Source organism: Kitasatospora sp. SC0581 (genome assembly GCF_048159585.1).
Taxonomy (GTDB): domain Bacteria; phylum Actinomycetota; class Actinomycetes; order Streptomycetales; family Streptomycetaceae; genus Kitasatospora.
Map to the genome: position 1 here is coordinate 113,105 of NZ_JBLRWA010000004.1, position 55,001 is coordinate 168,105.

Annotated in this window: 54 protein-coding genes (2 of these 54 running past the window's edge); 23 read left to right on the forward strand and 31 right to left on the reverse strand. The window is 75.3% G+C overall.

All coding sequences use genetic code 11. The features are described from left to right. Positions 1-1,009, reverse strand: partial view of a cytochrome P450 gene (locus ACLWS4_RS09740; RefSeq protein ID WP_416873806.1) — the 5' portion only. 1,484 nt of this gene lie to the left of the window's left edge; only the first 1,009 of its 2,493 coding nucleotides appear in the window; its start codon is at positions 1,007-1,009; its stop codon lies off the left edge, out of view. A gap of 341 nt (positions 1,010-1,350) precedes the next feature. On the opposite strand from ACLWS4_RS09740, the gene ACLWS4_RS09745 reads away from it, so the two are divergent. From ACLWS4_RS09745 to galE, 4 genes are all read left to right on the forward strand, one after another. Continuing rightward, a complete protein-coding gene (locus tag ACLWS4_RS09745; protein ID WP_181970906.1) occupies positions 1,351-2,115 on the forward strand; it encodes a sigma 54 modulation/S30EA ribosomal C-terminal domain-containing protein in 765 nt (254 codons plus the stop codon). A 52-nt stretch (positions 2,116-2,167) separates the two neighbouring features. Then, positions 2,168-2,629 (forward strand): hypothetical protein, encoded by a 462-nt coding sequence (locus tag ACLWS4_RS09750; protein WP_117492977.1) that lies wholly within the window; start codon positions 2,168-2,170, stop codon positions 2,627-2,629. A gap of 1,021 nt (positions 2,630-3,650) precedes the next feature. Next, positions 3,651-4,301 carry a hypothetical protein gene (locus ACLWS4_RS09755; RefSeq protein WP_416873807.1) on the forward strand — a complete coding sequence of 217 codons (651 nt, stop codon included), beginning with the start codon at positions 3,651-3,653 and terminating at the stop codon, positions 4,299-4,301. A 130-nt stretch (positions 4,302-4,431) separates the two neighbouring features. Further along, on the forward strand, positions 4,432-5,448 hold the full coding sequence (gene galE, locus ACLWS4_RS09760; protein WP_380777480.1) for a UDP-glucose 4-epimerase GalE: 1,017 nt from the start codon (positions 4,432-4,434) through the stop codon (positions 5,446-5,448). Positions 5,449-5,461: 13 nt separating this feature from the next. Here the strand turns inward: galE and ACLWS4_RS09765 are convergent, their stop codons facing one another. Together ACLWS4_RS09765 and ACLWS4_RS09770 are read right to left on the reverse strand one after the other, a co-directional pair. Further along, positions 5,462-6,151, reverse strand: coding sequence for a transglycosylase SLT domain-containing protein (locus ACLWS4_RS09765; protein WP_074004892.1), 690 nt, complete (start codon positions 6,149-6,151; stop codon positions 5,462-5,464). Positions 6,152-6,222: 71 nt separating this feature from the next. Further along, positions 6,223-6,429, reverse strand: a complete 207-nt coding sequence (locus ACLWS4_RS09770) for an antitoxin (RefSeq protein ID WP_049660325.1) — start codon at positions 6,427-6,429, stop codon at positions 6,223-6,225. Between the two features lie 290 nt (positions 6,430-6,719). On the opposite strand from ACLWS4_RS09770, the gene ACLWS4_RS09775 reads away from it, so the two are divergent. Further along, on the forward strand, positions 6,720-7,343 hold the full coding sequence (locus ACLWS4_RS09775) for a DUF6542 domain-containing protein (RefSeq protein ID WP_074004891.1): 624 nt from the start codon (positions 6,720-6,722) through the stop codon (positions 7,341-7,343). Beyond that, on the forward strand, positions 7,336-8,985 hold the full coding sequence (locus tag ACLWS4_RS09780) for an LCP family protein (RefSeq protein WP_416873808.1): 1,650 nt from the start codon (positions 7,336-7,338) through the stop codon (positions 8,983-8,985). Before ACLWS4_RS09775 ends, ACLWS4_RS09780 begins: the two co-directional genes overlap by 8 nt. A gap of 204 nt (positions 8,986-9,189) precedes the next feature. On the opposite strand, the gene ACLWS4_RS09785 is transcribed toward ACLWS4_RS09780, so the two are convergent. Next, positions 9,190-9,999, reverse strand: coding sequence for a nucleotidyltransferase domain-containing protein (locus ACLWS4_RS09785; protein WP_416873809.1), 810 nt, complete (start codon positions 9,997-9,999; stop codon positions 9,190-9,192). A 121-nt stretch (positions 10,000-10,120) separates the two neighbouring features. Between ACLWS4_RS09785 and ACLWS4_RS09790 the strand changes: the two genes are divergently transcribed. Further along, positions 10,121-10,555 carry a DUF4259 domain-containing protein gene (locus ACLWS4_RS09790; protein WP_049658045.1) on the forward strand — a complete coding sequence of 145 codons (435 nt, stop codon included), beginning with the start codon at positions 10,121-10,123 and terminating at the stop codon, positions 10,553-10,555. Positions 10,556-10,582: 27 nt separating this feature from the next. Here ACLWS4_RS09790 and ACLWS4_RS09795 read toward each other — a convergent pair whose 3' ends face one another. After that, on the reverse strand, positions 10,583-11,848 hold the full coding sequence (locus ACLWS4_RS09795) for an MFS transporter (protein ID WP_416873810.1): 1,266 nt from the start codon (positions 11,846-11,848) through the stop codon (positions 10,583-10,585). 136 nt (positions 11,849-11,984) lie between these two features. Here ACLWS4_RS09795 and ACLWS4_RS09800 point away from each other — a divergent pair, with 136 nt between their 5' ends. Beyond that, a complete protein-coding gene (locus ACLWS4_RS09800) occupies positions 11,985-12,428 on the forward strand; it encodes a winged helix-turn-helix transcriptional regulator (RefSeq protein ID WP_049658043.1) in 444 nt (147 codons plus the stop codon). Between the two features lie 80 nt (positions 12,429-12,508). On the opposite strand, the gene ACLWS4_RS09805 is transcribed toward ACLWS4_RS09800, so the two are convergent. Beyond that, positions 12,509-13,735 (reverse strand): DUF6777 domain-containing protein, encoded by a 1,227-nt coding sequence (locus ACLWS4_RS09805; protein WP_416873811.1) that lies wholly within the window; start codon positions 13,733-13,735, stop codon positions 12,509-12,511. 644 nt (positions 13,736-14,379) lie between these two features. Here ACLWS4_RS09805 and ACLWS4_RS09810 point away from each other — a divergent pair. Further along, positions 14,380-15,720 (forward strand): streptophobe family protein, encoded by a 1,341-nt coding sequence (locus ACLWS4_RS09810; protein ID WP_416873812.1) that lies wholly within the window; start codon positions 14,380-14,382, stop codon positions 15,718-15,720. Between the two features lie 24 nt (positions 15,721-15,744). Here the strand turns inward: ACLWS4_RS09810 and ACLWS4_RS09815 are convergent, their stop codons facing one another. From ACLWS4_RS09815 to ACLWS4_RS09835, 5 genes are all read right to left on the reverse strand, one after another. Then, on the reverse strand, positions 15,745-16,242 hold the full coding sequence (locus ACLWS4_RS09815) for a hypothetical protein (RefSeq protein ID WP_049660167.1): 498 nt from the start codon (positions 16,240-16,242) through the stop codon (positions 15,745-15,747). A gap of 79 nt (positions 16,243-16,321) precedes the next feature. Continuing rightward, on the reverse strand, positions 16,322-16,696 hold the full coding sequence (locus ACLWS4_RS09820; RefSeq protein WP_074004884.1) for a DUF1304 domain-containing protein: 375 nt from the start codon (positions 16,694-16,696) through the stop codon (positions 16,322-16,324). Further along, positions 16,693-17,691, reverse strand: coding sequence for a serine/threonine-protein kinase (locus ACLWS4_RS09825; protein ID WP_416873961.1), 999 nt, complete (start codon positions 17,689-17,691; stop codon positions 16,693-16,695). Before ACLWS4_RS09825 ends, ACLWS4_RS09820 begins: the two co-directional genes overlap by 4 nt. 116 nt (positions 17,692-17,807) lie before the next feature. Beyond that, the gene (locus tag ACLWS4_RS09830) at positions 17,808-18,371 is read right to left on the reverse strand and encodes a hypothetical protein (RefSeq protein ID WP_416873813.1); all 564 of its coding nucleotides are present in this window, start codon (positions 18,369-18,371) and stop codon (positions 17,808-17,810) included. Positions 18,372-18,389: 18 nt separating this feature from the next. Further along, a complete protein-coding gene (locus ACLWS4_RS09835; protein ID WP_416873814.1) occupies positions 18,390-20,795 on the reverse strand; it encodes an FHA domain-containing protein in 2,406 nt (801 codons plus the stop codon). Positions 20,796-20,974: 179 nt separating this feature from the next. Here ACLWS4_RS09835 and ACLWS4_RS09840 point away from each other — a divergent pair, with 179 nt between their 5' ends. Then, complete coding sequence (locus ACLWS4_RS09840; RefSeq protein WP_416873815.1) at positions 20,975-22,324, forward strand: acyltransferase; 1,350 nt, start codon at positions 20,975-20,977, stop codon at positions 22,322-22,324. A 117-nt stretch (positions 22,325-22,441) separates the two neighbouring features. Here ACLWS4_RS09840 and ACLWS4_RS09845 read toward each other — a convergent pair whose 3' ends face one another. From ACLWS4_RS09845 to ACLWS4_RS09895, 11 genes are all read right to left on the reverse strand, one after another. Further along, positions 22,442-23,227, reverse strand: coding sequence for a DUF3050 domain-containing protein (locus ACLWS4_RS09845; protein WP_074004880.1), 786 nt, complete (start codon positions 23,225-23,227; stop codon positions 22,442-22,444). A gap of 88 nt (positions 23,228-23,315) precedes the next feature. After that, entirely contained in the window at positions 23,316-24,284 is a 969-nt protein-coding gene (locus tag ACLWS4_RS09850; protein ID WP_416873816.1) for an alpha-ketoacid dehydrogenase subunit beta, read from the reverse strand. After that, positions 24,281-25,354, reverse strand: coding sequence for a thiamine pyrophosphate-dependent dehydrogenase E1 component subunit alpha (locus ACLWS4_RS09855; RefSeq protein ID WP_416873817.1), 1,074 nt, complete (start codon positions 25,352-25,354; stop codon positions 24,281-24,283). The genes ACLWS4_RS09850 and ACLWS4_RS09855 overlap by 4 nt, the downstream gene beginning before the upstream one ends. After that, positions 25,351-27,285 (reverse strand): 4-hydroxyphenylpyruvate dioxygenase, encoded by a 1,935-nt coding sequence (gene hppD / locus ACLWS4_RS09860; RefSeq protein WP_416873818.1) that lies wholly within the window; start codon positions 27,283-27,285, stop codon positions 25,351-25,353. The genes ACLWS4_RS09855 and hppD overlap by 4 nt, the downstream gene beginning before the upstream one ends. Before the next feature lie 95 nt (positions 27,286-27,380). Then, positions 27,381-28,679 (reverse strand): beta-ketoacyl-[acyl-carrier-protein] synthase family protein, encoded by a 1,299-nt coding sequence (locus ACLWS4_RS09865; protein WP_416873819.1) that lies wholly within the window; start codon positions 28,677-28,679, stop codon positions 27,381-27,383. Then, positions 28,676-30,292 carry a class I adenylate-forming enzyme family protein gene (locus tag ACLWS4_RS09870; RefSeq protein ID WP_416873820.1) on the reverse strand — a complete coding sequence of 539 codons (1,617 nt, stop codon included), beginning with the start codon at positions 30,290-30,292 and terminating at the stop codon, positions 28,676-28,678. The genes ACLWS4_RS09865 and ACLWS4_RS09870 overlap by 4 nt, the downstream gene beginning before the upstream one ends. A gap of 317 nt (positions 30,293-30,609) precedes the next feature. Further along, a complete protein-coding gene (locus ACLWS4_RS09875) occupies positions 30,610-31,179 on the reverse strand; it encodes a beta-ketoacyl synthase N-terminal-like domain-containing protein (RefSeq protein WP_199823237.1) in 570 nt (189 codons plus the stop codon). Beyond that, positions 31,176-32,333, reverse strand: coding sequence for a beta-ketoacyl synthase N-terminal-like domain-containing protein (locus ACLWS4_RS09880; RefSeq protein ID WP_380737247.1), 1,158 nt, complete (start codon positions 32,331-32,333; stop codon positions 31,176-31,178). Before ACLWS4_RS09880 ends, ACLWS4_RS09875 begins: the two co-directional genes overlap by 4 nt. Further along, positions 32,330-32,596: an acyl carrier protein gene (locus ACLWS4_RS09885; protein ID WP_416873821.1), complete on the reverse strand. Its 267-nt coding sequence runs from the start codon at positions 32,594-32,596 to the stop codon at positions 32,330-32,332. Before ACLWS4_RS09885 ends, ACLWS4_RS09880 begins: the two co-directional genes overlap by 4 nt. Next, entirely contained in the window at positions 32,593-32,868 is a 276-nt protein-coding gene (locus ACLWS4_RS09890) for an acyl carrier protein (RefSeq protein WP_049653814.1), read from the reverse strand. The genes ACLWS4_RS09885 and ACLWS4_RS09890 overlap by 4 nt, the downstream gene beginning before the upstream one ends. Before the next feature lie 77 nt (positions 32,869-32,945). Continuing rightward, complete coding sequence (locus ACLWS4_RS09895; RefSeq protein ID WP_416873822.1) at positions 32,946-34,370, reverse strand: class I adenylate-forming enzyme family protein; 1,425 nt, start codon at positions 34,368-34,370, stop codon at positions 32,946-32,948. A gap of 180 nt (positions 34,371-34,550) precedes the next feature. Here ACLWS4_RS09895 and ACLWS4_RS09900 point away from each other — a divergent pair, with 180 nt between their 5' ends. The 4 genes from ACLWS4_RS09900 to ACLWS4_RS09915 all read left to right on the forward strand — a co-directional run bounded on the left by ACLWS4_RS09900 (position 34,551) and on the right by ACLWS4_RS09915 (position 38,920). Then, on the forward strand, positions 34,551-35,651 hold the full coding sequence (locus ACLWS4_RS09900) for an alpha-hydroxy acid oxidase (protein WP_416873823.1): 1,101 nt from the start codon (positions 34,551-34,553) through the stop codon (positions 35,649-35,651). 202 nt (positions 35,652-35,853) lie between these two features. Further along, positions 35,854-36,630 carry a class I SAM-dependent methyltransferase gene (locus ACLWS4_RS09905; RefSeq protein WP_388046509.1) on the forward strand — a complete coding sequence of 259 codons (777 nt, stop codon included), beginning with the start codon at positions 35,854-35,856 and terminating at the stop codon, positions 36,628-36,630. A gap of 38 nt (positions 36,631-36,668) precedes the next feature. Beyond that, positions 36,669-37,604, forward strand: a complete 936-nt coding sequence (locus tag ACLWS4_RS09910; protein WP_416873824.1) for an alpha/beta hydrolase — start codon at positions 36,669-36,671, stop codon at positions 37,602-37,604. Beyond that, complete coding sequence (locus tag ACLWS4_RS09915; RefSeq protein ID WP_387967826.1) at positions 37,601-38,920, forward strand: PLP-dependent aminotransferase family protein; 1,320 nt, start codon at positions 37,601-37,603, stop codon at positions 38,918-38,920. Before ACLWS4_RS09910 ends, ACLWS4_RS09915 begins: the two co-directional genes overlap by 4 nt. Positions 38,921-38,983: 63 nt before the next feature. Here the strand turns inward: ACLWS4_RS09915 and ACLWS4_RS09920 are convergent, their stop codons facing one another. The 4 genes from ACLWS4_RS09920 to ACLWS4_RS09935 all read right to left on the reverse strand — a co-directional run bounded on the left by ACLWS4_RS09920 (position 38,984) and on the right by ACLWS4_RS09935 (position 42,427). Continuing rightward, the gene (locus ACLWS4_RS09920; RefSeq protein ID WP_416873825.1) at positions 38,984-39,748 is read right to left on the reverse strand and encodes an ABC transporter permease; all 765 of its coding nucleotides are present in this window, start codon (positions 39,746-39,748) and stop codon (positions 38,984-38,986) included. Between the two features lie 88 nt (positions 39,749-39,836). Then, positions 39,837-40,811, reverse strand: a complete 975-nt coding sequence (locus tag ACLWS4_RS09925) for an ATP-binding cassette domain-containing protein (protein WP_049653828.1) — start codon at positions 40,809-40,811, stop codon at positions 39,837-39,839. A gap of 117 nt (positions 40,812-40,928) precedes the next feature. After that, positions 40,929-42,131, reverse strand: a complete 1,203-nt coding sequence (locus ACLWS4_RS09930) for a glycosyltransferase (RefSeq protein WP_416873826.1) — start codon at positions 42,129-42,131, stop codon at positions 40,929-40,931. After that, positions 42,128-42,427, reverse strand: a complete 300-nt coding sequence (locus ACLWS4_RS09935) for a hypothetical protein (protein ID WP_117492998.1) — start codon at positions 42,425-42,427, stop codon at positions 42,128-42,130. The genes ACLWS4_RS09930 and ACLWS4_RS09935 overlap by 4 nt, the downstream gene beginning before the upstream one ends. 143 nt (positions 42,428-42,570) lie before the next feature. On the opposite strand from ACLWS4_RS09935, the gene ACLWS4_RS09940 reads away from it, so the two are divergent. The 5 genes from ACLWS4_RS09940 (at position 42,571) to ACLWS4_RS09960 (ending at position 47,282) form a co-directional block, all read left to right on the forward strand. Beyond that, positions 42,571-43,503 (forward strand): 3-oxoacyl-[acyl-carrier-protein] synthase III C-terminal domain-containing protein, encoded by a 933-nt coding sequence (locus ACLWS4_RS09940; protein ID WP_117492999.1) that lies wholly within the window; start codon positions 42,571-42,573, stop codon positions 43,501-43,503. A gap of 141 nt (positions 43,504-43,644) precedes the next feature. After that, positions 43,645-43,935 (forward strand): phosphopantetheine-binding protein, encoded by a 291-nt coding sequence (locus tag ACLWS4_RS09945; RefSeq protein WP_049653836.1) that lies wholly within the window; start codon positions 43,645-43,647, stop codon positions 43,933-43,935. A 4-nt stretch (positions 43,936-43,939) separates the two neighbouring features. Next, the gene (locus ACLWS4_RS09950) at positions 43,940-44,725 is read left to right on the forward strand and encodes a hypothetical protein (RefSeq protein ID WP_416873827.1); all 786 of its coding nucleotides are present in this window, start codon (positions 43,940-43,942) and stop codon (positions 44,723-44,725) included. Then, positions 44,722-45,405 carry a 4'-phosphopantetheinyl transferase family protein gene (locus ACLWS4_RS09955; protein WP_416873828.1) on the forward strand — a complete coding sequence of 228 codons (684 nt, stop codon included), beginning with the start codon at positions 44,722-44,724 and terminating at the stop codon, positions 45,403-45,405. The genes ACLWS4_RS09950 and ACLWS4_RS09955 overlap by 4 nt, the downstream gene beginning before the upstream one ends. 122 nt (positions 45,406-45,527) lie before the next feature. After that, entirely contained in the window at positions 45,528-47,282 is a 1,755-nt protein-coding gene (locus ACLWS4_RS09960; protein ID WP_416873829.1) for a condensation domain-containing protein, read from the forward strand. Positions 47,283-47,311: 29 nt separating this feature from the next. Here ACLWS4_RS09960 and ACLWS4_RS09965 read toward each other — a convergent pair whose 3' ends face one another. Both ACLWS4_RS09965 and ACLWS4_RS09970 read right to left on the reverse strand, forming a co-directional pair. Continuing rightward, the gene (locus ACLWS4_RS09965; RefSeq protein ID WP_416873830.1) at positions 47,312-48,043 is read right to left on the reverse strand and encodes a hypothetical protein; all 732 of its coding nucleotides are present in this window, start codon (positions 48,041-48,043) and stop codon (positions 47,312-47,314) included. Further along, positions 48,040-48,690 carry an RNA polymerase sigma factor gene (locus ACLWS4_RS09970; protein ID WP_416873831.1) on the reverse strand — a complete coding sequence of 217 codons (651 nt, stop codon included), beginning with the start codon at positions 48,688-48,690 and terminating at the stop codon, positions 48,040-48,042. The genes ACLWS4_RS09965 and ACLWS4_RS09970 overlap by 4 nt, the downstream gene beginning before the upstream one ends. A 235-nt stretch (positions 48,691-48,925) precedes the next feature. Here ACLWS4_RS09970 and ACLWS4_RS09975 point away from each other — a divergent pair, with 235 nt between their 5' ends. Continuing rightward, positions 48,926-49,729: an SAM-dependent methyltransferase gene (locus ACLWS4_RS09975; RefSeq protein WP_416873832.1), complete on the forward strand. Its 804-nt coding sequence runs from the start codon at positions 48,926-48,928 to the stop codon at positions 49,727-49,729. Between the two features lie 30 nt (positions 49,730-49,759). On the opposite strand, the gene ACLWS4_RS09980 is transcribed toward ACLWS4_RS09975, so the two are convergent. Then, complete coding sequence (locus ACLWS4_RS09980) at positions 49,760-50,482, reverse strand: DUF981 domain-containing protein (RefSeq protein ID WP_049656235.1); 723 nt, start codon at positions 50,480-50,482, stop codon at positions 49,760-49,762. Positions 50,483-50,667: 185 nt separating this feature from the next. On the opposite strand from ACLWS4_RS09980, the gene ACLWS4_RS09985 reads away from it, so the two are divergent. The 3 genes from ACLWS4_RS09985 (at position 50,668) to ACLWS4_RS09995 (ending at position 53,249) form a co-directional block, all read left to right on the forward strand. Further along, a complete protein-coding gene (locus tag ACLWS4_RS09985; protein WP_416873833.1) occupies positions 50,668-51,555 on the forward strand; it encodes a DMT family transporter in 888 nt (295 codons plus the stop codon). A gap of 78 nt (positions 51,556-51,633) precedes the next feature. Continuing rightward, the gene (locus ACLWS4_RS09990; protein WP_416873834.1) at positions 51,634-52,485 is read left to right on the forward strand and encodes an SDR family NAD(P)-dependent oxidoreductase; all 852 of its coding nucleotides are present in this window, start codon (positions 51,634-51,636) and stop codon (positions 52,483-52,485) included. Positions 52,486-52,493: 8 nt separating this feature from the next. Then, entirely contained in the window at positions 52,494-53,249 is a 756-nt protein-coding gene (locus tag ACLWS4_RS09995) for a polysaccharide deacetylase family protein (protein WP_387967801.1), read from the forward strand. Positions 53,250-53,297: 48 nt separating this feature from the next. On the opposite strand, the gene ACLWS4_RS10000 is transcribed toward ACLWS4_RS09995, so the two are convergent. Together ACLWS4_RS10000 and ACLWS4_RS10005 are read right to left on the reverse strand one after the other, a co-directional pair. Continuing rightward, on the reverse strand, positions 53,298-54,389 hold the full coding sequence (locus ACLWS4_RS10000) for an MGDG synthase family glycosyltransferase (protein WP_416873835.1): 1,092 nt from the start codon (positions 54,387-54,389) through the stop codon (positions 53,298-53,300). Between the two features lie 13 nt (positions 54,390-54,402). Continuing rightward, positions 54,403-55,001: the 3' portion of an NAD-dependent epimerase/dehydratase family protein gene (locus ACLWS4_RS10005; protein WP_049658039.1), read on the reverse strand. 346 nt of this gene lie beyond the right edge of the window; 599 of the gene's 945 nt are visible here — the last part of the coding sequence; its start codon lies beyond the right edge, outside the window; the stop codon is at positions 54,403-54,405.

The window sequence follows — 55,001 nt, forward strand, 5'->3', positions numbered from 1 at the left end:
GGGTGACGCTGCGGGTGTACGTGAGCCGGGCCAGCGCCTCGAGGGTGGGGACGGTGCCCGCGGGCAGGTGCTCGTCCAGCTCGGCGAGGATCCGGGCCTCCACCTCGGGGTGGCGCAGCAGCTCGTCCAGCAGCCAGGTGAGCGTGGTGGAGACGGTCTCGGTGCCCGCGCCGAACATGGCGATCGCCTCGGACCGCACGTCGGCCTCGGTGAGCGGGCACCCGCTGGCCGGGTCGGTCGCGGCGCGCAGCAGGGCGGGCAGGGTGCGGCGGCCCTCCTCGGCGCCCGCGGCGCGGCCGTTGACGGCCTGGTCGACCACCCGGTTGAGCACCCGGACGGCGTCGTCGAAGCGCCGGTTGACGGGCAGCGGCAGCCGGGCGAGCGCCGGGCTCGGGTAGAGGGACTGGACGATCTGGCCCTTCACCAGGTCCGGCAGCGCCCGGTGGAAGGCGACGGTGGCGTCCTCGCTGAGCCGGGCGTCGAACAGCGTGCGGGTGACGATCTCCAGCGCCAGGTGGTTCATCTCCTTGGCCACGTCGAGGACCTGCCCGGGGCGCCAGCGTCCGGCCCGCTCCTCGGTGACCTGCTGCATCACGGCCAGGTACTCGCCCATCCGGTCCGGGCCGAAGGCCGGCTGGATGATCCGGCGGCGGTCCCGGTGGGCCTGGCCCTCGGACATCAGCAGGCCGTCGCCGAAGGCCGTCTTGAGGGTGTCCTGGACGGCGCCGCGCGGGCAGTCGTGGGCCAGCGCGACGAGCAGGGTGTGGACCAGCCGGGCGTCGGTGACCACGCAGACGGTGCGCGGGCCGAGGCGGATGCGGACCACCCCGCCGTGGCGGGAGAGCGAACCGAGGAAGCGGAGCGGGTCGCGCAGCAGGGCACCGGCGTGCCCCAGGCCGGGCAGGGCGCCGGGGGCCAGCGGCGGGACGGCGGCGCGGGCCAGCGGGGACGGGCCGGGTGCGGTTCTCGGGGGGACGATCAGCTTCCGCGTCTCGGTCAGCAGGGACATGACACTACCTCTCACCAGAGGGGCCGGTGCGGGCGATGCCGGGTGGCAGCGGCGGGCCGGCCGGGAGCCGGGGGTCCGCCCAGCGCGGGCCCCGCGCGCGCCCCCGGCGGGAGGGCGCACGTTGAACAAACGCGCCGGTTTCCCGAGCGTTGCGCCGAATGTGCGGGGATCACTCCAACGGCCGAGTGGATCGACCCTTTCGTGCGTGCTCGAAACCCGGTGTTGACCTGCGCCGATGCGGCCCTCCGGGCGGTCGGCGGCTCGCCCGCGGGGCAGGGTCTTTGGACCCTCGCCGCACGGGCGTACGAGGGACAGCATGGATGCGAAGAAGGAGGAACCTGATGACCCGTCTGCGCCACCGGCCGGCCCTCGACGTCCGGGTGGAGATCCGCGGTGAGCTGCCCCGCGAGGAGGCCGAGTACGCCCGGGCCCGGGCACTGGCCACCGCCGCGGCGCTCGGCCCCGACACCCACGCGCTGCGACTGCGGCTGACCCGCTCGCGAAACCGCTCGGTGACCCGGCCCGCGCTGGCCCAGGCGGACGTCGAGCTGGCGGGCGTCGGTCCGGTCCGGGTGCAGCTGGCCACCGGCACCGCGCGGGAGTCCGTCGACCTGGTGCTCGGCACACTGGCCGGCCGGGCCGTCCGGCTGCGCGAGCAGGGCGACATCGGCTTCGCCGTCGCGTACGAGAGCGCCTACCGCCCGCAGTTCGCCGACCGTCCGCTCGCCCAGCGGCGGATCGCCCGGCACAAGGCGGTCGTGCTCGCCCGCCGCGGCCCCGAACAGGCCGTGCTCGAACTGCTCGCCCTCGACCGGCGGTTCCACCTCTTCGCGGACGCCGCGACCGGACGGGACGGCCTGGTGCACCGCTGCACGCCGGGCGGCACGGTGGAACTGTGCGCCGCGGGCACCAGCGCGATGCCCCCGCTCGACCTCGCCGAGGCGGCCCGCCGGCTCTGGCTCACCGGCCGCCCGTTCGTCGGCTGGACCGACCCCGGCGACCACCGGGCCCGGGTGCTCTACCGCCGCTTCGACGGCCACTACGGCCTGATAGCGCCGGTATCGGAGGGCCGGATCGGGGCAGGAACCCTGTCGGCACAGGACTGACACCACGACCCGACGACCACACCACCAACTCTCCACGACAGGGGCCGGGACCATGGACTGCGACGAGGTCATGCTGACCGTCCGGATCACCGCCGCCGAGCGCGCGCTGCTGCGCGACCTCGCGCGCGGGCACGGCGGCGACGTCTCCGACGTGGCGGTGGACGGGTTGCTGGAGGTCATCCCCGCGCTGCACGACGACGCCTGCGTCCTGCCGCTGCTACGCGTTCTGGCCAGACCGGCGCCGTTCGCGCTCACGCTCTGGCTGCCCGCGGCGGTCGCGGACCTGCTGCCGCTGCTCGGCGAGCGGCTGGTGCGGACCGGCGGCCCCGCGGCCGGGCCGGCCAGCGCCGCGCTCTCGGCGGCCCTGCGGCTCTGGCTCGGCGGGGACCGGGTCGTCCTGGCGGCCGGGCTGGCCCGGCTGCACGGGGGCTGCGGCACCGGCGCGACGGCGGCGGTACGGCCCTGGGCGGGTGCGGCGGCCTTCGGTGCGGAGCCGGTGAAGGCCGCGGCCTGACCGTCCGGCGATGTGACGGTACGTCGGATCTGACGGTGCGTCGCAGCCTGGCTGGCAATGGCATGTCCGGGGCGGAAAATCCGCTGGTCAGAGCACTGGTCAGCACCTGCCGACGGGTCTAGCATTCCGTCACGGCCGACGGAGTCGCACGCCCCGGGACTCCGGCCGGGTGGCCGCCACCACCTCCTGCCGGGGAGCGCCCGCCCCCCTGCTCGCGCTCCCCGGCTCCGCCCCCCTGCCCGCTCCCCGGCTCCGCCCTGCGCGGTTGCGCCTTGCGCCCAGGGCCGGTTCGGCGTCCCCGGCCGCCACTCGATCGAACGGCCCGGGGATTTTCGCAAGAGGTTTCTGTTATTCCCGCTCGCCCCTCCCGCTCTCCGGAGTGTCGGAAGGCCCGAGCCCCTCCGTCGCAGGGGCACGGGCCGTCGCGCGAGGAGAGGAACGCGATGGGACACCGGAGCAGCGGGCCGCGCCGGCGCCGCCGGCCCACCCGCAGGGCGCCCTGGCCGCCGCGACCCCGCCCCCGGCCCCGCCCCCGCCCCCGGGGAGGACCGGCTCCCGAGGCGGCCATCAGTCAGATCACGCCGAATTCCGCCGACCCGGGCCGCCGCGCCGTGCTTGGCGGCACGGCGGCCCCGGTTCGGCGCACCACCCGGCTGCCGCACCCCGAAGCGGCCGCGCGGACGTGTCAACTCGCCGCTGACGGAGGCGGGTTCACCCTCGACGCGGGTGGCGGCCGGAGTCTCCGCAGTCGAACGGCGGCCTCTCTTACCAGAACTGTTCGTTGCTGAAGTCCTCGTGTGCCGAACGGGGTAAGGCTGTTCCTGTGAGCCCGTAAAACCGGTCGGCCCGTACGCCGGCCGCACCCTCCGACCCGAGCCGCCGACGCCCGCGGACCCCAAGACCCGCAGGCCCGAAGGTCCGTCGCGCCGGGACCGGCCGCCGCCCACCCAGTGGCGGGCCGTTCCCGGCGCCGGCCGTTCCCAGCGTCCCTGCCCCCACACCGCCCCGAGGACCCTCCCGTATGCGAACCCGCCCCCACCTCAGCGCCCTCGCCCTCGCCGCGGCGGCCCTGCTCGCCGCCGCCGCACCCGCCGCCGCCCACGGCGAGAGCGTCCACCTGGACGTCACCGGCCAGCAGAACGGTCGCGTCAGCACCGTCGCCACCTGGGAGAACGACCACGACCCGGTGACCGGGGAGTTCGCCGGCACGCTCTCCGCGACGGCCACCGACGGGCGCGCCGTCGGCCCCTGGCGCCTGGTCACCGCCCCCGGCCGTCCCGGGACGTACACCACCCGGGAGATCCTGCCCGTCGGGCACTGGCGGGTGACGGTGGACTGCTCTTCCCCCGCCCCCGGGCACGGCGAGGGCGAGCTCGACATCGACACCGCGGTGGTCACCGACCCGGTGCCCGCGGGGACGGGGGGCCCGCCGCTCGCCGAGGCCCAGCCGGGGGACGGCTCGCCACGCTCCGCCGAGGTGACCCCCGCCCCGCTCCGGGAGACCACCGCCGGGACGGGGACCACCGCGGCCCCCGTCTCCGCCCGGGAGGCCGCGCCCGGCCGCGTCCACGCGACCACCTCCGACGCCACCGCCTGGGCGGCCATCGGCACCGCCTGCGCGGCCGTCGTCCTGGTCGCCACCGGCCTCTGGCTGCGCCGCCACCGCGGCTGAGCCGCCCGGCGACGGCCGGCCGTCGCCGGGGGAGCGGCCCCGTCGTGGAACCGGCCGGGTGCGAACCGACGTCCCTTCCGGTCACCGGGCGCCACCGGGCGCCCGGACGACCGCAAGGGAGCGCTCGCGCATGAAGAAGGTCCTGATCACCGGCGGCGCGGGATTCATCGGCAGCACCGTCGCCTCCGCCCTGCTCGACCGGGGGATCACCCCGGTCGTGCTGGACGACCTCTCCCGGGGGCGGACCGAGTTCGTCGCGGACCGGCTCTTCTACCGGGGCGACATCGCCGACGCGGCCCTGCTCGACCGGATCTTCGCCGAGCACCCCGACATCGACGCCACCGTGCACTGCGCCGCGAAGATCGTCGTACCGGAGTCCGTGGCCAAGCCGCTGTACTACTACCGGGAGAACGTCGCCAAGACGGTCGAACTCCTGGACGCCCTCCAGCGCCACGGCTGCACCCGGGTCGTCTTCAGCAGCTCCGCCTCGATCTACGCCCCCACCGCCGACGCCCGGGTCGACGAGAGCAGCCCGGTCGACGCCGGCAGCCCGTACGCGCGCACCAAGCAGATGATGGAGCAGGTCCTCCAGGACTGGACCCGGGGCGAGGGTGCCGAGCGCCAACGCGTCATCGCCCTGCGCTACTTCAACCCGATCGGCGCCGACCCGCAGCTGCGCACCGGCCTCCAGGACCTCCGGCCCACCCACGCCCTCGGCAAGCTGATCGAGGCGCACACCACCGGCACCCCGTTCACCGTGACCGGCACCGACTGGGCGACCCGCGACGGCTCCGGCATCCGCGACTACGTCCATGTCCAGGACCTCGCCGAGGCGCACGTCGCGGCGCTGCTCCGGTTCGACGAGGTGATCGCGCCGGGCGTGGCGGACCGCTACCGGGTGATCAACGTCGGCACCGGCGACGGGACCACCGTGCGGGAGCTGATCGCCGCCTTCGAACAGGCCGTCGGCGCCAGTCTCGAGGTGCGGGAGGCCGGGCCGCGGCCCGGGGACGTGATCGGCTGCTACGCCGTCGTGGACACCGCGCGGGACCTGCTCGGCTGGCAGCCGCGGCGCGGCATCGCCGAGGGGGTCGCCGACGCGCTGGCCTGGCGGAGGGTCTGGTCCGCCCGGATCGCCGTCAGCTGACCGCCCGGAGGCGCTACTTCACGGCCTCGCCGGACTTCGACCAGTTGTCCCGCAGGCGGTCGAGGTAGGACTGCGCCTGGGAGCCGATCTTGACGCCCCGGGCGAAGGCCAGCATGTTGCCCGCGCCCGCGTTGTAGCCGAGGGCGACCAGTTCGTCCCGGCTGAGCGACACGCCCGGGCGCGCGGGCAGTTGGGCGGCGAGGTCGTGCAGGTGCCAGGCGGCCGCCTGGACGGCCAGGTCCCGGTCGTCCGGGAGCTCCTCCCACTGCCGGGAGGCGAAGGGGCGGCCGGGCTTGGTGTCGTCGAAGGCGGCCCGGTGCATGTTGGCGATGCCGAAGGAGGCGTCCGGTTTGCCGCGCTGCCAGGCCCGTTCGAGTTCGGGGTCGTGCGGCTTGTACGACTCGTTGTAGAGGATCGCCATCAGCAGCTGCGGGTTGACCCCGGCCTCGGTGGCGTACCGGCGGACCGGCTCCGCGTAGTCGGCCGGGTCGTAGCGGCCCGAGGGCTTCGAGGGCTTCGCGGAGCCGCCGGCCGACGGCGCGCCGCCGGACCCGGGGACGGACGGGGCGGCGGCGGTCGGGGAGGGGTCGGCGGAGGCCGCGCCGTCGTGGTCGTTGCCGCGCAGGAGGCCCAGCCCGACCACGACCGCGACGGTGAGCACCAGCCACTGCCCCCAGCCCGGCCCCTTCTTCTCCTCGCTCACCGCTGCCGCCCCTCCCCGTTCGCCCGTGCGGTCGTTCGACCGTCGTGCGGCCGATCGTGTCCTGCGGCAGGTTACTCGGCGGGCTTCTGGTCGCCGTCGAGGTTGCGCAGGAAGTCCTTCGCCTTCTCGACGCCGGTGTCGATCTGCCCGCTGTACTTGCCGTCCGTGCGGTCGTCGATCGCGTCGCCGACCTTGTCCAGGCCCTGCCCGATCACGTCGCCGTGGTCACGGGCGAGGTCGGTGGCCTTGCCCGCGAGGTTCTTCAGACTCTCAAACATGGTGACGCTCTGCTCCTCTGATGCGTTCCTGATGGTGTGCCGACGTGGCGGGGATCATGACCATCCTAACGACGGTCCACCAGGCGGTCGGTCGCTGCCGGGTGGCAGCGGATGACTTTGCTGAAATGGGTTTTGTATGCTCCAGCCCAACCTCTACAGCAATGTAGAGGCTTGGTCCCCACCAGGACGTCACCAGGGCGCCGCCAGGGCCCCGGCAGGACCGACGGCGTCCCGGCACGCGCGGTGGTGCGATCGCGCCGCCGCAGCCGCAACGATCGAGGGAAGTGCGCATGGCCGGTCAGCGGGCGAGAACGCCGTACCAGGACGCGGGGCCCCGCACCGAGGACCGCGCCCTGCCCGCCCAGCGCTCCTGGCCGGCCGGTGCGGGAGCCGCAGGCGCCCCCGGGAGGCGCGCGGACACCGCGGCGCCCCGGCAGGTCCGGTCGCCGCGCCCCGGGGCGGCCCGCCGCAGGCAGCAGGCGCGCCGGCGCGGCGGGACGGCGGCCGCGTTCTCGGCGGTCGGGCTGCCGCTGCTCGGAGCGGTCGCGGACGAACTCGACGGGCCGGGCGTCGGCCTCCTGTTCGCGGTGGGCTCGGTGCTCGGGACGGCGGCCGCGGCGCTGCTCTGCAGCCGCACCGGCCGGTGGTGGGTGGTGACGGCCGCTCCGGTCGTGGTGCTGCTCACCGCCTCGGGCGTCGAGTACCTGGCGCACCCCGGGAAGTACCAGGGGAGGAACCTCGGCACCGGCGCACTGCGCTGGGTGGTCGGGGCGTTCCCGGTGATGGCCGCGGCCGTGGCGGTGGCGCTCGTCGTGGTCGCGGTCCGTGTCACGGCGGCCCGCCGCCGGGCGGTGCCGGAGCGCCGGCGGACCGGCAGGACGGCTGTCCCGGCCGGAAGGGGCCGCCGTGGCTGAGCGCGGCAACAGCCGTACCGGCGGCCGCGGCCAACACGGGCAGCGCGGTCTGCGCGGCCGGCGCGGCTACGACCCGCGCCGCGCCGCCGCCCCGCTGACCGTCGCCGGGCGCACCCTGGCCTGCACCGTCTCGGTCGCGGTGCTCGGCGCCAGTGGCTTCACCTGGTACGAGTACCGCAGCCTGGACGACGGCATGATCAAGTCCACCGCGCTGAGCGAGGCCAGGAAGAACGCCCCGCCGCACCTCGACAAGTCCGTCAACCTGCTGCTGATCGGCCTGGACAGCCGCAAGGACATGGACGGCAACGACCTGCCCCGGCAGTTCGTGGAGGACGAACTGCACGCCGGCTCCAGCGAGATCGGCGGGTACAACACCAACGCCCTGATCGTGCTGCACATCCCGGCCAACGGCGGCAAGGTCACCGCGCTCTCCGTCCCGCGCGACGACTACGTGCAGACCGTCGGCGCGGACGGGAAGATGCACAAGATCAAGGAGGCGTACGGCATCGCCAAGGAGGCCGCCGAGCAGAAGCTGGCGGGCAAGGGGCTCTCCAAGGCGGCGCTGGAACGGCAGAGCCGCGAGGCCGGCCGCTCGGCCACCATCCGGACCGTGCAGAGCTTCCTGGACGTCCCGATCGACCACTTCGCGGAGGTGAACCTGATCGGCTTCTACGACATCGCCAAGGCGGTCGAGCCGGTCCAGGTCTGCCTCAACCACCCCGTGGACGACCCGATCATCGCCCGGACCGCCACTCATGAGGGCGGCGGCACCGGCCTCAAGCTCCCGGCCGGGATCAGCTCCCTCGACGCCGCGCAGGCGCTCTCCTTCGTCCGCCAGCGCCACCACCTCACCAACGGCGACCTCGACCGCACCCACCGGCAGCAGGCGTTCCTCTCCTCCGTCGAGTACCGGCTCAAGCAGCAGGGCATTCTGAACGACCTCGGGCAGATGCAGAAGCTGTTCGCGGTGGTGAAGAAGGACGTGGTCATCGACAACGAGTGGAACATCCTCGACTTCGCCCAGCAGGCGCCCAACCTGACCGGCGGCAACGTGGAGTTCAACACCCTGCCGATCAGCGGCTTCAAGACGGTCGGCGGGCAGGAGGTCAACACCGTCAACCCGGACCTGATCAGGAAGATCGTCCGGCAGCTCTTCAAGCACGAGCCGGCGCCGGCCGTCCCCGCCGTCGTGCCCGTCGCGCCGTCCGGGGACGCGCCGGGCGACCCGGCCCCGTCGCCCTCCGCGACCCCGGCGCCGAGCGCGACGCCCAAGGCGGTGGTCGACATCAACGCGGTCGCGGGGGCTGGGGCGGCGGCCAACGAGTCCCGGGCGCTGGCCGAACTCGGCTACCAGACGGGCCGGATCGGCGACGCCCCGGCCAGGACCCGGGCCACCGCGGTCGGGTACGGAGCCGGGGCCAAGGCCGAGGCGCAGCGCCTCGCCGCCCGCTACGGGGTGAACGCGGTCTTCTCGTCGGGGATCCCCGCGGGACGCGTCCTGCTCACCCTCGCCGTCTCCCGCACCCCGAGCCCGACGGCCGTGCCGTCGGCCGCGCCGGGTGAGACCTCCGCCGACTCGGCGGCGGGGCTGCCGATGCAGGGGCCGGCGGTGAAGGCGGGCGGGATCCCGTGCGTGGACTGAAGCCCCTGCGGCGGCGGGGAGTTCAGCCCCGGCCGGGGCTGGTGTCCCGGAGCGGCTGCCGGGTCGAGGACCTCGACGTACTCGATCCGCCCGCCGACGACGTCCGGGACGAGCATGCCGTGGGCCGGCGGGAGCGGGACGCACCGGTGGTCCGGGTCGTAGGGCCGGCCGTCCGGGTGCGGTTCCGTCACGGGCGTGCTGCCGTCACGGGCGCGGTGCCTTCACGCCGTGGACGGCGGCGTACTCGGCGGCGAGCCAGGGGCCCAGGTCGTCGACGAGCACGGTGAGGGCGGCCCGGTCGGGGGTGCGGCCGCGGGCGAGGGCGGTGGCCAGGCGCGCTTGGGCGGCGCGCTCGGGGTAGTAGCCGGCGAATATCTCGGCGGAGGCGGCGAGGTCGCTGGTCCAGCCGCCCCAGCGGGGCATGACCAGGGTGAGGCAGGTGCGGACGAGGCGGCGGGAGACGGCGCGGGTGAGGCCGCGCAGTTCGGCCTCCGTGGTGGCGGCGGCCAGGCGCTCGTGCCAGAGCGGGAGGACCAGGGCCAGGTCGCCGTTGGTCTCCCGGGCGAGCAGCGAGGTGGGGCGGTAGCGGGGGAGCCGGGCGGCGAGGTCCTCGCCGAGCAGCGGGGTGCAGAGGCAGGCGACGAACCAGCCGAGGTCGTGGCGTTCGAGCTCGCTCAGCAGGGTGTCCGTGCCGGCCAGCACCACGCCGACCCCGTTCACCTGCGCGAACTCCCCGTCGAGCGCGGCTTCGAGGGCGTCGGCCTCCGCCCGGTCCGCGGCGGTGGGTTCGTGGCGCAGGGCGAGCAGCAGGTCGAGGTCGGAGACGCCGGGGGTGGCGGTGCCGCGCGGGAGGCTGCCGTAGAGGTAGGCGCTGTGCAGCCGGTCGGGGGCGAAGGCCGCGGCGATCCGCTCCCGGGCCGCGGCGACCACCGGCGCGAACGCCGGCGGCACGCGGTCGAGCGAGCCCTCCCGTGCGATGTACCCGTCCCGGTCCAGCCCCTGAATCGTGGTCATGGGGGCACTCTGCCCCACCGCGGTCGGCCCTGACCAGCGAATATCCCTCGGCCCGGCCGATTGTCAGTGCCGTGTGCAAGCATCCGTCGCACACGAACACGAACGGCGTGAGGGGATCGGCATGGGCACCTGGGACATCGGGCACTTCGACAACGACTCGGCGGCGGACTTCTGCGGCGGACTGGACGACGCGGCGCCGGGCGAGCGGGAGGCGCTGCTCCGGTCGGCGCTGCTGTACGCCGTCCGGGCGGAGGAGTTCCTGGACTCGGACGAGGCGGTGGAGGCGGTCGCCTCCGCCGCGCTGGTGGCGGCGCAGTGCCCGGGCGGGGCGGCGGTGACCAGCGCCTACGGGCCCAAGGAGCCGGTCCCGCCGCTCTCCGCCGAGCTGCGCCCGCTCGCGGTGGCGGCGCTCGACCGGGTGGTCGCGGAGGAGTCGGAGCTCGCGGAGCTGTGGGACGAGTCGGGGGAGGCGGCGGCCTGGCGCGAGGGCATACGGACGCTGCGGGAGGTCCTCGCCGCGGCGTCGTCGGCGGAGGCGCCGGTGGCGGACGCGTAGGCGGCGGGGCCGATGGCCGATCGGCCGTCAGCGGCGGGCCGCCGTCCACCAGTAGCCGAGCGCGGTGAGGCTGGTGGCGGCGCCGAGCAGGCAGACGGCCGTCCAGCCGCCGTGGTCGTAGACGACGGTGGACAGGATCGCGCCCGCGCCGCACCCGGCGGAGTAGAGCAGCATGTAGCCGGCGGTCAGGCGGCTCTGCGCCTCCGGGCGGACCTGGTAGAGGAGGTGCTGGTTGGCGACGTGGACGGACTGCAGGCCGTAGTCGATCACCACCATGGCGAGCACCAGCCACCAGACCGAGTGCGGCAGCAGCGCGGCCGGGAGCCAGCCGACCAGCATGGCCAGCAGGCCGATGCCGGCGGTGCGTTCGGCCCGGCCGCGGTCGGCCTGGCGGCCGGCGTACCCGGCGCCGAGCGCTCCGGCGGCGCCGGCCAGGCCGAAGAGCCCGATCTGGGTGTGGCTGAGGTTGAAGGGAGGCGCGGCGAGCGGGAGCACCATCGGGGTGAGCAGCACGGTGACGGAGGTGAAGCCGAGCAGCGCGAGGACGGCCCGGACCCGGAGCACGCGCTCCTGGGCGAAGAGCGTGAACACCGAGCCGACCAGCCGCGGGTAGCCGATCCGCTCGGCCGCCCGGTGCCGCTCGGACGGGACGGCGGCCGCGACGGCGAGGGCCATGGCGGCGGTGGCGACGGCGGAGACGACGTAGACGGCGCGCCAGCCGGCCAGGTCGCCGATGGTCCCGGCGACGGTGCGGGCGAGCAGGATGCCGACCACGATGCCGCTGGTCACGGTGCCGACCACCCGCCCCTGGTCGCCCGGGGCGGCGAGTTGGGCGGAGTAGGCGACGACCACCTGGGCGACGACGGCGAGGACGCCGACGGCGGCCATCGCGAGGAGCAGCAGCGGAGCGGAGGGGGCGAGTGCGACGGCGAGGAGGGCGAGGACGGACAGGCCGAGCTGGGAGGTGATCAGGGTGCGGCGGTTGACGTGGTCGCCGAGCGGCACGAGCAGGAGCAGGCCGAGGGCGTAGCCCGTCTGGGTGAGGGTGCCGACCAGGCCGATGGTCGCCGGGGCGATGCCGTAGTCCCGGGCGATCAGGTCGAGCAGTGGCTGCGAGTAGTAGACGTTGGCCACGGCGAGGCCGCAGGCGACGGAGAGCAGCCAGGCGACGGCCGGTGACAGGCCGCGCGGCGGAGCCCCGGTGGGGGTGTCGGCCGGGGCTTTGGCCAGGGCGTCGGCGGTCGGGTCGGCGGCGGTCGGGTCCTCGGCGGATGCGCGGGTGGGTGAGGTCATGGGCGGGACTCCCTCGAAGGGGCATGGTGGTTTCAAAGTGCTACCGCGACACCATGGCATACCCTGGTTTTAATAAGCAACCATGCTCTGATCGGTACGCTGGGCGCCGACCGGTGAGAGCTGAGAGGTGGGAGAAGTGCCGAAACGCACCACGCACGAGGAATCGGCCTGCCCGGTCGCCCGTCCGCTCGACGTCGTCGGCGACGGCTGGACGCTGCTGATCGTCCGTGACGCCTTCGACGGACTGCGCCGCTTCGGGCAGTTCCAGAAGAACCTCGGCCTGGCCAAGAACATCCTGTCCTCCCGCCTGGCCGGCCTGGTCGCCAACGGCGTGTTCGAGCTCGCGCCGGCCGCCGACGGCAGCCCGTACCAGGAGTACGTGCTCACCGAGAAGGGCCGTGCGCTGTTCCCGGTGATCACGGCGCTGCGGCAGTGGGGCGACCAGTGGTTCTTCGAGGAGGGCGAGCCCCGGGCGCGTCTGGTGGACCGCGAGTCCGGTGCGCCCGTCGCGCCGGTCGAGGTGCGCTCGGCGGACGGCCGGGTGCTCGGGCCCGAGGACGCGAAGGTGCTGCTGCCCTGAGGTCCGTGCCCTGAGATGTGCCGCTGCCACCGGCCGGGTGAGGGTCGATGGCAGCGGGGCGGAGTGGGGCGTGCGCCGGGTCAGCTCGGCGTGGCGGCACTCGCGGTCGGGCAGGGCGGCAGGGTGGACGGCGCGGTGCTCGCGCAGGTCGCGGTCGGCGCCTGGGCGGTGGTGGTCGTCGCCGTGGTCCCGGTTGCCGTCGTGGCGGCGGTGGTCGTCGTCGCGGGGGAGGGCGTCCTGGTGACCGGTGTCGGCGTCTGTGTCTGGGTCTGCGTCGGTGTGCCGGTGGTCACCGTGGACGGGGGCGGGGTGCTGGTCGTCGTGGCCGTCCCCGGCGGCTGACCCGAGCTGGTCGGGGACGTGGCTCCGGGGGTCGTCGGGCCCGAGGAGGTGACTCCGGCGCCTGTGGAGCCCGAGGGGGTGGCACCCGAACTCGTCGGCGTGCCGGGCGAGGTCGTGCCGGGGGAGGTCGAGGAGGTGGCCGAGGGTGTGGACGGCGTCCACGGGCCCGGCGGCGGGATGCCGGGCACCAGGGGCCCCTTCGGCGGTTCGGCCGGTCGGTCCACGACCTCGACCCGCCCGGTCATCCGGGAGAACCACCCGCCGGTCTCGACGTTCACCAGGATGATCTCGGTCACCGGTCGGGCTGCCGGCACCACGATGATCAGCGTGGACGGCTGGAAGCCCGCCCAGGCCTTCCCGGTGTACCTCGCGTTGCTCACCAGCGCCGGCGGCTTCAGCGGGTTGCCGCAGGAGCAGCGCACCCGGGGCACGCCCTGGGCGTCCACCAGGACGGCGGTGCCCGCCTCCAGTGCGGACTGGTACTCGACCACCGCGCCGCTCTTGTAGGTGTGGTTGGTCACCCGGGTGTCCACCCGCAGGTAGGCGGAGGTCAGCGAGCGCAGGTAGCCGGGGACGTCGGCCTGCGCGATGCTGGCGGCGGAGGCCCAGGCGCGCCCGGTGTCCCCGGTCGAGAGCATCCCGACCAGGCGCTCGGTGTCGCAGCTCGGCTTGCCCATCGACCCGGCGTACAGCCCGGCCGAGCTGCCCTCGACGCTGTGGAGCGCGGTTGGCGAACCGCTCCGGGACGAGGCGCCGCCCGGGTGCTGCGCCGTCGGGGTGACGGTCGGGGCGGGGGTCGGGACGGCGGAGCCGGGTGCGGGGGCGCTCACCCCCTGGGTCTCCACCGACGGGGTGAACGGGTCCGGCCCGGGATCGGCCGGGGCCTGCAGGGCGACCTCGTTCGCGGTCGGCACGGCCGGGTGGTTGCCGCCCTGGTTGTTGACGATCAGCACGGTGGCCACCACGGCCACCGCCACCGTGCCCGCCGCCAGCGCCAGCCCCTTCCCGGAGCGCCACCACGGCGTGCGCGCCCCGCGTCCGGGCCCGCCGGACGACGGCCCGCCGGGCCCGCCCGTGCCGCCCGGTCCGGACGGCCCGCCCGGCCCGCTCGCACCGCCGGGACCACTCGCACTCCCGGCGCCACCCGCCCCGGCGGCCCCGGACGGGCCCGAGGGCGGAGGGGGCGTGGACGGCGGACCGGCCGTACCGCCGCCGGACGGTCGACCGGCCAACGGCCCGGACGGGGGACCGGACGGCGGACCGTGCGGAGGTTCACCGGGCCTGCCGGGCAGGCCGGACGGAGGCGGTTGGGAGGTCATCGAGGCTCCGTTTCGCAGGCGGTCGGCCGACCGGGGCCGGCTCGGGAGGCTCCTGCCAGTGGCTTCCCTTTCTCCCCCGTTGCCCCGTTCGCCGCAACAGCAGGTGCCGGGGCGTCGCCGAGCGTGCCCGCCGACCGTCGGCCACCCTGGAAACCCGGCCGGAACCCGGCCGGAACCCGGCCGGGAGTCGACCGGACGTAGAACGGGCGTAGAACGGGCGTAGATCGGAGATCGATCGCGCCGCGCCCGGGCCGGACCCCTGTGCACCCCGCGAGCGACGAGGAGGCGGCATGCAGCAGCCCACCACCCGGGCCGCGGGCCCGCCCGGCGCCGTACGCGGCTGGCTGGACGCGCTCGCCGTGGTGCTGGCCGGGCTGGTCGCGATGGCGGCGGTGGCCGCGCTCGGTCTCTGGCTGGCCGGCGCCGACGACCTCCCGGATGGCGGCTTCCCCGCCGTGCTGGCCGCGACGCTCGCGCTCGCCGTCGGCGGCACTGTCGAACTCGACGGCGGCGCCGGGGACTTCGCGGCGGTCGGGGCCGGGATCAGCGCGATGCCGCTGAGCGTCTCGGTGGTCGGCGCGGTCGCGATGGCCGAGGTGTTCCTGCGCCAGCTGCGCTTCCGCGCGGTCGCGGGCGGCGGTGAGCTGCTCGGGCGGATCGGCCGGACGGTGCTGCTCTGGGTGCTCGCCCTGGTGCTGCTCACCCTCGGCGCCCGGCACAGCTTCGTCGTCCCGCTCGGCGGCGACCTGGCCCAGTCGATCGGCGGCGCGCTCGGGCTGACCCCGGAGCTCGGCTTCCGCGCGGACGGCCCGACCACCGTGGGCATCGGGCTGGCCTGGCTGCTGGTGGTGTTCGCGGTCACCTTCGCGGTGTCCCGGCGGGCCCCGCTGCCGCCCGCCCTGGTGCGCTACCAACTCGCCGTCCGCCCGCCCGCGTTCGCGCTCTGGCTGGTCCTGCTGGCGTACCTGGCGATCGGTGCGGTGGCCGGGGTGCTGACCGCGGTCGTGCACGGGAACCCCCGGCAGACCCTGGCCGTGGTGCTGCTCGCGCTGCCCGACCTGGTCTGGCTGGCCTTCGGCATCGGGCTCGGCGCCACGTGGCACGGGCGGCTGGTCGGCGGGCTCGGCCTGCCCGTCCCCAAGCCGCTCAGCGCGGTGCTGCGCACCCCCGGGGGCGGGCCGGCGACCATCGACCTCGGCGCCCTCGCGGAGCAGGACGCCCGCAGCTGGTGGCTGCTGCCGTTGGCCGCCGTCCTGTTGCTCGCCGCCGCCTTCCTGGCGGCCCGCCGCGCGCCGCGCACCGTCCGGCTCTGGCGGCACGCCGTCCGGTTCGCGCTCGCCACCGCCGTCACCGTGCTGCTGGTGGGTCTGTGGACCCGGGTGGACGCCGACTACGGGCTCTCCGTGCTCGGTGTCGGCCTCGGCCAGGGCGGCCTGGGCGACCTGCTGGGCGCCGTGCTCGGCGGCGGCAACCCGCTGGCCGGGCTGGGCGGCGGGAGCCTCACCCTGCGCCCGGTGCTCTGGACGGCGGTGCCGCTCGCGGCGGGCTGGGGGCTGCTGACCGGCGCGCTCGGCGCCCTGCTCGCCACCCGGGTGCGGCACCGCGGCGAGGTACCGGCGGACGCCGAGTGACAGGTGCGGGGGGCGTGGCCCGGCTCAGAACAGCCGGTGGCCCCGCACCCACATGGTCTTGCGGCCGTCGGCCCGGATGAGCCGGAGTTTCCCGATGCCGTCGTGGATGCCCGCACTGAGCAGCAGCGACGGTCCGACGACCACGCCCGCGGCGGCCAGCGTGAAGAGCAGACCGATGTTGTCGACGGCCTGGTCGTCGCCCTCCTCGACGGTCCGGCCGCCCAGCTGGACCAGCATCGGGACGAGGGCCAGCAGCGAGAGCACCAGCAGCCAGCCCACCGTCCGGTGGACCAGCCGCTTGACCCGCGCCCTGGTGGCGGTCTCCACCCGGACGGAGAAGGAACGCCGGCAGCGCGGGCAGATGACGCCGATCTCCTTGTTGCCGCCGGTGGGCCGGGGCGAGCCGCCCTCCGGCAGGTGTGCGACGCTCCAGCTGACCTTCGTCGAGGTGAGGCCCTGCTGGACGCTCACCCGACAGCCGAGGCCGACGACGTACCGGTCGGTGATCGGGATCTTCGCCACTGCTGCCACCCCCAGCCGCCGCGACCGTCGCGGGGTAGGCGGAGTTTAGCCGCACGCCTGAAGAGATGGTGATGAAACGTCAGAAAGCCTCCGTCAGAAGGATGATCGCCGCCGGGACGGCCTGGCCGAGTGCACCGCGCCACAGCTTCGGCTCCGAGGTGAACAGGGTGATCCCGCCCGCGACCATGAACGCGGCGACGTAGAGCACCACCGCCCGCCCGGCCCCCGGGTGTCCGGTGTGCAGCAGGACCAGGCCGGCGACCAGGCCGAGGGCCAGGAAGAGGTTGTAGAAGCCCACGTTGACGCGCCACAGCCGGACCTCCGGGGCGTCCGCCGTGCTGCCGGTCAGCACGCGGCGCACCCGCGGGTGCCCGTACAGGAAGCTCTCCAGCGGCCAGACGATCAGGTGGATCGCCGCGGCGACCACGGCGAAGACCTGGCTCACGGCGTTCATGACGGACGGCTCCCTGCGGGCGGCGACGGCGGCGGGTGGACGACCGGTGCGGCCCAGGCGGGCGGCCCGGGCACCGAGCGCGGGTCAGGGGCGAGCGCCGGGACGACCCGGGTGGGCGGCCCGTCGGCGCGCCACGGTTCCGGCGCGGCGGCGGTGCTCGCCGCGCGCAGCTCGGCGACGAAGTCCAGGCAGTTCGGGTACCGCTCCCCGGGCGTCTTGGCCAGCGCCCGGGCGACCACCGCCCCGACGGCGGCCGGCAGGTCGGGCCGGTGGTCGCGCAGTGCGGGCGGAGGGTCGTTGAGGTGCGCCCAGAGCAGCGCGAGGTCGCTCTCCCGGCGGAACGGCGGGGCGCCCGCGAGCATCTCGAAGACCACGCAGCCGAGGCCGTACTGGTCGCAGCGCCCGTCCAGCGGCCTGCCGGAGATCTGCTCGGGCGCCGCGTAGTCGAGCGTGCCGACGATCTGGCCGACGGTGGTCAGCCCGCTGAGCGAGAGGGACTTCTTGGTCAGGCCGAAGTCCGCCAGGTACAGGTGCTCGGGGTGCTCGCTGTCCGTCCCGGCGGCGACCAGGACGTTGCCCGGCTTGACGTCCCGGTGCACCAGGCCGTGGTCGTGCGCGGCGTCCAGTGCCGAGGCGATCTGGAGGGCGAACCGGACGGCCCGCCCGACCGGGAACGGGCCGGAGCGGTTGATCAGGGCGCGCAGGTCGCCGCCCTCCACGTAGCGCATCGCGAGGTACAGGATGCCGTCCTGCTCGCCCGCTTCGAACACCGGGATGATGTGCGGGTGGTCGATCGCGGCGGCGGCCTCCGACTCGTGCATGAACCGCTGCCGGAACACCTCGTTGCGGGCCAGCTCGGGGGCGAGCAGCTTGACCGCGACGGTCCGGCCGAGCCGCAGGTCCTTGGCCCGGTAGACCACGGCCATGCCGCCGCGCCCGATCTCGTTCTCCAGCCGGTAGCCGGCGACCCGCCGCCCGACCAGCCCGGCGGGCAGACCGGTGGCGTCCCGCTCGGTGGCGTCCCGCTTGGCGGCGTCGCGCTCGGGGACATCCCGCTTGGCGGCCTCGCGTGCGGCGGACGGCCGCTCGACGCCGTCGCGCTCGGCGGAGGTCACGGCTCACCGGTCCGGGTGGGGGCGGACGGGCCCTCCGCGGACGGGCCGTGCGCGGGCGAGGGCGCGGGCGAGGGGCTGGGCCGGTCGGTGGCCGCGTACGTCTGGAGCTGGAGCCCGTCGCCGTAGCACCAGCGGTCGTGCACCGGGTCGAACAGCCAGACCGCCTCGCCGTCCACCACCAGGCCGATCCGCAGGCCCCGGGTGCGCTCCCGGAAGGCCCCCAGGTCGAGGGCGCCACCGGCGAGGTCCTCCAGCAGGGCGCGGTAGCGGTCGAGTGCGCCCCCGGCCTCGGCGAGCGCCGGTCGCGGGTCGGCGGTCCGCGCGGGCGGGCCGCCGGCGGCGGGCGGTGGCTGCGGCAGCGCGACCAGCAGGCGGCCGTCCACCCAGGCGGTCCAGCCGTTGGAGCAGAGGATCCGCGCCCAGTCGCCCCGGCGGTCGAGCAGTTGCAGCGGCAGCAGCGCGTCGAGCCGGGCGTCGGGCCGGGCCGGGTCGGGTGCCGCCCAGGAGGCCATCCCGTCCGGCGGGGCGACGTGGGTGGGGCGGAACGCGAACTCGTCCATGCGGCGGTCGCCCTTCCGCTAGCGCCGCATGATGCTCGGCTCGTGCCGCCGCAGCAGGGCCAGCACCACCAGGCCGTACAGCAGCGAGAGCGCGGGCAGCAGCGCGATGCCCACCAGCCAGCCGGTGCGCTGGTGCCGGAACATCGGGTCGGCGGTGATCGCGTTCGGGAAGATGCCGTGCAGCTCGACGGTGCGCGCCATCGCCGACAGGCCCCAGCGCGACGGGACCAGCCAGGCGAACTGCTCCAGCCCCGGGACGCCGTGCAGCTTGAGCATCAGGCCGCTGAAGACGATCTGCACCACCGAGAGGAGCACCAGCAGCGGCATGGTGGCCTCCTCCTTGCCCACCAGCGCCGAGACCACCAGGCCGAGCATCATCGCCGAGAAGGCGAGCAGCGCGACCGCGAGGATCAGTTCGGGCAGCTGCGGCATCACCACCCCGGTCGGCACCGCGAAGGAGAGGTCCACCCCGGCCAGGCCGACCACGGTCAGCACCGCGGCCTGGGCCACCGTGACGGTGCCGAGCACCACCACCTTGGAGACCAGGTAGGCCGATCTGGACAGCCCGACCACCCGCTCCCGCCGGTAGATCGCGCGCTCCTTGACCAGTTCGCGCACCGAGTTGGCGGCGCCGGTGAGCAGCCCGCCGATGCAGAGCGTGAGCAGGCAGTTGACGGCGTTGTCGGGGGAGAGCCGGGAGCCGGCCATCGCCCGGCACATCAGGCCGATCACGAAGGGCAGCACCACCATGATGGTGAGGAAGAGCCGGTCGGCGGCCAGCACCGCGGTGTACCGGCGTACCAGGGTGCCCAGTTGGGAGAACCAGCCCTGCGGCTTGTCCCAGTCGATCACGGGAGCGGCGGGAGCGGCGGGAGGGGCGGGCATGGCCGACGCGGCGGGCCCGTGCGGGGTCGGGTGCGGATGGGGGTGCGGACGGGGCGACGGCGTCGGCCCGCCCTCGGCCGCCACGTAGCGCGCGTACTGCGGGGAGCCGCGGAACCGCTGCTGCCAGCTGTCGTGGTCCTCGTCCTCGAAGGCCTCGAAGGCCTCCGGCCACTCCTCGTAGCCGAAGAAGCCCAGCGCCTCGCCGGGCGGCCCGTAGTACGCCGTCCGCCCGCCCGGGGCCAGCACCAGCAGCCGGTCGCAGACGCTCAGGCTCAGCACGCTGTGCGTCACCACGACCACCGTCCGGCCGTCGTCGGCGAGCCCGCGCAGCATCCGCATCACCGAGCGCTCCATGCCCGGGTCCAGCCCGGAGGTCGGCTCGTCGAGGAAGAGCAGGGACGGCTTGGTGAGCAGCTCCAGCGCGACGCTGACCCGTTTGCGCTGGCCGCCGGAGAGGCTGGCGATCACCTGGTCGGCGCGGCCGTCCAGGCCCAGTTCGTGGATCACCTCGCGGACCCGGGCCTCCCGCTCGTGCGGGTCGGTGTCGCCGGGGAAGCGCAGCTCGGCGGCGTAGGACAGGGCGCGGTGGACGGTGAGCTGGGTGTGCAGGATGTCGTCCTGCGGCACCAGGCCGATCCGGCGGCGCAGCTCGGCGTAGTCGCGGTAGAGGTCGCGCCCGTCGTACAGCACCGTGCCCTGGTCGGCGGGGCGCAGCCCGGTGAGCGCGTTGAGCAGGGTGGACTTGCCCGCGCCGCTCGGCCCGGCCACCGCGAGCAGCGCCTTCTCGGCGAGCGGGAAGCCGACGTCGTCCAGCAGCACCCGGTGGTCGGGGCCGACCCGGACCACCAGGTGCCGGACGTCCAGGGAGACCTCGCCGGTGTCGGTGTACTCGACCAGCCGGCCGTCGGCCAGGCAGAGCGCGGAGTGGCCGATGCCGACGATGTCCGCCGGGCCGACCGGGGCGCGCTGGACGGGGCGGCCGTTGAGGTAGGTGCCGTTGTGGCTGTCCAGGTCGACGATCTCGTGGCCGCCGTCGGGCAGCGCGCGCAGCTCGGCGTGGTACCGGGAGACCACCAGGTTGTCCAGGACCAGGTCGTTGTCGCGCGAGCGGCCGATCCGGACGGTGCGGCCGAGCAGCCGGTGGACGGCGCTCGGGCGGCGGAAGGTGCCGGAGAGGTGCGGGGCGACCAGCGACGGCCGCTTGTGCGCGGTGGGTATCGGAAGGCCGGCGAAGGCCGCGGACGGGCCGTCGGCCGGGTCGCCGAAGCGCAGCCGGGTGCCCGGGCCGACCTCCTCGCGGCTGACCCGCCGGCCCTCGTCGTACGTGCCGTTGGTGCTGTCGACGTCCTCCAGCAGCCAGTGCCCTCCGGTGGCGCGCAGGATCGCGTGGTGCCAGGACACCCGGGGGTCGTCCAGGACGATCTCGCTGGTCGGGTCGCGGCCGAGGTGGTAGGCCCGGGTCGGGTCGATCACCCGCGACGCGGTGCCGGTGACCAGGACGAGGGGCGGCGCGGAGGGTGCGCCGGGGCGCTCTCCCATGCTGCGCATTCTATCGCCGTCGCTGTCGCCGCACCGGCCGAAGAGCCCTGCCGGAGTGCGGGATTGGACTGGACCACTGCCTCCGCGCGCCACTATCGTTCGGCGTGCCCGCGGATCGCGCGCCGCCGGAACGCGCCCGCGCGTCACCGGGAGTCGTCGAGTGCTTCGGAACGGAACCCATGAGCATCTGGCCGCAGTTGCGAAGATCCCGGACCGTCCGGGCCGGGCACGCCACCGGCCGGGTGCTGCGCTGCGGGCTGATGGACACCATGCTCGCCGACCTCGCCGTCTCGGTCGTGCTCTGCTTCGAGCACCCGCTGGACGACGACCGGCTCGCCGTCGGCCTGGCCCGGGCGCTGGAGCGGGTGCCGGTCTTCGCCGGAAGGCTGCGCACCGTCGAGGGCGTCCTGGAGGCGGTCTGCGACGACACCGGTGTGCCGTTCGAGGTCTACACCGTGGAGGGCACGCTCGCTGAGGCGATGGGCCGGGCGACGGCGGCCGGCGCCGAACTGGTCGCCCCGCTGGACGCCCCCGCCGCCCGCGACGGCGGCGTCCCGCTGCTCACCGTGCGCCTCACCCGCACGGCCGACGGCGGCACGGTGCTCGGCTGCTCCTGGCACCATGCGATCGGCGACCTGCACAGCTTCATGCTGCTGCTGCGGACCTGGTCCGCGGCGGTCGAGGGCGAACCGCTGCCGAAGGCCGAACTCGTCGACGACCAGGACGAGTTGCTGGCCGAGGTGCTCCCGGACGAGGACTGCGGCCGACCCGGCTTCCGGCTGCCCTCGGCGGCGGAGGCGGAGCTGCTGGCCCGGGAGGTGGCGGTCGGGCCGCGCGCCAACCGGATCGTCCAGATCGCCTTCACCGACGCCGAACTGGCCCGGATGCGCGAGGAGTTCGGACTGGCGGCCGGGCGCCGGCTCTCCTCCGGGGACGTGCTCTGCGCCCACCTCCTCAGCACCCTGCGGGAGTTGGACGGGGACGACGCCGAGCGGATGCTGACCGTGCCGGTCAACGCGCGCCGCTGGCTGGGCCTGTCGCCCGCGCTGCTCGGCAACCTCCTCAGCGAGGTCCATCTGCCGCACCGGCCCGAGGAAGGACCGGCGGTGCTCGCGGGCGCACTGCGTACGGCGGTCGAGGAGTTCCCGACCGCGCACCTCAACCTCCGCGCCAACCTGTGGTTCCTGGCCACCCTCGGCCGCTCGCGGCTGCGCGACTGCGTGCCGCTGGGCTTCGACCCGGCGGCGCGCCGGTTCAGCTTCTCCAACTGGAGCGGCTTCGGCGCCTATGCGGTGAGCTTCCAGGGGAAGCGGCCCGTGCTGTTCAGTCCTGCGGCCAACTATCCGATTCCCTGGGTCTGTTGGACGGTCGAGGGGTTCCGGGGCGAGGGCCGGCTGGCCACCGTGGTGCTGCCGGCCCGGCTCGCCGCCCGGGTGCGCGGGGCGGAGGGCCGGGCGGCGCTGCACCGGTTCCGCAGGGCCGGGGACCGGCCGCCCGCCTCGGCCGGGGTGCTGCCCAAGGTGCTCTGAGCCGCCCCGCCGGTGCGGGTGCGAAGGCAGGCCCCGGCGGCGGAAGGGCGCCCACGGGGGATGTCGGTTCCCCATGGGCGCCCTTCCACAGTGGCCGCGGACGTCCTCCGGCAGGCCTCAGAAGGACCGCTCGATCGCGGTCCACAGCTGGAGCCGGGCGCGCAGCGCGGTGCGGACCGTCTCGGCGCAGGAGTCCCACTTGTCCTGGTCGTCGCCGCACAGGTCGATCAGCATCTGCATCGCCATCGGGGTGTGCTGCTCGCCGTCGACCTCGATGTGACGGGCCAGGTAGTCCTTGAAGACGGTGAGCGCGCCCTCGGGGTCGTCGATCCGGATGACCTGGGTGAACATGTCCGGGATCAGGTCCTCGCGGCCGAAGGCGAAGGCGGCGGCCCGGCAGTGCACCGGCGCGTTCTCCACGATCGACCAGGTGGTGGAGGTGAAGTCCAGGGCGGGCTGCGGCACTCCGGCGTTCTTCAGGGCGTCCGGTACGGCGGTGCCGGAGCCCAGCAGGGCCAGGAACTCCTCGATCGGGCGCGGGTCGGCACCGGCCTGCCGCATGCCCTCGACGTACAGCTCGAAGTGGCTGGTGTAGCCCTCGCCGAGCTCGTCGCTCTCCTCGACCAGCACGATCTCGTTGATCAGCCGGCGGCTGGCGGTCGGGCCGTTCGGGACCCACGGCACGTCCACGCAGGTGAGGTCGCGCTGGAGGCTCTTGAGCAGCGACATGAAGTCCCAGACGGCGAAGACGTGGCTGCCGAGGAAGGTGCGGACCCGCTCGATGCCGGTGAGCGAGCGGTACACCGAGTGCTCGACCACCTCGCGGCGCAGCGGGTCGATGGCCTGCTGGAGGCTGGTCAGGCCGGGGTGCGAGCGGTCCCAGTGGTAGCGGTTCGTGGACAACGGGGCTCCTTGGTCGGGCTGTTGGGCGATCGACGTGTTCGGGGTGCGCGAGGTGCGCGAGGGCTGCGCCGCGTCGGGGCGCGGTCGGTCAGCGGTGCTTCAGCACGAGGTCCAGCGCGTGCCGCAGCTGCTCGCGGCCGGGTTGGACGGCGCGGTCGAGGGCGGGAGCGAAGGGCAGCACGGCGCCGTCCGGGCGGGTGATCCGTCGGGGCGGGGCGACCAGGCGCATCTCCTCGGCGGCGGTGGCCAGCACCTCGGCACCGAAGCCGCAGCTGCGGTTGGAGTCGTCCAGGACGACCAGGCGGCCGGTGCGCTCCAGCGAGTCGGCGAGCGCCTGCCAGTCGAAGGGGTACACCGTGCGCGGGTCGAGGACCTCCACCGAGACCTCCGGCGCCAGCTCCTCGGCCACCGCGAGGGCGTCGTGCACCAGGTGCCCGAGGGCGACCACGGTGACGTCGCTGCCCGGCCGGTGGATCCGGGCCCGGCCGAGCGGGACGGGGACGAGGTCCCAGGTGACGGTCTCGCGCACCGGCATCGCGGCGGCGGGCGCGAACACCACGACCGGGTCCGGGTCGCGGATCGCCGAGCGCAGCAGCCCGTAGGCGTCGGTCGGGGTGGCGGGCACCACGGTCTTCACCCCGGCGTGCGCGAACAGGCTGTACGGGTGGTCGGAGTGCTGCCCGGCCCAGCCGTCCCGGGAGCCCGAGCCGGGCACCAGGCAGGTCAGCGGGACGGTGGCCTGGCCGCCGGTCATCAGCGAGAACTTGTGGGCCTGGTTGACGAGTTGCTCGAAGACCAGGAACAGCAGCGACGGGATCTGGAACTCCAGCACCGGGCGCCGGCCGGCCAGCGCGGCGCCGACCGCCATCGAGGTGAAGGCCTGCTCGGACAGCGGGGTGTCGACGATCCGGCCCGGCCCGAAGCGGTCCAGCAGGCCGAGGGTCGGCCCGGCCAGACCGGCGCCGATGTCCTCGCCGAAGACGCAGACCGCCGGATCGGCGGCGAGTTCGTCGGCCAGCGCCCGGTTGAGCGCCTTGGTGTACGAGAGCCTGGTCACGGCGTCGCCCCCGCCCGGGGCCGCAGCCCGTCGGCGTACAGGTGGTCCAGTGCGCCCGCCGGGTCCGGGTGCTCCGAGGCGAGCGCGAACTCCTCGGCGGCGGCGAGCTGTTCGGCCACCGAGCGGTCCAGCTCGGCGACCGTCGCCGGGTCGAGCAGGGCGGCGGCCCGGGGGAGCGGGTCGCGCTCGCGCCAGGCGTCGACCTCCTCGGGGGAGCGGTAGCGCAGCTTCATCCGGCGCTCCATGGTGTGGTGGCCCTCGTAGCGGTAGGTGCGGCAGGCCAGGAAGCCCGGGCCGCGGCCGCGGCGGGCCCGCTCGACGGCGCGCAGCGCGGCGGTGCGGACGGCCTCGGTGTCCATGCCGTCCACCTCCTCGGCGGGGATGCCGAAGGCGGCGGCCCGGCCGGTGGCGCTGCCCGCGACGGCGGTGGCGGCGGGCAGGGTGGTGGCGTAGCCGTTGTCCTCGCAGACGAACAGCACCGGCAGGCGCCACATCGCGGCGAGGTTGAGCGACTCCAGCAGGACGCCCTGGTTGAGCGCGCCGTCGCCGAAGAAGGCCACCGCGACCGGGGTCCGGCCGACCTCCGGGCCGTCGGTCCCCGGCCCTTCGGCCGTCGTCCGTCCGGGATTGACAGCCGCCCAGGCCGCGCCGACCGCGATCGGGGCACCGGCGCCGACCATGCCGTTGGCGCCGAGGATGCCCAGCGAGAAGTCGGCGGCGTGCATGGAGCCGCCCCGGCCGCCGTTCGAACCGCCGACCCGCCCCAGGAGCTCGGCGAGCAGCCGGTGCGGCGCGGTGCCCCGGGCGAGCACGTGGCCGTGGCCGCGGTGGGTGCTGGCGAGCCGGTCGCCCGGGCCGAGCGCCGAGCAGACGCCGACCGCGACGGCCTCCTGCCCGATGTACGGGTGGATGCCGCCGGGGATCGCGCCGGACTTCACCAGGCCGAGCGCCAGTTCCTCGAAGCCGCGGATCAGCCGCAGCATCCGATAGCGCTCGGCGGGGGTGTCCAGCGGGGCGGGGCCACCGGGCAGTGCGGCGCCCTCGCCGGCCGGGTGCGCGGGAGCGGTCACGGCCGTCCCCGCCAGACCGTCGGGCAGAACCGCGGGTCGGCGTAGTCCGGCCGGCCGTCGTCCGTCCGGCCCACCAGCACGTCGTGGTTGTACACCACCGGCTCGCCGTCCGGCCGGTCGTGCCGGCGGTACTCGTTGGCGCCGTCCTGGAGGTGCAGCGAGACCGCCCGGCGCGGGAAGGAGGCGAGGTTGGGGCCGCTGCCGTGGTAGGTGCGGCAGTGGTGGAAGGACAGGTGGCCGCGCGGGATCAGCATCGGGACCTTGCGCACCCGCTGCCCGTTGTGGGCGGCGTTGGCGGCCAGGATGGACTCCAGCTCGGAGCCGTCGCGGTCGGCGAAGTGCCGGGTGGAGTCCTCGCCGGAGGGCAGCTCCCGCCAGCGGTGGCTGCCGTCGACCATGGTGATGGTGCCGTTCTCCTCGAGGCAGTCGTGGAACGGGATGAAGGCGGTGAGCATCTCCTCGGAGCTACAGGTCTGCCAGTAGTGCTTGTCGAAGTGCCACGGCACCCGGTTGCTGGGCTCCTCGGGCACCGGGGGCTTGTAGATGAGCGTCGACTGGAAGACCCGGATCTCCTCGGTGCCGGCGAGCAGCGCGGCCACCGCGCCGACCAGCGGCTTGCGCAGGATCGCGCCGATCGCGTCGCTCTCGTAGTGCACGTAGTCGTTGTGCCGCTGGACCGGCCCGTCCTCGGGCCGCCAGGAGGCCAACCGGGGTGGCCGGACGGGCAGTTCGCGGTCCCGGTGGCCGGCGTAGTACGCCTCGGTGGCGGCCTGGAGGGTGTCCAGCTCCTCGTCGCTGAAGAGCCTGCGGGAGAGGTACCAGCCGTGCTCGCGGTAGTGCGCCACCTCGTCGGGGGTGGGCAGCAGGGCGCGCTCGGCCTCGGTGAGCCGGAACCCGGGGGCGGCGGCCAGCGCGCGGGCCTGCTTCGGCTGTGCGGGGGCGGGCCGGTCCTCGGCGGCGGGGCCGTGCCGTTCGACGGCCTCGTAGAGGGCCTTGATGTTCGCGGTGCCGAAGGTGCCCGCTCCCTGCCGTTCGATCAGTTCGAGGAAATAGGTGCGCCGGGGGTGGGTCGAGCGGGCGAAGATCTGGAACAGCTGGCCGCCGTGGTCCTGGTCGACCAGGACGTGCAGGTCGCGCAGGGTCGCCACCGGGATGGCCGTCTCGCCGAAGCGGTCGGCCAGGGCGTCGAAGTAGGCGTCCGGCGTGGTCAGGAACTCCACGCCGCGCTCCCGGGCGGTCCGGACGGCGCCGGCGATGTCGCGGGTGCTGAAGGCGAGGTGCTGGACGCCGGCCCCGCCGTGGGCGGCGAGGAACTCGTCGATCTGGCCGGGGCGGCGGGCGGTGTCGGGCTCGATCAGGGTGAAGGTGACGCCGCCGGAGGCGCTCTGCACCACCTTGGAGTCCATCGCCTGCTCGCCGACCTCGATGTACTCCTCGAAGATCGTGCGGAAGTCCAGCGCGTCCTCGCAGAACCGTACGGCCCCCGCGAGCGTGCCGGCCGGCAGGCAGATCGCGACGTGGTCGAGGCCGTCCAGCAGGCGGGGCTCCGGGGTGGCCTCGGCGTCCGGCAGCGGGACCAGGCGCAGCGCGGTGTCGCCGAAGCCCTCGATCAGGGCGCCGGCCCGGTCGAGCACCCGGGCGCCGTGCCGCTCGGCCCGCTCCAGTGCGGCCGCCGGATCGGCGCAGCCGAGGGCGAGGACGGCGACGCCGTCCCCGTGCCGGGTGACGTACTCGGCCACCGGGTGCTCCGGGTCGGCGGCGGAGGTCAGCCGCAGCCGGATGGTGCCCTGGCGCAGCCCGATGGTGCGGGAGCCGTCCGGGGCGGTGGCCGGGGCGTCGGCGGTGAAGCCGAGGTCGGCGCTGAGTCCGGCCGCGGTCTTGTCGGCGTCCGCGCAGTGGAACTCGACGTGGGTGATGGTCTGGATGGACAACGGGATCTCCCCCCGGGAGGGATGGTGGATCGAGGATCGGGGCGCGCCGGCGCCGCGCGGCGGTGCGCGGCGGGCGACCGCGGTCGGCGGTACCGCTAGCGGGCGGTCCGGGTGGAGGCCGGGCCGAGGATCAGGCTGAGGTTGTGGCCGCCGAAGGCGAAGGCGTTGCTCAGCGCGGCGCGCACCGGGACGGTCCGGGCGGCGCCCCGGACGTGGTCCAGGTCGCAGGCCGGGTCGGGGTCGGTCAGGTTGAGGGTGGGCGGCAGCGTCCCCCGGGCCATCGCCAGGGCGGTCACCGCCGCCTCCAACGCGCCCGCGGCGCCCAGCAGATGGCCGGTGGCGCCCTTGGTGGAGCTGACCGCGGGCGGCTCGGCGCCGAAGACGGCGCGCAGCGCGGCGGTCTCGGCCACGTCGCCGAGCTTGGTACCGGTGCCGTGGGCGTTCACGTAGTCGATGTCACCCGGGGCCAGGCCCGCGTTGGCGAGCGCGGCGCGCATCGCGTCGGCGGCGCCGGTGCCGTCCGGGCGGGGCATGGTCGGGTGGTGGGCGTCGGTGGAGGCGCCCCAGCCGAGGACGTCCGCGTAGCCGGCGGCGCCGCGCGCCTCGGCGTGCTCGGCCCGCTCCAGGACCAGGACGGCGCTGCCCTCGCCGAGCACGAAGCCGTTGCGGCGGGCGTCGAAGGGCCGGCTGGCCTGCTCGGGGTCGTCCCAACCCTGCGCCAGAGCCCGGGCGTTGGTGAAGGCGGCGGCGATGGTCGGGTGCAGCGAGGACTCGGTGCCGCCGCACACCACCACATCGGCGTCCCCGGCCCGGATCAGCCGCAGCCCCTCGGCGATCGCCTGGGCGCCGGCCGCGCAGGCCGTCACCACGGCGGAGCTGTAGCCCCGGATGCCGTGCTTGATGGCGATCCGGGCGGCGGCCATGTTGGAGAGCATGCCGGGCAGCAGGTACGGGCTGACACCGGGGCGGCCGCGCTCCAGCCGGCGGTGCGACTGCTGCTCGAAGGTCTCCAGTCCTCCGCCGCCGGTGGCCAGCACCACGGCGGTGCGGTGCGGGTCGGCGTCCCGGCCGACGGCCAGCCCGGCGTCGGCGAGCGCGTCGTCGGCGGCGGCCAGGGCGAGCAGCACGAAACGGTCCACGCAGCGGGTCTCGGTCGGCGGCAGCACCTCCCGGCCGTCCACGGCGGGGGCGAGCCCGGCGGCGGGCAGCCAGCCGTGCGCGGCGTGGCCCTCGGGGACGGCGCGCAGGCCGGAGCGGCCGGCGGTGAGCGCCTCGAACACCTCGGCGGGCTTGCGGCCGAGCGGGGAGACCAGGCCGATGCCGGTGACGACGGCGCCGGGGCGCGGGGTCGTGCGCCCGCCCCGCTCGCCTGCTCGCACACTCCGCTCGCTCATGCGCCCACCGCCGCGAGGTGGGTCTCCCGCAGCAGGACCTTGCGGACCTTGCCGGTCGGGCCGAGCGGAATGTCGTCGGGGGAGACCACCAGCACCTTGCGGACGGTCGCGGCGGCGGCCTCGTCCAGGGCGGCGACGACCGCCCCGGTGCGGTCCGCGGCCGGGTCGGCGTCCGCGGCGAGGAGCAGCAGCACGTCGGTGACGACGCGCTCGCCGTCCCGGACCGCGACCACCGTGCAGTCCAGCACGTCCGGGCAGGCGGCCAGCACCCGCTCCTCCGACATCGCGGTGAACAGCCGCCTGCCGTCGCCGAGTTCGACCGAGTCGACGGCCCGGTCCACGTGGTAGTAGTAGCCCTCCTCGTCCCGGTACATCAGGTCCCCGGTGAGGAAGCGGCCGCGCAGCCGGGTGCGGAAGGTGGTGGCCGAGTCGTTCCAGTAGCCGAGCGCCAGGGTGGGTGAGGCGGTGGCGAGTTCACCGACCTCGCCGGGCCCGAGCGGCTCGCCGTCCGGGCCGACCACCTCGCAGTCGACGAAGGCGTGCGGGCGGCCGACGCAGCGGCCGTAGCGCTCGGTGCCGGGGCCGTGGGTGATGAAGAAGTGCGAGTGCCCCATCTCGGTGGAGCCGAGGCCGTCCACGAACAGCGAGCCGGGCAGCCGGGTGCGGCCGGCCCGGGTGACGGTCTCCCGGCTGCCGGTGGCGATCAGGCGGCGGATGTGCACCTCGTGGGCGCAGTCGCCGGTGTTCCACCAGAGCGCCACGGAGGTCAGGTCGCGGGTGGCGAGGTCGTGCCGGGCGAGGTCGGCCCAGGTGGCGGCGAAGCCGATCACCCCGGTGGGCCGCCACCGCTCGACGGCCTCCAGCACGCCGTCGCCGGACTGCCGGGAGAGCACGGCGAGTTCGGTGTGCGAGCTGAGCGCGAGGTTGAGCGCGATCAGGGTGGCGGCGTGCGGGGCGGGCAGCGCGCTGAGCATCCGGTCCTGGCCCTGCGGGCGGGGCAGCCGCAGCCGGTGGCGGATTGCGGCGTACAGGCTCGCGTGGGAGTGGACGACGGCCTTGGGCATGCCGGTGGTGCCGGAGGAGTGGGTGATCGCCACCGGGTCGCCGGACCAGTGCCGGTACGGCTCCGGGGCGGCGTCCGGGTCGCCGGCGCCGAGGGTGGCGATCTCGGGCAGCAGCGGCGCGCCCGGGTCGTGGCCGGCCAGTGCGGCCAGGTGGGCGGGGTCGGCGAGGACGCCGGCCGCGCCGAGGCGGGCGATGTAGCGGGCGGCCCGTTCGCCGTCCAGGTTGGGGTTGAGCAGCGCGGGGACGGCGCCGAGCCGGGCCAGGGCGAGGAAGGCGAGCACGTGGTCGGCGGCGTCGCTCGCGTACACCACCACCGGGTCGCGCCGGGTGATGCCCAGGCCGTGCAGCGCGGCGGCGCGGGCCCGGACGGCGCGGTCCAGCTCGCGCAGGGTGAACGGCTGCCAGGCGGGGTGGTCGTCCACCGGGGTGTCGAAGCTGAGCAGCGGTACGTCCAGGTCGAGCCCGAGCGCGATCCGGGCGGTCAGGACGTTGCCGGCGCCCACGTCGGGGTCGTCCGCGAGCTGGGTGCGGAGGCTGCGGATGGTCACGGGGGTGGATCCCTCCCTCGGGGCCGGTGGACGGCCCGGGCGGCTGATCGGGTGGCAGGGTCGGTCGGCCGCGCGGGTGCGGCGGGTGCGGTCGGCTGCTCGGGCGGCGTGCGACGAATGGCGTGCGGCGAGTGGCGGGCTGCGTGCGGTCGGTCGCTCGGGCGGCGGGTGCCTGGAGCGAGGCGGAGACGGGCGGGGGCGCTGGTGTGCCGGGTGCGGCTGCGTCAGGCGCCGGGCCTCGATGGTTCCTACGGCCGGGGGCGGTCGCGGGGTTCAGTCCGGGCGGCGGTTCGGTCCGGTCGGACGGTTCGGAGGGGTCAGTCCGGCCGGTTTCCCGCCGCCGGAGGGGCGAGCAGGACGGCCGCGGCCCGGTCCCCGTCGGGCGTCTGCTCGACGGCCACGGCCAGCACCAGATCGGCGTCGCCGTCCTGGAGCAGCAGCGCGGCGAGCTCGAACGCCTCGGCCGGGACCACGCCGGGTTCGGCCTCGGCCGGGCAGATCGCCACGATCGGGCCGGTCAGGCCCCAGCGCGCGGAGACGTGCCCGAGGACGGCGTTGGGGTTGGACTGGAAGAACAGCAGCGGGCCGGTCCGCTGTCCGGGTTCGGCGCTGCGCTCGATGGCCCGCGCGGTGTCGAGGTCGCCGCTCGCGCTGGCGAGCAGCAGGGCGGTCCGTCCGGGGGCGGGCGGTTCGCCGTGGTGGGCGCGCAGGCAGCGTTCGGCGGTGTCGGCGACCAGCGGGTTGAAGGCGGAGGCGGCGAAGCCGGGCAGCGGTGGCGGCGGCCCGTCCAGGCCGGGTGCGGGGCGGCGGGCCTCGGCGAGGATCCGCAGTCCGTGGGTGTGGTCGGCAGGGGTGTTCTCGGCGGTGGTCATGGCGGTGGCGGTCATCCCGGGGCCAGCAGGAGGGCGGTGTTGGCGCCGCCGAAGGCGGAGTTGAGGCTGAGGGCGTACGGCGGCCTGGCGGCGTGCGGGCCGTCCAGGACGAGGTCCAGCGCGAGGTCCGGGTCGGGGCCGAGCCAGCCGGCGTTGACCGGGAGCAGGCCGGTGCCCAACGCGCCGATGGTGACGGCGAGTTCGAGCAGTGCGGAGGCCTCCAGGGCGTGCCCGTGCACGGACTTGCTGGAGCTGACCGGCAGACGGTCGGTGTGCGGGCCGAACACCCGCCGCAGGGCGCGGGCCTCGGCCCGGTCGGCGAGGGTCGAGCCGGTGCCGTTGGCGTTGACGTAGCCGACCTCGGCCGGATCGACGCCCGCGCGGGTGAGCGCGGCACCGATCGCCCGGGCCGTCCCGTCGCCCTCCGGTTCCGGGCGACAGACGTGGTGGGCGTCCCCGGCCCGGCCCCAGCCGGCCAGCCGGGCGAGCGCGGGCGCGCCGCGCCGTTCGGCGGCCGGGGCGGACTCGACCAGGACGGCGGCGGCCGCGTCGGCGAGCAGGGTGCCGGTGCGGCCGGCGCTGAACGGGCGGGCCTCGCCGTCCCGGGCCAGTGCCCGTCCGGCGTCGAAGACCGCGAAGACGCCCGGTCCGACCAGGTGTCCGGCCGCGACCAGGACCCGCTCGTGCCGCCCGGCGGCGACCAGGGCGGCCGCGTCGGCGACGGCGGTCGAGGCGGCCACGCAGGCGCCGTTGTACACCCGGGTGACACCCGGCGCGCCCCACCCGGAACGGACCCCGGCGGCCACCGCGTCGGCGGTCGCCCGGGTGCGCTCGTCGCTGTGCAGGGCGAGCAGGACGGGCAGGCCGGCGCCCTCGGCGGCGGTCAGCCCGGCCTGCCCGCAGGCCTGGCCGATCGCGTCGAGCACGGCCCTGGCCAGGGGGAAGGTGCAGGCCAGGGGCACGGTGTCGGGGAACAGCGCGGCCCGGGTGGTGCGGCGGGCGCTCACGTCGAAGCGGGTGACCGGGCCGGACAGGGCCTTGCCGTGGGTGGCGGCCTCGGTGAGTACGGCGAGCCCGCGCCCGGCGGCGCTGAGCACCCCGACACCGGTGACCACCGGGCGGTCGGCCGCCCGGCCTGGTGGGCCGGAGCCCGTGCCCCCGGGGATCACGGCCGGGCGCCCGCGCGGTCGGCGAGGACGGCCTCGCGCAGCAGCCCGGTGGCGTCGTCGACGGTGCGCACCGCGCCGAAGCGGTCGTCGTCCAGGTCCAGCTGGAGTCCGTACCGCTGCTCGAACTCGGCGACGAGCCAGGTGAGTTCGAGCGATCCGAGGTCTTCGGGCACGGTGCCGACGGCGCGCTGCCCGAACGCCGCCAGCATGGTCAGGACCTCGGCCCGGTCCGGCAGGGCGTCGGGGAGCGGGGAGCCGGTCACGCGGCGCTGCCGGAGGTGGCGGCGAGGGCGTCGACCCGGCGGGCGACGTCGCCGGTGAACTCGTCCAGCGTCATCAGTGCGGTGGTCTCCATCTCGTCCAGGTCGAACTTGATCCCGAACTCGTCCTCGACCTGCACCGACAGGTCGGCCAGGGCGAGCGATTCGAGGTCCAGCCCGGCCGGGCCGAGGTCGGTGTCCCCGGTGACCTCGGAGACGTCGTACTGCATCTCGGCGAGTGCCGCCAGGACGAAGGCGCGGATGCGGTCCTGCATGGTGGGCTCCTTGTCGGGGTGGTGGTGCGAAGGGGTCGGGGCGCGGCCGGGTGCGGCCCGCGCGCCGGTGGGCGCGGTCAGCCGGCGGTCGCGGTCGCGCGCAGGGCGGCCGGGTCGCGCAGCAGCTTTCCGGTGGCGGTGCGGGGGAGGCGGTCCAGTCGGGCGAGCCGGCGCGGCCGCTTGTAGGCGGCCAGGCGGCGGGCCAGCCCGTCCTGGACGGAGGAGAGGTCGGTCCCGGGTTCGGTGGCCAGGTAGGCCTCGATCGCGCCGCCGTCGAAGACCACCACGGCCTCGCGGACCCCGGGCAGCGCGGTGAGCGTCTGCTCGACCTCGGTGAGGTCGACCTTCAGGCCGCCGATCGAGACCTGGGAGTCCAGTCGGCCGAGCACGGTGACCGGGCCGTCGGCGGCCAGCTCGGCCGCGTCCCGGGTGTGCAGCCAGCCGTCGGACCAGCGGGTCGGATCGTCCAGTCCGGGGTACGGGGAGGACTCCGTGCCGATCTGCAACTCGCCCTTCACCAGGCGCAGTCGCATGCCGTGCACGGGCCGCTTGGCAGGGTGGAGCGTACCGGAGAGGTCGGTGGCGATCACCCCGGTCTCGGTCATGCCGTACATGGTGCCGAGCGGGACGCCGTACCGCTCGGTGAACAGCGCGGGCAGTCCCGGGCGGACGAGTTCGCCCGCCACGACCATCCGCCGCAGCCGGGGCAGCGGCGGGGGAGCGACCGCCCCCGCCAGCAGTTCGGCGTGGAACGGCACCCCGATCACGGTGGTCGGCCGGTCGCTCGCGGCGACCTCGGCGAGGATGCCCGCCGCCGTCATCCGCTCCGGCACGGTGAGCGCGACCCGGGCGTGCAGGCTGTTGAGCAGCCCGCCGACCAGGCCGAGCACGTGCACCACCGAGGAGAGCAGGACGACCCGTTCGCCCTCGTCGGGGAACTCCACCAGCCTTCGATAGCAGTCGAGTTCGCGCAGCAGATCGGCCGCGGTGCGGGCGATGACCTTGGCCGGACCGGTGGATCCGGAGCTGAGCTGGATCAACGCGTGTCCGGTGCGGGCCGGGTGCCCGTCCGCCAGCGGGACGGCCACCGGCTCGACTTCGGAGAAGCCGCGCAGGGCCGCCGCCGACCGATGGGCGGAGCCTACCAGCACCTGCGGGGCCAGCCGGGCCACCGCCGCGTCGATCTCGTGGTCGGTCAACCGGTGGTCGAGCAGGGCGACTTGGGCGCCGAGGCGCCAGCACGCCAGCAGCACCGCGACGAACGCCACCGAGGGCGGCAGCCGCAGCGCCGCCGTCCCGCCGGGTCCGAGCCCGGCGGCCGACAGCCGTTCGGACTGCTCCTCGACCAGGGCGCGCAGGGCGTCCCGGTCGAGCGGTGCGCCGAGGCGCAGGCACTCCTCGCCGCCGGGTCCGGCCAGCAGCAGCCGGTCGACCCAGGAGTCCGGGGCGTCGGAGTGCGGCAGGAGGGCAGGCGGAAGTACGGAGGGGAGAAAGCCGGTCAACGCGGCTCCACACAAGTGAGGGGATTTTGACATGAACGCCGTTAACAAATCCGAACGGCCAATTCCGTGGCCAGACCTTGGCACAGACGTTTGGTCAAATCAAGGTCTATACCAATGTGGTCGTTGCTCCTACGCTGCCGAAGCAGGACCGGCCCGCGTGTGGCCGTCCTGGAACGAGGAATGCCCGTGGGACTTCTCACGCTGGCCGGGATCGAGCGTGCGGCGCACGCCCAACTCCCACCGGAAATCTGGGATTTCATCGAAGGTGGAAGCGGCGCCGAACGCACCCTGACGGCCAATCGGGAGATGTTCGGACGCCATGCGCTGCGCCCGCGCACCCTGGTCGACGTCTCCGCCTGCGACCCCGCGCTGACCCTGCTCGGCGCACCGTTGCGCCTCCCGCTCGGCATCGCCCCGATGGCCTACCACCGGCTGGTCGACCCGGAGGGGGAGACCGCCACCGCGCGCGCCGCCGGCCGGGCCGGCGCCCTGCTGGTCGCCGGGATGTTCGCCAGTCGGACGCTGGAGGAGATCGCCGCGGCCGCCATCGGCCCGCTCTGGCTCCAGCTGTACTGGCTGCGCGAACGCGCCGTCCTCGCCGCCCTGGTGGAACGCGCCGAGGCGGCCGGCTACGGCGCGCTCGTGCTGACCGTGGACGCCCCCAGGATCGGCCGCCGGCTGCGCGACCTGCGCAACGGCTTCGCCGTCCCGTCGGCCGTCCGCGCGGTCAACCTGGACCAGGCCCTGACGGCCGCCAGCCACCGCGCCACCGCCGGACGTTCGGGCATCGCCGAGCACGCCCGCGAACAGTTCGACCCCGCACTGAGCTGGACCGACCTGGCCTGGCTGCGCGAACGCACCCGGCTGCCGCTGGTCCTCAAGGGGATCCTCACCGCCGAGGACGCCCGGCTGGCCGTCGAGCACGGCGTCGACGCCGTCCTGGTCTCCAACCACGGCGGCCGCCAACTCGACGGTGCGATGCCGGCCCTGGCCGCCCTCCCCGAGGTGGTCGACGCCGTTCCCGCCGAACTGCCGGTGCTCTTCGACGGCGGCGTGCGCAGCGGCACCGACCTCGTGATCGCCCTCGCCCTCGGCGCCCGCGCCGTGCTGGTCGGCCGCCCCGCGCTCTGGGGCCTGGCGACCGACGGCGAGGCCGGGGTGCACCGGGTGCTCGACCTGTTGCGCGAGGAACTGGAGCACACCATGGCCCTGTTGGGCCGCCCCCGGCTCGCCGACCTGGACCGTACGGTCCTCGCGCCCTGGCCCTGCCCGGTCGGCTGAACCCTGGCCCCCCGCGCGGCCGTTGAACCCGTACCCCCGCGCGGCCGGCCGGGCCCGAGTCCCGCACGGCTGTTGAACCGCGCGGCTGTTGAACCGTGCAGTCGTTGAACCACGCGGCAGTTGAACCACGCGGCCGTTGAACCGCACTGCCGTTGAACCGCGCCGTACCCGAACCGCGTTCTCCCCCATGGAGGTCCGACACATGACCGAGCAGAACGAACGATTCCCGGGCTGGGACTGGGACGACCCGGACGGGCTGGCTCCCCGGCTGGACGCCTTCAGCGAGCAGGTCGCCACCTGCGACACGCTCGAAGCGCACCCCGGCGGGCTGCCGCGCGACCACCAGGGCCTGCGCGAACTCGGCATCACCGGAATCGAGTTCGCCGCCTTCCGGACCGCCCACCCGGAGGGCCTCGGCACCGACCTCGCCACCCTGCGCGGCCCCGACGCCGCCACCGCGCCCGGCACCCTCTACCGGGTCGACGGCGACCGCTGGTTCACGCAGCTCGACATCGCCGAACCGCTGCCCTTCGCCGACGCCAGCGTCGACTGGGTGTACGCCGAGCACCTGATCGAGCACGTCACCATGCCGGTCGCCGTCGGCTGGCTGCGCGAGGCCCGCCGGGTGCTGCGCCCCGGCGGCGTCCTGCGCCTGACCACCCCCGACCTCGCCCGCTACCTGGTCGGCTACGCCACCGGCGACGGCTTCCTCGGCAAGCACCGGCGCCGGCTGACCACCCTCGGCTTCGGCCCGCCGATGCCCGAGCGCCCCGCCTTCCTGGTGAACCAGATCTTCCGGTACTTCGGGCACCAGTGGATCTACGACCTGGACGAGCTGCGGCACGTCCTCACCCGGGCCGGCTTCGACCCCGACGGCATCCGTCCATGCGCCTACCGGCAGGGCGCCCGTCCGGACGTCGCCGACCTCGACACGGCCTTCCGCACCGACGAGACCGTGTACGTCGAGGCAGACTGCTGAACCCGCCGCCGAGCCCCGCGCACCGAACGGATCCGCCCATGCCCCTGCACCCCCAGGCCGAGGCGCTGCGCGCCCGGCGCGCGAGCAGCGGGACCCCGCCGCTCTACACCCTCACCCTCGCCGAGGCCCGTGCCGCCGACCTCGCGGACATCCGCGCGGCGGCCGGCACGCCCGAGCCGGTCGCCGCCGTCGAGGAGCACCGCGTCCCCGGCCCCGGCGGCGAACTCGCCCTGAGGCTCTACCGCCCCGAGCCGCCCGGCCGCCGACTGCCCGCCCTGCTCTACCTGTTCGGCGGCGGCTGGACGCTCGGCTCGCCCGACACCAGCGACGCGATCTGCCGCCGGCTCACCAACGCCGTCGGCTGCGTCACCGCCTCCGTCGGCTACCGGCTCGCCCCCGAGCACCCCTTCCCCGCGGCGCTCCACGACAGCCGCGCCGCACTGCTGCAACTCGTCGAACGGGCCGAGGAGTTCGGCGTCGACCCGGACCGGATCGCGGTCGCCGGCGACAGCGCCGGCGGCAACCTCGCCGCCGCGCTCACCCTCCTGCTGCGCGCCGAGGGCGGCCCCGCCCTGCGCCACCAGCTGCTGGTCTACCCCAACACCGACCACGGCGCCGACACCCCGTCGCTGCGCGACCACGACGACCCGGCACTGTTCAACCGCCGCTCGGTGGACTGGTACTGGGGGCACTACCTGGCCGACCAGGGCGACGGCGCCAGCCCGTACGCCTCCCCGCTGCGCGCCGCCACCCTGGCCGGCCTGCCGCCCGCGACCGTGCTGACCGCCGAGTACGACCCGCTGCGGGACGAGGGCGAGCAGTACGCCGAGGCGCTGCGCGCCGCAGGGGTCCCGGTCGAGCTGCGCCGCTACCCGGGCATGCCGCACGGCTTCTTCGCCATGACCGGCACCCTGGACGACGCCGCCGAGGCCCAGGCCTTCGCGGCCGGGTGTCTCCGGGAGGCGCTGCGGTGACGGTTCCGCCCGCTCCGGGAGGCGCCGCGGCGGACCTCCGACTGGACGACCTGCACGCCTCCCTGGCCGATCCGCTGCTGGACGCGATGACCTTCCTCAACGAGGTCACCACCCGCTACCCGGACGCCGTCTCCTTCGCCCCCGGCCGCCCCTACGAGGGCTTCTTCGAGCCCGAGGACGTCCCGGCCTACCTGGAGACCTACCTCGCCCACCTGGCCGACCGCGGCCTCGGCCGGGACGCGGTGCGCACCGCGCTGTTCCAGTACGGCCCGACCAAGGGCCTCATCAACGACCTGGTCGCCCGCGCGCTGGCCAACGACGAGGGCCTGACCGTCGACCCCGGGGCCGTGGTGGTCACCGTCGGCGCCCAGGAGGGCATGCTGCTGACGCTGCGCGCCCTGTGCGCCGGCCCGGACGACGTCCTGCTGGTGAGCTCGCCCTGCTACGTCGGCGTCACCGGCGCCGCCCGGCTGCTCGACCTGACCGTCCGCCCCGTCCCCGAGGGCCCGGACGGCGGCCCCGACCCGGCGGCGGTCCGCGCCGCCGCCCGCGCGGTGCGGGCCGAGGGGCGCCGTCCGCGCGCCCTCTACGTCGTCCCGGACTTCGCCAACCCCTCCGGCACCAGCATGCCGGTCGCGGCCCGCACCGGGCTGCTGGAGGCCGCGGCCGAGGAGGGCGTGCTCGTCGTCGAGGACAACCCGTACGGCTTCTTCTCCCGCACCCCGGGGCAGCGGCCCACCCTCAAGGCGCTGGACCGCCGCCGCCAGGTCGTCTACCTGGGCTCGTTCGCCAAGACCTGCTTCCCCGGGGCCCGCCTCGGCTACGTGGTCGCCGACCAGGAGGTGGCCGGCCCCGACGGGCGGCGCAGCCTGCTCGCGGACGAGCTGGCCAAGCTGAAGAGCATGACGACGGTCAACACGCCCGCGCTCAGCCAGGCCGTCATCGGCGGCATGCTGCTGACCCACGACTGCCGCCTGCGGGCCGCCAACGCCCCTGCCACGGCCCACTACGCGGCGGGCATGGACACCCTGCTGCGGGAGCTGGACCGGCATTTCCCGGCCTCCGTGCGGCGCCGGCTGGGCATCTCCTGGACCCGGCCGGACGGCGGCTTCTTCGCCGTGCTGACGGTGCCGTTCGTCGCCGACGAGGCGGCCATGGAGCGCTGCGCGCGCGACCACGGGGTGCTCTGGACGCCGATGGCGCCGTTCTACCCGGCGGGCGGCGGCGAGCACCGGCTGCGGCTGTCCGTCAGCTCGCTGACGCAGGCGCAGATCATCGACGGCGTGGCGAAGCTGGCGGCCTTCCTGACCGCCTGAGGTCGCGACGGGGACGACGGAGGGGCCCGGCTCATCGCGAGCCGGGCCCCTCCGTGCCGTCCGTCAGCGCACCCGGGTGGAGAACAGCCGGGCCGACCAGTACACCGCCAGGACGGTCATCACCGCGACCACCAGCAGCCCCTGCCAGACCACGTCGTCCCCGGCGTGCCCGGAGAACAGCGCGCGCATGCCCTCCACCGCCCAGTAGAAGGGGTTCCACCTGGCCGCCTGCTGCTGCCACTCCGGCGCCAGGGTGAGCGGCAGCAGCACCCCGGACAGCAGCGCGATCGGCTGCGCGATGGTGTTGACCACCGGCGACATCGCCGCGTCGGTCGGCACCATCAGCGCGATGCCGAAGGAGATCGCCGAGGTCATCAGCGCCAGCAGGCCCAGCAGCAGGTAGGCGAGCAGCAGGTTCAGCGGGCTCACCCGCAGCCCGAACGGCAGGGCGATCAGGGTGATCAGGACGGCCTGCACCAGCAGCGCCACCATCTCCCGCATCGCCCGCCCGAGCAGCAGCGCCAGCCGGCTCACCGGGGTCACCCGCGAGCGCTCGATGATGCCGGACCTGAGCTCGCCGAGCAGGCTGAAGCCGGTGTACAGCCCGCCGAAGATGCACAGCACCGCCAACAGGCCCGGTACGTAAACCTGGTAGACGTCGGCGTAGCTGCGCGCGCCTTCCGAGGCGAGCACCTTCTTCAGCAGCGGGGCGAACAGCAGGAGGTAGAACACGGGCTGGATGATGCCGACGGCGATCCAGATCGGGGTGCGGATCATGAGCAGCAGCTGGCGCTGGAAGACCAGCCAGGTGTCGCGGGCGAGCTTCACGGTCTCCCCAGGGAGGTGTGCGGGGCCGGGTGGTGCGGGTCCGGGTGGTGCGGGGGCGGGACTGCCGCGGCGGGCGCCCGGTGCGGGGTCAGGACTGCTGCAACGAGCGCCCGGTGCGGGCCAGGAACACGTCGTCCAGGCTGGGCCGTTGGAGCTGCACGGTGCCGGGCGTCAGGCCCGCCGCGTCCAGCGCGCGCAGCAGCTGGGGGATGGCGGCGGCGCCGTCCTCCAGGTACAGCCGCAGCCCCTCGTCGCCGTTCTGCTCCAGCCGGTGCAGGTACGGCTGCGGGCGCAGCACCGCGGCCGCGCGCTCGAAGGCGGCCTCCGCGGCGTCCAGCCCGACCAGGACGACGTCGCCGGAGATCTCGCGCTTGAGCGCCTCGGGGGTGCCCTCGGCCACCACCTGGCCGTGGTCGACGATGGCGACCCGGTCGCAGAGCGCGTCGGCCTCGTCCAGGTAGTGGGTGGTGACGACCACCGTCATGCCCTCGGTGCGCAGCCGGCGGATCTCCTCCCAGACGTACGCCCGGCTGGCCGGGTCCAGCCCGACCGTGGGCTCGTCCAGGAACAGCACCCGCGGCTGGTGGATCACCCCGAGCGCGATGTCCACCCGGCGGCGCTGGCCGCCGGAGTAGGTGGCGCACGGGCGGTCTCCGAACCCGGTCAGGTCGAAGGCCTTGAGCGCGTCCGCGGCGGCCTGGCCGGCCTGTGCCTTGGCCGCGCCGTACATCCGGGCCTGGAGCACCAGTTCCTCGCGGGCGCTGACGTTGTCGGTGGTGCCGCCGCCCTGGGCGACGTAGCCGATCCGGCGGCGGACCCCGGCGGGGTCGGTGAACAGGTCGGCCCCGGCGATGACGGCCTGTCCGCCGTCGGGGCGGATCAGGGTGGCCAGCATGCGCAGGGTGGTGGTCTTCCCGGCGCCGTTGGGGCCGAGGAAGCCGTAGATCTCGCCGGCGGCGACCGACAGGTCGATGCCGCGGACGGCGTCGACGGTGGTGTCGTCGCCGCCGCGGCGGGAGGTCTTCTTGCGGTAGGACTTGCGCAGTCCCGTGGTCTCGATCAACGGGAACTCCCGTGCGGGGATGGGCTGCCACGGCACCTGGGAAGGCGGGGCCCGGCACCTGCGGAGGGCGGTGCCGCTGCGACACCCTAGGGCGAACCCCGCCCCGGAAACAATGGCCTAGACCAATGGACGTGCGGTCTCCCGGTCTGCTACAGGGCGCCGGCCCGGGCCCGTTCGGCCGAGCGCCTCCAGCCGGTCCGCCGCGACCACCGCACCGCCCCCGGCCAGCAGTTCCGCGCCGACCTGAACCGCCCGCCGCCGGTACTCCGTGGAGTCGAGTACGGCCCGCAGCGCGCCCGCCAGCCGTTCCGGCGCGACGCGCGCGAACGGCACCCGCAGCCCCGCGCCGGCCGCCGCCACCTGGCCGGCCACGACCGGCTGGTCGTGCCGGATCGGCGCGGTGACCAGCGGCAGGCCGTGCGCCAGCGCCTCGCCCACGGTGTTCATCCCGCCGTGGCAGAGCACCGCGTCCAGCTCGCCGCGCGCCATCAGCTCCAGCACCGGCGCCCGGTCCACCGCCACGGCCCGGGGCGGGAGTTCGGGCAGCAGCCCGCGCGGCGCGGCGAACACCGGCTGCACGTCGTCGCCGCACAGCTCCAGCGCCCGGACGGACCGGGCCAGGAAGTCCGCGCCCAGCTCGCCGGCCAGCGTGCCCATGGTGACCAGCACCCGCCGCCGGCCGGGCAGCAGCCGCTCCCACGGGAAGTCCGGGTCGTGCGGCCGTACCGACAGCACCGGCCCGACCAGCGCGTGCTCCGGCGGCGGGGCCGAACCGGTCAGCGCCGGACCGGTGGTCGCCAGCACCAGGGCGGGGGAGAAGCGCGGGTCCAGGTACTCCTCCGGAGGCAGCGCGGCGCGCTCCCACAGCCCGCGCAGCAGCCCGGCCATCCAGGCCTCGACCTGCGGCAACGCCCGGTAGGGGCACCCCAGTTCCATCGCCCCCGGCGCGAAGGACGCCCACGGCAGCCCGTGCCGGTGCGCGACCAGCGCGCCCGCCGGGGTGTGCTGGTCGACCAGCAGGACGTCCGGCCGCCACTCCCGCACGATCGCGTCCAGCGGCTTCGCGGTGAACCGCGCGTACGGGACGATGAAGCCCTCCCAGAGCGTGCGCAGCGCGGCCAGCCCGTGCCCGCCCTGGGCCCGGAACGCCCGGGTGCCGGTGCCGAGCACCTCGGCGTGCGGGCCGAGCAGTGGGCGCAGCACGGACTCGGTGCCGGTCCAGGCGACCTGGTGGCCGCGTGCGGTCAGCTCGGCGGCGATGCCCGCGGCCGGGTTGACGTGGCCGGTCAACGGCGGCATCACCAGCAGGAACCGGGTCATCGCGCGTCCTCCTCGGGGAGCAGTCGCCGCAGGTCGGCGACGGTCAGGGCCTCCAGGGCGGCCAGGTCCAGCCCGGCGCGCAGCGCGGCCAGGTCGGCCCGCGGACCGAAGCGCTCGCGCAGCCGTAGCGACAGGTCGGCGAGTTCGTTCTCGTCCAGCAGCAGGTCGCCGTCCAGTCGGGCGTCCGGGGTGACGTGGCGCGCCCAGTCGGGCGGCGCGCCGGCCGCCTCGACCAGCAGGGCCACCAGCTCCGGGTCCAACGGGGCGTCGGGGTGGAGGGGTTCAGGGTTCGGCATGAGAGATCTCCCACCTGCTCGACGGCACGGGGGTGAACGCGGCCGCATCGGAGCGCAGTTGGCGGCTTCCGGGGAGCGGCGGCGACGGTGGAGGGGCCCGGGATCACTTGTGCGACCCGGCGGGCGTCGGAATACTAGCCCGGGTGACCGCACTGGAGGCAGTGGCCGTCCACCTCCCCCCACACGCCGTTCCCATCGAGGCGGTGGGCGAGCGCATCGGCCTGACCCCACGTCAACTCCGTCTCTTCCGCCGCTTCCACGGCCTGGACCAGCTACGTCTGGACCCGACCGGGACGCTGCCCGACCTGCTCGAAGCCGCCCTGGACAACCTGCCGGAGCTGCGCGGACGCGAACGCGACGTCCGCTTCGTGATCCATGCCCGCAGCATGCCGGTGGCGGTGCCCCATCCGCTCAACCCGCTGCACGACCTGCTCGAAACCCGTGGCCTGGCGCACGCCGACGCCTTCACGGTGACCCACCACGCCTGCGCGGTGGGCCTGCTGGCCATCGACCTGGCCGGCCGGCTGCTCGCGGCCGAACCCGACCCGGCGGCGCTCGCACTGGTGCTGACCGGCGAGAAGACCTTCACCAGGGACGCCCAGGTGGTGCCCGAGACCGGCATCTTCGCCGAGGGCGCGGCCGCCTGCCTGGTCAGCGCCGACGGCGAGCGCCACCGGATGCTCTCCTTCGCGGTGCGCCAGCGCCCGGAGTTCGACGGCCGGCTGGCCGAGGACCCGGACCTGCTCGCCCGCTACCAGCGCGAGTACCCGAACGTGATGGTGGAGGCGATCGAGGCCGCCCTGGACCAGGCCGGTCTGGACCTCTCCGACCTGGCCGCGATCCTGCCGCACAACGTCAACCAGGCGTCCTGGCGGATGATCGCGCGCCGGATCGGCTATCCGGTCGAGAAAGTCGTGCTGGACAACGTGCGGTCGGTCGGGCACAGTTTCGCCTCAGACGGCCTCATCAATCTCCACACCGCCACCACGCGGGGGCTGCTCCGCCGCGGCGACCACTACCTGATCGCCGCCGCCGGTGTCGGAGCCACGTTCTCCGCGATGGCCATGCGGTACTGACGGCCCGCCGACTCCTCCGGCGGCCGTCGTCCGCACAGCGACGCCGTATTTCCCACACCGCATTTCCCACGCCACCCCAGAGCCCCGGGGCGCCTGCAAGCCCCGGAGCACACATCCCACGTACGACGGGACGGGACACCCATGTCAGAAGCCGCGGTCCAGACCACCGACCCCGAACTGCGCGAGCGCATCCTGCACGGCATCGGCGAGCTCCTGCCGCGCGTCCTCAAGCGCGAACTGCCCGAGATCCCGCAGGACGCCTGCCTCTTCGACGACCTCGGCCTCACCTCGGCCGGCACCATCGAGCTGATCCTGGAGCTGGAGGAGTCGCTCGACATCCAGGTGGACGTCGAGCAGATCACCGAGGACGACCTGCGGTCGGTCACCAGGCTGGCCGACTACGTCGCCGGGCACGTCATCCCCGAGGACTGACCGGGTGGCCCCCGGTCCCACCGGCCTGCGGATCACCCGGGTGCTCGCCCGCCGCTCCGACGGCCGCTCGGAGACCTCGCTCGACCCGGACCTGCGGGTCTTCGTCTCCGACCTCGTCCGCCCCTACGGCCTGCCGCTGCGCGAGGACCTGCTCGGCGAGGGCGTCGGCCACTCCTACGAGGAGCTGGCCGCCGGACCGCTGCGCGAGGCGCTGGCCGAGGACGAGCCGGCGGACCTGCTGATCCTGGCCTTCGACACCCCGGACGTCCGGCCCGGCGCACCGTCCTCGCTGGCGCTCAGCCGGTCCGTCCCGGGGAGCCCGCTCTCCTTCGCGGTCTGCGACCAGGGCGGCGCGGCGGCCTTCACCGCGCTGCGGCTGGCCGCCGCCCACCAGCGCACCGGCACCTGCCGCCGGGCCGTGGTGGTGCTCGCCGAACAGAGCGCGCTGCACTACGAACCGTCCGGGCCGGTGCCGTTGCCGGAGCGGCACGCGGTGGTGGTGCTGGTCTGCGAGGAGGCCCCCGGCGGCGGTCTGGCCGTCCGGCAGACCCGGGGCGAGGCCTCCCCGGCGGAGGCGGTCCGGGCCGAGGCCGAGAAGCTCGGGCCGGAGGCGGCGCTCCTGCTCGGCCCCGGCTTCGGCGCCGGGGAGCCCCCGCCGGCCCAGCCGTTCACCGGACTCTGGGCGGAGCTGGCCGACCACCTCCCGCGCTGGCGGGCGGACGGCCGGCCCGCGCTGCTGGCCGGGTACGACCGCCGGCTCGGCGTGCTCAGCACGCTGGCCCTGCCGTGACGGCGATCGACCTCTGGCTGATCGATACGCGTCAACCAGCTGTACCGGCCGCCGAGTTGTGGCCGTTGCTCGACCCGGACGAACGCGCCCGGGCGGCGCGGATGGACCCAGGGGCGGGCGAGCGCTTCACCGTGGTGCGCGGCACCGTCCGGCGGCTGGTCGCCGCCCGGCTCGGCGTGCCCCCGGCCGCACTGGTCTGGCGGTATGGCCCGCACGGCAAGCCCGAGCCCGAGCCCGCGGCGGCCGGTGGGCTGCGGGTCAGCTGGTCGGCCTCGGGGGCGTTCGCGGCGCTGGCCCTCGCCGAGGGGCGGGCGGTCGGCGTCGACGTCGAGCGGCTCCACGACCCCCGGACGGCCGAGCGGATGGCCGCCCGCTGGTTCCCGTCCGAGGAGGCGCGGTTCGTCGCCGAGCCCGTCGAACCGGCCGAGCGGGCGGCGCGGTTCACCACCCTGTGGTGCCGCCGGGAGGCCTGCGTCAAGGCGTACGGCGGGCGGCTCGCGCGGTCCTTCGGCGTGCCCGTGGGCGGCCCCTCGCCGGTACTGGTGGCCGACCCGGGCGGGCTCGGCACCGGCCCGTCCCGGCTCTGCGACGTTCCCGTGGCGGAGCCGTTCCGGGCTGCCGTGGCGGCCCTCGGGGAATCGCCGATACATGTCAACTGCCGTGTGTGGAAAGAAAATTGACGATGGATCGGGCCCGTCGAGGTTTGGTCTGGACCAGTTCGCGAGGGCGCTGGTAGCGTCCCGTCACACCCCCTGCCGAACCCTCCCCGGCCCTCCCCGGCGAGCCGAAAGGCGCGTACGACGTGACACCGCAGGACGCCCCACCGAACGATCCGACGTCACTCGGCGCGACACCGCGCGGCACGACAGCGACCCCCAGGCGGATCACCGTCCGGTACGCCGCCGAGGGCGGCGGCTCCGGCCCGCTCACCCGGGGCCAGGGCAACATGGTCCTCTGCATCCGGCGCGACCCGCCCGAGGGGATCAACAAGGACTCCGTCTGGCCGGTGCCCGACGGAGTCTCGGTCCCCGCCGGGCTGGTCGCCCTGCGCCTGCTGGTCGAACGCCACGAGTCGCTGCGGACTTCCTTCCCCGCGGGCCCCGACCCGGACGGCTTCCCGGACCGCCAGGTGGTGCACCGGAACGGCCGGTTCGCCGTCACGGTGGTCGAGGCCGGCGGTCGGAGCGAGGTCGAACTGGACGTGCTGGCCGCCGAGTTGGGCCGGGCGGATGTCGCCGTCCCGGTGTCCCTCGATGCTCCGCCGCGGGTCCGGTTCACCATGCTCGCCGCGGGCGAGCGGCTGCTGCGGCTGGTCGCCGTGGTCTGCCACGCGGGTGCCGACGGCGCCGCCACCGCGGTGCTGATCCAGGACTGGCACGCCCTCGCCGCCGGGAAGGAGCTGCCGCCGGTCACCGCTCCGACCCCGCTGGAGGTCGCCGTCGCGGAGCAGAGCGCCCAGGGCCGCCGCAGGGTCGCGGCCGCGCTGCGGCACTGGGCCCGGGTCCTGACCGCCGGCCCGCAGGTCGTCTTCGCCGACGCGCGGATCACCGGCCCGCCCGGCGACCACAGCGCCCTGCTGGTCCGCTCGCGCACCGCCGCGGACCACCTCGCCGCCGTCTGCCGGCGCACCGGCGCCAGCCCGTCGGTCGTCCTGCTCGCCGCCTTCGCCGCGCTGGTCGCCCACCGGTCCGGCAGCCGCGAGCTGGTGCTCTCGGCGCTCTCCGCCAACCGCCAGCGCGCCGCCCTGATCGACCACGTGGGCACCCTCGCGCAGGACGCGCTGATCCTGCTCGACACCGGCGCGGCCGACCTCGACCAGCTGATCGGCCGCGCCAAGTCCGCCTCGCTGAGCGCCTACTGGCACAGCATCCTGGACGCCCAGCAGGTCTGGCAGCTGGTGGACGACGCCGCCCACCTGCGCGGGGCCCGGTTCTCCCGCCAGGTGGTCGTCAACGACCTGAGCCTCACCATCCCGGCCGCCGTTGCCGACGCCCAGCCGCCCCCGGCCGTCGACCCCGAACTCACCGTCCTGCCCGCCCCGCCGCTGCCGGTCCGGCTGATGTTCACCATCCTGCGGATCACCGGCAGCCTCGACTTCGCCCTGATCGCCTGCCCCCAGGTGCTCGACCCCGAGGAGACCGAGGGCTTCGCCCGGGCCCTGCCGGCCCTGCTCGCGGCCGCCGCCGAGGGGCCGGTGCTGCTGTCCGACCTGCCCGCCGTGCTCGGCCCGCCGGGGGGTGAAAGGGGCGGCGAATGGCGGCTGGTCGACGGCGCCTGGATCGACCTCGCGGCCGTCCGCGAACTGCTGCGGACCGCCCTCGGGGAGCACCGACTCTCCGAGGAGGAGGGGAAGTTGGTGGTGGAACTGGCGACCGTTGACCCCTCGTTCGGCCCGGTCGAGGCCCACCGTGCGGTGGTCGCCGCCCTACCCGGACGCGACACCGCGATGGCGCCGCACCACTACGTCGTGCGGCAGGACCTCCCGGCGGGGGAGCGGACCGAGGCGGGCAGCGGGCGCGACCCGGCCGTCGCCGCCCGGCTGTCCGTGCTCACCTGAAGGGATGATCACGGCGGCCCCAACGGCGCTCACCCCCACGGGTCGTCGTGATCATCCACCGGCTCCCACGGAAGGTCCTCCCAGGAACAGGCGGAGGTCGCCCCCGAGGTGAGCCCCCAGGGGCTCGGCACCTCCTCCTCGCCGCCGTCCTGCACCGGCAGCCGGTCGATCACCGCGACCAGGGCGGGCGGCAGCTGCGGGGCCAGCCCGTGGTGCACCCGGGCGAGGATGTCGCGCCGCACGTCGTCCGGCAGCAGCGGCCGGTTCATCATCAACGCCCTCGGCCCGGGCGGCCGTTCGGCCGTGGCCAGCTGGTCCGACCAGGCCCGCCAGTAGTCGGCGTCGTCGGTCTCGCCGAGCATCAGGTGGTGCAGGTGCAGGCAGTACGCGGCCGTCCCGCTGCCCGAGCCGGCCGCGAAGCGCCACCAGAACTCGGCGCCCTCCTCCTTGCCGGTCGCGTACAGCAGCGCGCCGAACACCTCGGCCCCCTCCGGCTGGATCCGGCGCGCGTTCACCAGCAGGTCGAGTCCGCGCGAGGCGTCCGGCGCGCCCAGCACCAGGGCCACCACCAGGCCGAGTTCGAACGCCGCCTGCTCGTGCTCCGAGGGCAGGTGCGCGGGCGCGGCCGTGAGGCGCGCCCGGCGCACGGCGGCGATCCGCTCCGCATGGGCGCGTTCGGGCCGCGGGACGCGGAACACCGTGCGCCCGCCGTCGGCCCGGCCCGGTCCGTCCGGGGCCCGGTCCTCCGGTGCCGCCGTCACAGCTCCCCGCCGCCGTCCGGGAGTTCGCCCACCCCGAGCCGGCGGGCCAGCCTCTCCCGGGCGTGCCGGAGGTTGGAGTGCACCGTCGCCACCGGCCGCCCCAGGTACGCCGCGATCACCTTGACATGCAGGCCGAGCAGGTACCGCAGGATCACCACGTCCCGCTGCCGGTCCGGCAGTTCGAGGATCGCCGCGTACAGCCGCACCTCGTCCGCCTCGCTGTGCAGCAGCCCCTTCGCCACCTGCTTGAAGGCGCCGATCACCGCCGCGAAGGTGACCGCCTCCACCTCGACCGGCTCCTCGGAGGCCACCCAGTCCGCGACGTGCCGATTGGCCAACCGCCAGGCGTACGCGGCCGGTTCCTCGAACCGGAGCACCTGCGACCAGCAGCGGGCCAGGTCGGCCTTCACCGCCGAGACCACCAGCTCCGCGTCGGACTGGCTGCCTATCCGGGTCAGGGCCAGGGCGCGCCAGGCGGGTTCGTGGGTCTCGCAGAAGGCCACGTAGGGGAGGCCCAGGCGAAGTTCGGGGTCGGAGCGGAGTCCGGGGTCGGTGTCGGCCGTCGGCTCCGCCGCCGTCCCGCGGAGGTACGCCACGGCCGTTCCGCCCCGGTGCCTGCGCGTCGGGGCGCCCCTGTCGATCGTCATCGGGCCTGCTTTCCGTGGCCGCCGGCTGCGCACCGGGCCACCCGAGGGTCGGGCTGTCTGCGCCCATCCTCATTCCATCAGGCCTGTCACTCCAGGCTGCAATCCGAATACAGATTGTCATCTCATGGGAACCAGCGGTTGGTTGGAATGCCCGGAAGCTGTTCGGAACACGAGGGGCCGCGCCTATCGTGGGCGGGGAGGATCGATCGGGCACGGCATCGGGGGGAGAACACGGATGGGTCTCTACGACGGGGTGGACCTGCGGCTCAACGTTCCGCACTCGGCGCGGATGTACGACTACTTCCTCGGCGGGTTCACCAACTTCGCCGCCGACCGCGAGGCCGCCGGGCACGCCCTCGCCGTCGCGCCCTGGCTGCGCGCCGCCGCCCGCGTCAACCGCTCCTTCATGCAGCGCTCGACCCGTGCCCTCGCCGAGCTCGGCTTCGACCAGTTCCTCGACATCGGCACCGGCATCCCCACCTCGCCCAACCTGCACGAGGTCGCCCAGGGCGTCCGGCCGGACGCCCGGGTGGTCTACGCCGACAACGACCCGATCGTGCTCTCGCACGCCCAGGCCCTGCTCACCGGCACCCCCGAGGGCCGCACCGCCTACGTCGAGGCCGACGCCACCGACCCGGCCCGGCTGCTCGCCGCCCCCGGACTGCGGGAGACCCTCGACCTGTCCCGCCCGGTCGCGCTCTCCCTCAACGCCCTGCTCCACTTCGTCCCCGACACCCACGGCGCGGACGAGCTGGTCGAGCACCTCAAGTCCGCCCTCGTCCCGGGCAGCGCCCTGGTGATCACCCACGTCAGCCCCGAGTTCGCACCCGAGGACATCGCCACACTGACCCGGATCTACGAGGCGGCCGGCACCGCGGCCCAGGCCCGCACCCGGCTGCGGATCGCCCGCTTCTTCGACGGCTGGACCCTCCTGGAGCCGGGGCTCGTCCCCATCGCGCAGTGGCGGCCGTCCCCCGACGAGGCGCTCGTCGCCGCCGAGGAGGTCTCGCTGTACGCGGGGGTGGCCGTCCGGCCGTGACGGGGGCGCCCCGGCCACACCCGCGGCCGGTCACATGGTGTTGACGATGAGCCCGATGTGGGTGAAGTAGTTCAGCCCGCCGAACGCCAGGAAGGCGAGGCCGGCCAGCCCCCACACGACGCCGATCACCGGGCTCATCCACCGCCGGGGGTCCCGCAGCGCGAAGGGGAAGAGCAGTGCCCCGATGCCGACCAGGACGTACAGCCCGGACATGAAGCTCGCCTCCAGCCACGGCCAGTCCGAGAACTCCCCGGAGATCGGCTCCTCCGGCGGGGCGGCGAAGAGCGTGTACTTCCAGCCCGCGGCGGCGATGCCGAAGCAGGCCAGCCCCATGCCGAAGACGAACACCGAGATCGGCGCGGCCACCCGGACCGTCCGGTCGACGCCGTCCGCGGCGAGGAGCTCGCTGCCGCGCTTCCAGAGGTAGAAGGAGGCGGTCAGCAGGAAGACGCCGAACGCCAGGGCGGGTTCGCCGAAGATGACGTTGTCGAACGGGAACCCCTGCCCGGCCAGGGGCCAGGTCAGGGTCATGTGCAGGCCGGTGGTGACGAGCGTGAACCCGAGGGCCCCGAACGCCAGCGCCCAGCCCTCGAGCGTGGTGCTGCGCCCCTGGACGAGGAGTCGGCGCCCCAGGGCGACCACCAGCAGGAGTCCGGCGCCGGCGGCCACCGACATGATCGTGTTGTAGGTCGGCATCCTGGCCCAGTCGATCTTCAGACCGGATGCGGCGAGCGGCATGGCGTGCTGAATCATGGATCAGGGATGACGCGACACCGTCCGTCGGCAAACCGCGCGCCGCCCGGGTCCACCCGGCGGGCCCAGCCGATTCCGTCCGACCCCGCTCCCGCTCCCGTCCCACCCGCTCCACCTGTGCGGCCCCGTCCCCCCGGGCCCAGACTGGTGGTGGATCGACGCTGCCCCGGGAGGCTGGGAGAGGCATGCTGCTGGGACTCACCACCGCCTTGGTCGCGACCGTCTGCTTCGGCTTCGGGGCGGTCTTCCAGGCGCGCGGGGCGCGGTCGGCCCCGCGCGCCGACCGGGTCCGGGCGGGCCTGCTCGCCGCGCTGGCGCGGTCCTGGCAGTTCCTCCTCGGCACCCTGCTGGACATCGTCGGCTTCGCGCTGAGCATCGTCGCCCTGCGCACCCTCCCGCTCTTCCTCGTCCAGGCCGTCACCAACGCCAGCCTGGCCGTCACCGCCCTGGCGGCCGTCTGGCTGCTGGGCGCGCGGCTGCGCCGCGGCGACCTCGCGGGCATCCTCGCCGTGGTCGTCGGCCTGACCCTGCTGGCGCTCGGCTCCGGCCGGGAGGGCCGTGACCACGCCGCGCCCGCCTTCCACTGGGCGCTGCTCGCCACCACCGCCGTCCTGCTGCTCGCCACCCTGGTCCTGGTGCGGCGGGAGGGCAACGCGGCCGCGGCCGGCCTGGGGCTGCTGGCCGGGGCCGGCTTCGGCGTGACCAGCCTGGCCGTACGGGTACTGGACGTTTCCGGCCCGGTCGCCGTGCTCACCGACCCGGCCGCCTACGCCCTCGCCGTCGGCGGCCTCGGCGGCTACCTCGCCTACGCCCTGGCCCTGCAGCGCGGCACGGTGACGGCCGCGACCGCCGCCGGGACGGTGACCGAGACCTTCGGCCCGGCGCTGGTCGGCGTCACGGTGCTCGGGGACGCCGCGCGCCCCGGGTTCGAGTGGTGCGCGCTGACGGGCTTCGCGGTGTCGGTGGGCGGCACCTTCGTGCTCTCCCGCTTCGGCGAGCCCGAGGGCGGGCCCGCGGAGCCGACCGCCCCGCACCGGGACGCCGAGGCGGAGCCCGCCGTACCGCCCCGGTAGCCCGGACGGCTCCGCCGTGCGAAGGTGACTTGCCGGACAAAACGGACGGCTAGGCGGTCACAGAGCGGCAGGTGCCCGATGGCGGAGGAGCCCCACTCCCGACCCCGGCGGTCGGACCCGAAGGAGGTCACCGACCTCGCGGCTCCCGCCGACCGGAAGGCCCTGAAGCCCCCGCCGGACCCGGCCGGCCGCCCCGTCGCGCTGATCACCGGCGCCTCCTCCGGGATCGGCCGCGCCACCGCCACCCGCCTGGCCGACGCCGGCTGGCTCACCCTGCTCTCCGGCACCGACCGCGCCCGCCTCGACGAACTCGCCGACCGCACCGGCGGCCGCGCCCTGCCCGAGGACCTGAGCAAGCCGGACGGCCCGGCCCGCCTCGCCGAGGCCGCCCTGGCCGACGCCGGCCGGGTGGACGCCCTGGTCGCGAGCGCCGGCCTGGGCTGGCGCGGCCCGTACGCGCAGACGCCCTCCGACACCCTGGACCGGATGATCGAGGTCAACCTCGCCGCCCCGCTGCGCCTGGTCCGGCTGCTGCTGCCCGGCATGCTGGAGCGCCGCCGCGGCCGGATCGTGCTGCTCGGCTCGATCGTCGGCCAGGTCGGCTCGCGGGAGGAGTCCGGCTACGCGGCCACCAAGGGCGCACTGACGATGTTCGCCGAGAGCCTCTGGTACGAGCTGCGCGGCACGGGCGTCGGGGTGCGCCTGGTGCTCCCCGGCGCGGTGGACACCCCGTTCTTCGAGCGGCGCGGCACCCCGTACGAGCGCGACTGGCCGAGGCTGGTCCCGGCGGACCGGGTCGCGGACGCGGTGGTGGCGACCATCACCACCGAACGCGACCGCCTCTACGTCCCGCACTGGCTCGGCTTCCCGTCCCGCCTCCACGGGGTGGCACCGGGCGTGTTCCGCCGGATGGCCGCCCGCTTCGAGTGAGCGCCGCCGTGCACCGGACGGGCACCGCCGCCGTCGCCGCCACTGCCCTCGCCGCCGGCGCGGAGTTCCTGCACCTCGCCCCGGCCGCCGTCCGCCTGCCGCCACTGCGCCGCACCCTGGCCCGCCGCACCGCCGGCCACGGCACCGCGCCCGGCCACGTCGCCCTGACCTTCGACGACGGCCCCGATCCGGCCAGCACCCCGTACGTCCTCGACGCGCTGGACGAACTCGGCGCCCGCGCCACCTTCTTCCTGCTCGGCGCGATGCTGGAGCGCGCCCCCGGGCTCGGCCGCGAGCTGGTCCTGCGCGGCCACGAGGTGGCCGTCCACGGCTGGCACCACCGGCAGCAGTGGTACCCGGCCCCCGCCCGCGACCTGCGCGAACTGCGCCGCGCCAGCGAGGCCGTGACCGAACTCTGCGGCGCCCGCCCGCGCTGGTACCGCCCGCCGTACGGCGTCCTGACCGCCGGCCCGGCCCTGGCCGCCCGCCGGCTCGGCCTGCGCAGCGTGCTGTGGACGGCCTGGGGCCGCGACTGGACGGCGGAGGCCACCGGCGAGTCCGTCTACGCGACCGCCCGCCCCGGCCTCACCGGCGGCGCCACCCTCCTGCTGCACGACTCCGACTGCACCTCCGCCCCCGGCTCCTGGCGCGCCACCCTCGCCGCCCTCCCACTGATCGCCGCCCACTGCCGCACCCACCGCCTCACCCTCGGCCCCCTCCGCGACCACCGGGTGCCGTCGGGCGCGGGGAACCGTCCGGGGTGACGGACGCACCGGCCACCACCCGCGTGCCGCACCACGTCCCCCGCGCGGCTAGCCCAGCCCCACCCGTCGCAGCGCCGCCCCGAACCCGGCCTGCCAGGCCTCCGGTGTGGCGCCGGCGGACGGTGGGGGCTCGGGGCGGCCGAGGGCGGCCAGGGCGTTGCGGACCACCTCGGCCGGGCGGGCGGTGGCGACGTCGGCGTGGCCGAGCTCCAGCTCGTGCTGGAGGTTGTCGCGCCCGTGCCCCTGCACCACGTCGAGGAGCAGCAGCCGCCGGCCCAGCGCCCGGGCCTCGCTGCAGGTGTCGCCCGAGCTGGTGACCACCAGGTCGGCGGCGGCCATCAGCGCGGGGACGCGGTCGGTGTAGCCGAAGGGGTGCAGCCGGGGCTCCCGGCGCGCGGCGGTCCGCAGCCGGCGCTCCAGTTCCCGGTTGCGCCCGGCCACCGCGAGCACGTGCGGCCCGGCGGCGGCCAGCGAGGCGGCGGTGCGGGCGAGCGGGCCGAGCCCCCAGGAGCCCGACATCAGCAGCACGCAGGCGGCGCCCGCCGGCACGCCCAACTCGTCGCGCGCCGCGGCCCGTTCCGGCGGCCGGTAGAACGGCTGCCGCAGCGGCGCCGGCACGACGGCGACGTCGGCGTCCGGCCGGTACCGCCGCACCGCGCACGCCGCGACCTCCGAGGTGACCAGGAACAGGTCCGTCCCCTCCTGCACCCAGAGCCGGTGCGGCGTCACGTCGGTGCAGAACACGAAGTGCCGGAACTCCCGCTCCGGTGCCTGCCGCAGCAGCCGGTTGACCGCCGAGGTCGCGGTGGCGAACACCGAGACCACCAGCTGCGGCCGCTGCGCCGCGATCAGCTCCCGCAGCGCCGGGACCAGCCGGGCGCGGGCCGCCGCGTCGGCGAGCAGGGCGAGCCGGGCGCCCGGCCGCAGCGCCGAGAAGTGGAAGGCGTCGTACACCCCGGGCAGGTCGAGCAGTCGGCGGAACACCGCCTCCCCGGCCGCGCCGGAGCGCTGCCCGAGCAGGGCCATGGCGTCGACCGTGCCGGTGGTCCAGCCGCGTTCCCGCAGGGTGTCCGCGCAGGCCTGCGCCATCACGTCGTGGCCCTGCCCGAGCGAGCCGGAGACCAGCAGGGCGTGCGGCATCGGGCGGCCCCCGTCAGGCGCCGGCGGCCGAGCCGACGGCGGCCCGGTACCAGTCCGCGTACTGCCGCACGCCGGCGGTGAAGTTGGTGCTCGGCGACCAGCCCAGCAGCCGCTTCGCCTGTGCCGAGGAGATCCGCCGCCCCGCGTAGTCGGCCTTCCGCCCGTCGATGTGCTCGATGGTGACGGGCCCCAGCAGGGCGTCCACGGTGTCGGCGATGTCCCGCACCGAGACGGCCGCCGAGCCCTCCAGCGCGAAGGTCTGGTCCTCGGCGGCGGGGGAGAGGGCCCGGACGTGGGCGTCGGCGAGGTCCTCGACGTAGACGAAGTTGCGGCTCTGCCGGCCGTCCCCGGCGATGGTGATCGGCCGGCCGGTCAGCGCGGCTTGGACGAACCGGGCGACGACCAGCTCGTCCCGCATCCGGGGGCCGTACGGGATGCCGTAGCGCAGGATGGTGAAGTGCTGCCCGTAGAGCTCGCGGTAGCTGTGCACCAGCATCTCGGCGGCGAGCTTGGTGGCGACGTACAGATGGCCGCTGTGCTCCAGCTCGATCGGCACGTGCTCGTCCAGCTCCTGTTCGCCGCCGTCGATCTGCCCGTCGGTGAGGGCGGCTC

Bases quoted from the DNA above. Each gene is read 5' to 3' on its own strand.
- ACLWS4_RS09745 (WP_181970906.1), top strand. From the start codon at position 1,351: ATGACCCGTCTGCGCCACCGGCCGGCCCTCGACGTCCGGGTGGAGATC.
- ACLWS4_RS09750 (WP_117492977.1), top strand. From the start codon at position 2,168: ATGGACTGCGACGAGGTCATGCTGACCGTCCGGATCACCGCCGCCGAG.
- ACLWS4_RS09755 (WP_416873807.1), top strand. From the start codon at position 3,651: ATGCGAACCCGCCCCCACCTCAGCGCCCTCGCCCTCGCCGCGGCGGCC.
- galE (WP_380777480.1), top strand. From the start codon at position 4,432: ATGAAGAAGGTCCTGATCACCGGCGGCGCGGGATTCATCGGCAGCACC.
- ACLWS4_RS09770 (WP_049660325.1), bottom strand. From the start codon at position 6,429: ATGTTTGAGAGTCTGAAGAACCTCGCGGGCAAGGCCACCGACCTCGCC.
- ACLWS4_RS09775 (WP_074004891.1), top strand. From the start codon at position 6,720: ATGGCCGGTCAGCGGGCGAGAACGCCGTACCAGGACGCGGGGCCCCGC.
- ACLWS4_RS09785 (WP_416873809.1), bottom strand. From the start codon at position 9,999: ATGACCACGATTCAGGGGCTGGACCGGGACGGGTACATCGCACGGGAG.
- ACLWS4_RS09790 (WP_049658045.1), top strand. From the start codon at position 10,121: ATGGGCACCTGGGACATCGGGCACTTCGACAACGACTCGGCGGCGGAC.
- ACLWS4_RS09795 (WP_416873810.1), bottom strand. From the start codon at position 11,848: ATGACCTCACCCACCCGCGCATCCGCCGAGGACCCGACCGCCGCCGAC.
- ACLWS4_RS09810 (WP_416873812.1), top strand. From the start codon at position 14,380: ATGCAGCAGCCCACCACCCGGGCCGCGGGCCCGCCCGGCGCCGTACGC.
- ACLWS4_RS09820 (WP_074004884.1), bottom strand. From the start codon at position 16,696: ATGAACGCCGTGAGCCAGGTCTTCGCCGTGGTCGCCGCGGCGATCCAC.
- ACLWS4_RS09830 (WP_416873813.1), bottom strand. From the start codon at position 18,371: ATGGACGAGTTCGCGTTCCGCCCCACCCACGTCGCCCCGCCGGACGGG.
- ACLWS4_RS09835 (WP_416873814.1), bottom strand. From the start codon at position 20,795: ATGGGAGAGCGCCCCGGCGCACCCTCCGCGCCGCCCCTCGTCCTGGTC.
- ACLWS4_RS09840 (WP_416873815.1), top strand. From the start codon at position 20,975: ATGAGCATCTGGCCGCAGTTGCGAAGATCCCGGACCGTCCGGGCCGGG.
- ACLWS4_RS09865 (WP_416873819.1), bottom strand. From the start codon at position 28,679: ATGAGCGAGCGGAGTGTGCGAGCAGGCGAGCGGGGCGGGCGCACGACC.
- ACLWS4_RS09875 (WP_199823237.1), bottom strand. From the start codon at position 31,179: ATGACCGCCACCGCCATGACCACCGCCGAGAACACCCCTGCCGACCAC.
- ACLWS4_RS09890 (WP_049653814.1), bottom strand. From the start codon at position 32,868: ATGCAGGACCGCATCCGCGCCTTCGTCCTGGCGGCACTCGCCGAGATG.
- ACLWS4_RS09900 (WP_416873823.1), top strand. From the start codon at position 34,551: ATGCCCGTGGGACTTCTCACGCTGGCCGGGATCGAGCGTGCGGCGCAC.
- ACLWS4_RS09905 (WP_388046509.1), top strand. From the start codon at position 35,854: ATGACCGAGCAGAACGAACGATTCCCGGGCTGGGACTGGGACGACCCG.
- ACLWS4_RS09910 (WP_416873824.1), top strand. From the start codon at position 36,669: ATGCCCCTGCACCCCCAGGCCGAGGCGCTGCGCGCCCGGCGCGCGAGC.
- ACLWS4_RS09930 (WP_416873826.1), bottom strand. From the start codon at position 42,131: ATGACCCGGTTCCTGCTGGTGATGCCGCCGTTGACCGGCCACGTCAAC.
- ACLWS4_RS09935 (WP_117492998.1), bottom strand. From the start codon at position 42,427: ATGCCGAACCCTGAACCCCTCCACCCCGACGCCCCGTTGGACCCGGAG.
- ACLWS4_RS09945 (WP_049653836.1), top strand. From the start codon at position 43,645: ATGTCAGAAGCCGCGGTCCAGACCACCGACCCCGAACTGCGCGAGCGC.
- ACLWS4_RS09970 (WP_416873831.1), bottom strand. From the start codon at position 48,690: ATGACGATCGACAGGGGCGCCCCGACGCGCAGGCACCGGGGCGGAACG.
- ACLWS4_RS09975 (WP_416873832.1), top strand. From the start codon at position 48,926: ATGGGTCTCTACGACGGGGTGGACCTGCGGCTCAACGTTCCGCACTCG.
- ACLWS4_RS09980 (WP_049656235.1), bottom strand. From the start codon at position 50,482: ATGATTCAGCACGCCATGCCGCTCGCCGCATCCGGTCTGAAGATCGAC.
- ACLWS4_RS09985 (WP_416873833.1), top strand. From the start codon at position 50,668: ATGCTGCTGGGACTCACCACCGCCTTGGTCGCGACCGTCTGCTTCGGC.
- ACLWS4_RS09990 (WP_416873834.1), top strand. From the start codon at position 51,634: ATGGCGGAGGAGCCCCACTCCCGACCCCGGCGGTCGGACCCGAAGGAG.
- ACLWS4_RS10000 (WP_416873835.1), bottom strand. From the start codon at position 54,389: ATGCCGCACGCCCTGCTGGTCTCCGGCTCGCTCGGGCAGGGCCACGAC.